The organism is Rubrobacter sp. M3-4 (assembly GCF_059772285.1).
On sequence record NZ_JCBAJP010000003.1, the window covers coordinates 1 to 52,500 of the forward strand.

Here is a 52,500-nt window from a genome sequence, read left to right on the forward strand (position 1 = left end):
TCTACCCCTCTATATTGCTCATGACGTGCTTTATGCGGGTGTAATCCTCGAGCCCGTACATCGAGAGGTCCTTGCCGTAGCCGGAGTGCTTGAAGCCGCCGTGAGGCATCTCGGCCACGAGCGGGATGTGGGTGTTGATCCAGACGCACCCGAAGTCCAGGGCCCGGCTGACCCGCATCGCCCGCCCGTGGTCGCGGGTCCACACCGAGGAGGCGAGCCCGTACTTCACCCCGTTGGCCCATCTTATGGCCTCCTCTTCGTCGGTGAAGCGCTGGACGGTTATGACGGGGCCGAAGATCTCGTTCTGGACCGCCTCGTCCCCCTGCTCGAGCCCGCAGACGACCGTAGGGGCGTAGAAGTAACCCCGCTCCCCCACGCGCTCCCCTCCGGTCAGGACCTCGGCCCTCTCGGGCAACCTCTCGACGAACCCGCTGACCCGTTCGAGCTGGTTGGGGTTGTTGAGAGGACCGTAGAGGACCTCCTCGTCCTCCGGGGAGCCGGTCTTCGTGTTCCTGGCCTGCTCGGTGAGGGCGGAGACGAGGTCGTCGTGGATGCGCGGAGAGGCGAGCACGCGGGTCGCCGCGGTGCAGTCCTGCCCGGCGTTGAAGTACCCCGCCCCGGCGATCTCCTCCGCCGCCTGCTCCACATCGGCGTCGTCGAAGACGATCACGGGGGCCTTGCCCCCGAGTTCGAGGTGCACCCGCTTGAGGTCGTCGGCGGCGCTTTTCGCCACCTCCATCCCGGCGCGCACCGAGCCGGTTATCGCTACCATCTGCGGGACCGGGTGGGCGACGAGCTTCCTCCCCGTGTCCCTGTCCCCGCAGACGACGTTGAAGACCCCCTCGGGGAGGAACTCTGAAGCTATCTCCGCGAGCATCAGGGTGGTCACGGGGGTGGTGTCGGAGGGCTTTATCACGACGGTGTTGCCGGCCGCGATCGCCGGGGCGAACTTCCAGACGGCCATCATCATCGGGTAGTTCCAGGGGGTCACCTGGGCGCACACCCCGACCGGCTCGCGCCGGATGTAGGAGGTCATCCCGGACATGTACTCCCCGGCGGACTTGCCCTCGAGACAGCGCGCCGCTCCGGCGAAGAACCGGATCTGATCGACCATCGGAGGGATCTCCTCTTCGAGGGTCAACCGGATCGGCTTGCCGGTGTTCTCCGACTCGGCCCTGACCAGCTCCTCCGCCCGCTCCTCTATCCTGTCGGCGATCCTGAGGAGCGCGAGCTGCCTCTCGGAGGGCGTCGAGTAGCGCCAGCCCTCGAAAGCCTTCTGCGCAGCTGCAAAAGCCCGGTCGACATCCTCCCTGCCGGAGAGTGGAGCCTCCGCGAAGGGCTCACCGGTCGCAGGGTTCGTAAGCTCGTAGTAGCGTCCTGCGGCGCCCTCCACATAATCCCCGCCGATGAAGTTCTCGAGCCTTCTCTTCTCAGGCATGCTCTGCTCCTTTGCTCCCTCTTCTCCTGTTCAGCGCGATTCCGCCCAGTATCTCCCGCACCACGCGCTCGGCGGCCAGCGCCGTCACGTCGGCCGATCCGACGCTGGTCGGGATCACCTCGACGACGTCCGCCCCTACTACCTCAACCACTTCCGCGACCTCGCGTACGGCCCACAGAAGCTCTGCGGTTGTCATGCCGCCGGGTTCTGGCGTGCCGGTACCAGGCGCGAACGCGGGGTCGAGAACGTCTATATCCACCGTCAGGAAGGCCGGGCCCGATCCCACAACCTCGAGCGCCTCCCGGACGACCTCCTTTATCCCCCTGTCTCTCACCTGGTGCATGAAGAAGCTCGTTATGCCACACTTTCTCTGCCAGGCGAAAACCTCCTCGCCCGGCCAGTATCCTCTGAGCCCGATCTGGGTGTAGCGGTGTGGGTCCACCAGCCCCTCCTCGACGAGGCGGCGCATGACCGTCCCATGCGAAAACTCAACGCCGAAGACAGTGCACCCGGTGTCGGCGTGGGTGTCGAAATGGATGAGCCCGAGCGGGCCACGAGCCCCGGCGCAGGCTTGTACGCCGGGCCCGGTCACCGAGTGGTCTCTCCCGAGCACGACGGCAACCGCCCCGGCAGCAACCACCTCCTCGACAGTCCGCAGGATCCCGGCGTGCGAACGCGCCGGATCAGCCGGGACCACTGGTGCATCTCCGAAGTCGACCACCCGCAACTCGGCGAAGGCGTCCACACCGTGTTCCAGGTTCGGTCCCGGTGGACAGCTCGCGGTCCGGATAGCCCGTGGCGCAAAACGAGTACCAGGACGGTCAGAGACGAGGTCGTCGGTGGGGGCGCCGACGATCACCACGTCAGCCCCCGCCAGCCGATCCGGGTCCTGGGTGATGGGAACACCGCCGAAGGAGAGCGTCCCTGCGTAGTCGGGCTTCTCCCCGTATTCTCTCCAGCGAACGAGCGGGTCGATCATCGGTCCGATTGTCTATCATCCGGGTCAGCGACCTGCGGCCGGCGCTGGAAGAAGGCGGGCTTCGCGTACCAGGCCCACACCATCAGGGCGACACCGATCACGAACGATACTATCCCTATAAAAAGCGGCACCCCGATGCCGAATATGGCCCCCGAGTAAGCTTCCTTCGGGTTGGAAAGGTTTATGACCTCCTCGACGAACGCCCAGGTAAGCATCAGTCCGCCGAGCACGGGCACGATCCCCATGAGAAGCAGGTTCTTCACGCTCCGGAAAAGTCGCTTCCGGTAATAGATGGCGCAGGCGAACCCGGTCAGCCCGTAGTAGAAGGCGATCATGAGCCCCAGGGCAGAGATCGAGTCATAAAGGATGTTCTCGCTCACGATCGTCATCCCGACGTACCAAACGATCGAGAGCGCCCCCATCCAGAGGGTCGACACGTGGGGGGTGAGGTATCGGGAATGTACCCGTCCGAAGGCCTCGGGCATCGCCCGATGATGGGCCATCGAGAAGGTCGTCCGGGCGGTCGGCAGGATCGTGGTCTGGGTCGATGCCGCTGCGGAAGAGAGCACCGCCAGAATGAGGATCTTGTCGAGCGGCGAGCCGAAGACCTGCGTCCCGAGTGTGCTCAGGACGTCATCTTCGTGCCTTACCAGGTAGTCGACCCCGCCGTAGGACTGAGCCGCGATACCCACGATGACGTAGATGAGAAGCAGCACGATCGTGCTCACGATAGCAGCCACCCCCGGGGTATGGCTGCTGTTCTCGCTCTCCTCGTTCACTGTCACCGTTGAATCCCAGCCCCAGTAGATAAAGATGGCGAGGATGAGCCCGGCGTCGAGCGCGCTGAAGCTCTTGACCTCGAACGGATTGATCCAGGAGATCGACGGCGTGAGCGCCCCGGCGCCCGCCTCCCCGGTGAAGACCTTGAAGAGCGCCACGACGGCGAAGACCGTGAGGGTCACGAGCTCAGCCGCAAGCAAGAACACCTGCGTCCGGGCGGAGAGCTCTATCCCCCGGTAGCAGACGTAGGTCATGAGCGCGATCCAGACCACCCCGACCACAGTCACCGCGAGCGTGGAGTTGGCGAGCCCCTTTAGCCCGAACAGCAGAAAGGTATAGAGCCCGGCTATCTGGGCCAGGTTGGCCATCACGATCACGTCAGCCACGACTATGGCCCACCCTGTGATCCAACCCAGGTGCGGCCCCATCGCCCTGGTCACCCAGGTGAAGCTCGTCCCACAATCCGGGTCGGCCTTATTCATATAGTAGTAGGAGGCCGCGATGAACAACATCGGGATGAACGCGAGCCACAACACCGCCGGCGACTGCAGCCCCACCGCCGCCGCGACGAACCCGAGCGTGGCCGGCAGGCTGTAGCCCGGCGCGGTCGATGCCACCCCGATCACCACGTTGGAGACGAAGCCGAGAGCGCCACCCTTGAGCCCCTTGCTCCCTATCTCAGGGGTTCTCAACTCGGGTTGAGCCACCCTCTCTTCGCCCGTTCCTTCCACCACCTCTCTCCTCCTTTCCCGAAAAGTGTCCCCCTACCTACCCCCGGTAGCCGAGCTGGCGCTCGAGCTCGGTGAGCGCCGAGTCGGTTATCTCCGCGATCTTCGAGAGCACCTCCCGATCGGCGACGAGCGCCGGGGAGTACTGGATGACGGGCTCGTCCTTGTCGTCGAAGCGGCAGATGAGCCCACCCTCGAAGAGCTTCCTCGAGAGCACCCCCTTGAAATACTTCCTGTACTCGTCCCCTTCGAGCGGCGTCCCGTCAGCTTTCTCCGGCCTGACCTCCACGGCCCAGAAGAACCCCATCCCGCGTACGTCGGCAACGATGGGATGCCCCTCGGCCATCCGCGAGAGCTCCTCCCCGAAGTAGCCCTCCAGGTTGTGCACGTTCTCGAGCAACCCTTCACGCTCGATGATCGCCAGATTCTCGAGCGCCACCGCCGCAGAGGCCGGATGCCCTCCGAAGGTCGAGCCGTGGAAGAACATCGGCGCGTTCTGCTGCAGCGCCTTACGCACCCTCTCGCTGACCACCACCCCGCCCATCGGCAGATACCCGCTGGTTATGCCCTTGGCGAAGCTGATCATGTCCGGGACCACCCCGAAGCGCTCTATCCCGAACCACTCACCCAGACGCCCGAACGCGCAGATGACCGCGTCGGAGACGAGAAGTACGCCGTATTTGTCGCAGATCTCCCTCACCCTCTGCCAGTAGCCCTCCGGCGGGACCAGACACCCGCCGGCGTTCTGCACCGGCTCCAGGATCACCGCCGCCACACACTCCGGCGGACCGAACTCTATCGCCTCCTCTATCGCATCCGCCGCTCCCTCGGGGTCCTGCTGGGTGTTGGGGACGTGCACGAACCCGCCGGGCAAAGGCTCGAAGGGGGCCTTGAACGCCGGAAGCCCCGTCACCGAGAGCGCCCCCATCGTCGTCCCGTGGTAGGCAACCTTGCGCGAGATGAACTTGTACCGCCCAGGCTCCCCGTTCGCCCGGTGATACTGCCGCGCCAGCTTTATGACCGTCTCAACCGCCTCGGACCCGGAGTTCACGAAGAACGTCGTCGCGAGATCCCCCGGCGCAAGCCCCGCGAGCCGCGCCGCGAGCTCCAGGCTCCTCGGATGCTGAAAACTCCAGTTCGGAAAGAAGGAGAGCTCCCGCATCTGCCTCGCCGCAGCCTCCGCAAGCTCGCCCCTGCCGTGCCCAACCTGCGTCGTGAACAACCCCGCAAGCCCGTCTATGTAGCTCCGACCCCGGTCGTCCTTCACATAACACCCCTCGCCGGAGACGATGACCGGAAGCTTTCCCCAGTCGTCCTCGAACGGTGTGAAGTGCAACAGCAGGTTCTCCACCCCGGGAGCGATACCCCCGTTCCCCCGCTCGACTCCGGGCATCACGTCCATGATGTCTCCTTCCCGACTCTCGGTTTGCTGCATCATATACTGTATTCTGTCGACGAGCAACTGAAGACGTGAGTGATCTGGCATACTCTTTTCCGGTGGGCACGCGGCAGAGGAGGAGCAGGTGAGCGAAGAGAGAGGGAGCAGGTTTCGCAGGATCCGGGCGGGGTCACTCGCAGAGGAGGCGTACCGGGTGATAAGGGCTTCGATCATCGAGGGGACGCTCGCTCCGGGAGAAAGGCTGGTGGAGACGCGGCTGGCGGAGGAGCTTGGGGTGAGCCGGGCTCCGGTGAGGGAGGCGTTGAAGAAGCTCGCTGAGGAGCATCTGGTGGTGGAGAAACCGCGGCGGGGCACCTTCGTGCGGGAGTTCAGCGCGAAGGACTTCGTCGACATCTACAACCTGCTCGCGGCCATAGAGGTTCTCGCGGTGCGTCTCATACACCGCGACCGGGCACCGCTCGACTCGCTGGAGAAGATAGTCGGTGAGATGGAGGAGGCAGCGGAGGCCGGGGATTTCGGGAGGGTCGTCGAGAAGGAGCTGCACTTCCACGAGGAGCTGTGCGCGCTCGCGGGCAACCAGTTTCTGAGCTCGGCCTTCCGCTCGCTGAGCGGTGCGGTGGGCATGGCGCTCTCGCTGCACGACGCGACCTACGAGGACCTCACCGAGGTCGCCCGCGAGCACTACCCGCTGCTCAAGAGCATCCGCAGCGGCACCGAGCGGGAGGCGGTGTACGCGATCTCCTCGCACATACAGGCCACACCCGGTGGGGTGATGTCCCGCCTGGGCGGGAACCCCGCTGACATCCTCGAACCCCTCGTGAAGCCGGAGGAGGGAGAAGGTCAGTGACGGGAGAGCCGCTCGGCGAGGCTGCGCCCGGTCGGGGGACGGCCGGTGCGCCGTCCCCGTTCGTCCAGCCTCTCCAGCGCCCGCTGCACGTAGCGCGCCCCGAGCCAGCGCAGAGGCTCGGGCTCCCACTTTCTGACCCGCCGCCCGACGAGGGGCAGACGCACGAGAGAGGAATCCCTGCCCAGGATCAGGTCGGCGACGATCCTTCCCGCCAGGTTGCTCGCCGCCACCCTCTGTCCCACGTATCCGCAGGCGATCGCTACGCCCGAGGCCGGATCGAAGCTCACCGCTGGCATCCAGTCGCGCAGCATCCCGAGCGGCCCACCCCAGGCGTGGGTGAAGCGCACCCCCGCCAGCTGCGGGAACCAGTCGAGCAGGCTCTCGCGCAGCATCGCGTGCGTGGGCCCGTGCCGGTCGTATCCGTCGCGTATCCGGGATCCGAAGCGGTAGGGCGCCCCGCGCCCGCCGAAGAGGATGCGCCCGTCCGGGGTGCGTGAGAGGTAGTCCACGCTGAGCTTGAAAGAGGCCAGACACTCATGGTCCTCCCAGCCGATCTCGGCCCACGACTCCTCCGGGAGCGGTTCGGTGAGCACGATGAGCGAGTAGACCGGCAGGATCATCCGGTGCAGCCGCCTGATCCGGGAGAGGTAAGCCTCCCCGGCGAGCACCACAGCCCCTGCACGCACCTCCCCCTTCGCCGTCCTCAGCACGGGCCCCGGGCCATCCACGAAGTCGACGACGGGACTCCGCTCGAAGATCACGGCCCCCCTCCGCTCGACGGCCCGCGCGAGCCCCCGCACGAGCCTCCCCGGGTGCACCACGGCCCCCTGCGGGTCGAAGAAGGCTCCCTCAGCCCGCTCCACCCGCACCCTCCGGACGAGCTCCTCCACGCCGAGTACACGGCAGCCGTCCGCGAGCCCGAGCGCGGAGAGCGCCCCCCAGGCGGCCCGCACCGCCGGCAGTTCGTGCCGCCCGCGCGCGACGCGAACGACCCCTCCCTTGCGGAAGCGGGCATCTATTCCCTCCTCCTCGGCCACCCTCCCCACCTCGTCGACCGCGCCCCGCGCGGCAAGGAGCGTCTCCCGCGCCGCCCGCCGCCCGAACCTCCGCACGAGCTCCGCCGGCCCCACCGAGATGTTCGGAGAACACCAGCCACCGTTGCGCCCCGAGGCCCCGAACCCCGCGACCTCCGCTTCGAGGATCACCACCCGAAGCGAAGGGTCGGACCGTAACAGATAGTACGCGCTCCAGAGCCCCGTGTACCCGGCCCCAAGCACCGCCACATCCGCCTCCACCTCGCCCTCGAGAGACGGGCGCGGTACAAGAGGCTCCCCCGTATCCTCGAGCCAGAAGCTCACCCCGGCGTAATCACGCTCCCCGACCATATCTCACTCCTCGAACTCTCGATATCTATTTTGTATTCTGTCGACGGTATATCAAAAAGTCAAACGGTTCCGGGACGGTCGGGGACGGGGAGCGTTTAGAGCCTCTGCAGGCGGACTGATACCCGCGAGCACAAAGTCGGGGAGAGGCGGGCGTGTTACTTCACGAGGTTATAGATCTCGAACATCGGGAGGTACATGGCGATGATTATGCCGCCGACGATCCCACCGACGACGACGATCATGAGTGGTTCGATGATCGAGGTGAGGGCCTTGACCGCGGCCTCCACCTCGGACTCGTAGAACTCGGCGATCTTGACGAGCATCCCGTCGAGGTCCCCGGTCTCCTCGCCGACGGCGATCATACGGGTCACCATCGGGGGGAAGACGGGCTCGGCTTCGAGCGGTTTGTAGATCGGGATACCCTGCCGGATGGAGTCGCGGCTGGCGAGGAGCGCGCGCTCTATCACCCAGTTGCCGGAGGAGGTGGCGGTGATCTCGAGCGCCTGCAGGATAGGGACGCCGGCGGCGGAGAGGGCGCTCAGGTTGCGGGCGAATCGGGCGAGGGCCACCTTCTGGACGATGTCACCTATCCTGGCCGGGATCCTGAGGACGACCCTTCCCCAGACCCTGCGTCCCCGCTCGGTATCCTTCCAGCGCAGAAAGCCGTAGACGGCGGCGGCGAGCGCTACGTAGAGGAGGATCCCGAACGGGCTCGTCAGGATGTTCGAGAGGGCCATCGCGATACGGGTCGGAAGCGGCAGGGTACCGCCGAGGTCCTTGAACATCTTCGCGAAGATGGGGACGATGAAGATCAGCATGAAAGAGGCCGCCAGGACGGCGAGGACCAGCACCACGATCGGGTAGGTCATCGCGCTCTTCACCTTGCGCCTGAGCTCCTGATCCTTCTCGAGCTGAGCGGCCACGCGCAGCAGGATCTCGTCCAGGACGCCGCCGACCTCGCCGGCTTTCACCATCTCCACGTAGAGGCGGGAGAATATGTCCGGGTGCCTGGCGAGCGCCTCCGAGAGCGCGAGCCCGGCCTCGACGTCCCTGCGGACCCTGGAGATCGCCTCCTTGAGTTTTTTGTTGTCGGTCTGCTCCTCGGAGACGTAGAGGGCGCGCACCACCGGCATACCGGCTCCGATCATGGTCGCAAACTGCCGGGTGAAGACGACCACGTCGGCGAGTTTCACCCGCTTGAAGGGCGCCAGGATGTCCCTCTGGGCCATCCCCTGCTCTTTGATGTCTATGACGAAGAGACCCCGTTGCCGGAGCTCGGCGGCCACGGCGACCGTGCTCTCCCCCTCGATCTCGTCCTGCAGGATCTCACCCCGGCGGCTCCGGGCCTTGTACGTGTACGTGGCCATCGTCCCCTACATTCTCCTCGCGGCGGCGAAGCCGGCCGCGCCCGTGCAGAGGCGGCGGAACTCCTCGACGTTGCTGCAGCGCTTCTCGGCCTCCTCGCGCGAGATCACGCCGCGCCCGACCAACCCGGCCAGCGCGGCGTCCATAGTCTGCATCCCGAATTTTCCGCCGGTCTGCATCGCGGAGTAGACCTGGTGGGTCTTGCCCTCGCGGATGAGGTTCCTGACACCGGGGGTGGGGACGAGTATCTCGCAGGCGACCACACGCCCTCCGCCCCGTCTGGGGACCAGCGTCTGGGTCACGATACCCTGGATGGTGTTCGCGAGCTGGGTGCGGACCTGACCCTGCTGGTGCGAGGGGAAGACGTCTATGATGCGGTCTATCGTCTGGGGTGCATCCTGCGTGTGGAGCGTCGCCAGGACCAGGTGCCCGGTCTCGGCCGCGGTGAGAGCCATCGAGATCGTCTCCAGATCCCGCATCTCGCCGACGAGGATCACGTCCGGGTCCTGACGCAACACGTGCTTCAGGGCCTCGGCGAAGCTTTTCGTGTCCTGGTTCACCTCGCGCTGGTTGACGATGCACCTCTTGTGGGTGTGCAGGAACTCTATCGGATCCTCGACGCTCATTATGTGCCCGCATCGCGTCTCGTTGATCCGGTCCACCATCGCCGCCAGCGTGGTCGACTTCCCGCTGCCGGTCGGCCCCGTCACCAGGATCATGCCGCGCGGCCTCTCGGTCATCTCCTCGACCACCCGCGGCAGCCCGAGCTCGGCGAACCCCTTTATTTCATGCGGAATCGTCCTGAAAGCAGCCCCCATCGCCCCCCGCTGGCGGTAGACGTTCACCCGGAAGCGGGCCACCCGGGGAATCCCGTAGCTGAAGTCGAGTTCCCACTCGTTCTCGAAGCGCCGGCGCTGATCCTCGGTGAGGATGTCGTAGATGAGGTCTCGCGTGAGGTTCGGCGTGAGCGGCGGATACTCCAGCGGCCTGACGTCGCCGTCGACCCGGATCATCGGGGGCAGTCCGGACGTTATGTGAAGATCGCTCGCCCCCAGCCGCAGGGCGTCGAGGAGGTAGTCGGCCAGGCCGCTCTCGGTCATGCACCCTCTCCTTATCGCCGAAAACGATGCTGCTCTGGCCCTCTACTCGGCACGAAACGAAGAAAGCTTTAGCCCGGCAAGCTCAGACGACGGTCCTCAGGACCTCCTCGATGCTGGTGAGACCGCGGGCGGCCTTGAGGAGCCCGTCCTCGCGCAGCGTACCCATCCCCTCCGCCGCCGCGACGCGGGCTATCTCCGCGGTGGACGCCCGGTGCAGGATGAGATCCCTCAGAGCCTCGCTCAAAAGCATCATCTCGAAGATCCCGATCCTCCCCCGGTATCCCGTACCGCCGCAGCGCGGGCACCCCCGGGCCCGGAAGAAGGTGCGCTCCCCCTCCGCCCGGGCGAACGGGAACCCCAGCTCCTTCAAGACCCCGTCCTCCACCTCGACCGGCTCGCGACACCTCTCACAGAGCCTCCTGGCCAGCCGCTGGGCGATCACGCAGTCCACCGCCGAGGCGCTCAGGTACGGCTCGACCCCCATCTCGGTCAGGCGGCTCACCGCCCCCGGCGCGTCGTTCGTGTGGAGCGTCGCCAGGACCAGGTGCCCGGTGAGCGCCGCCTCCACGCTTATCTTGGCCGTCTCGTGGTCCCTTATCTCGCCGATCATGATCACGTCCGGGTCCCCGCGCAGGATGCTCCTCAGGCCGGAGGCGAAGGTGAGCCCGGCCTTCGGGTTGACCTGCACCTGGTTTATCCCCGGCATCCTGTACTCTATCGGGTCCTCGACGGTTATGATGTTGCGCTCGGGGGTGTTCAGCTCCCGGAGGGTGGCGTAGAGCGTGGTAGACTTCCCGCTCCCGGTCGGTCCGGTGACCAGGATCGTACCGTAGGGCCTCCTGTAGATCCCCTCGTAACGCTCGAGCATCTCCGACGTGAGCCCGAGCTTCCCGAGGTCCGTCTCCACGCTCGAGGTGTCGAGCAGCCTGAGAGCCACCTTTTCCCCGTAGGCCGTGGGCAGCGAGGCGACCCTCAGGTCCACCTTCTGTCCCCCTATGCTGGCCGAGAACCTCCCGTCCTGCGGCAACCTCCTCTCCGCTATGTCCAGCCGGGCGAGCACCTTGATCCTGGCTATCACCCCGCCCTGCAGACCAGCCGGGATGGACATCACTTCCCGCAAGACGCCGTCCACCCGGAAGCGGACCGCGACACGGTCCGGACGCGGCTCGACGTGCACGTCGGAGGCCCCCTCGCCCACGGCCCGCTGCAGGATGGAGTTGACCAGCCGTATGACCGGGGCATCCTCGGACCCCGCCCCGATCTCGAGCTCGTCCTCCGGCTCGGCGCCGCCTCCCACGGCGAGATCCTCCAGGATCTCGCTGACCCCCTCACCGAGGGAGAACACCTTGTTCTGCACCTGCCGGATCTGCGACTCCGCAGCCACGACGGGGACCACCTGGTAGCCGGAGATGAGCCTGAGGTCCTCTATGGCATGTAGGTTGGTCGGTTCGCTCATCGCCACCACCAGCCGCCCGTCTTCGATCCGCAGCGGCATCACCCCGTGCCTGCGCAACGTCTTCTGGTCGATGAGGCTGGCCACCCCGGCGTCCACCTCCCCCTCCGAGAGGTCCACGTAATCCAGCCCGAGCCTCTCGGCCTGAGCCTGCGCGAGGTCGGACTCGGTCACGAACCCCAGCGAGACGAGCACCTTCCCGAGCTCCTTGCGCTCGGTTCTCTGCACCTCCAGCGCCCTCTGCAGCTGCTCCTCGCTCACCTTGCCCCTCGCGGAGAGAACCTCCCAGACCCCCTTCCTACGACCGGGGCGCTTGCGGACGGCGCGTTCGGGACGCGCTCCCCCGTCGCTCCGTCCCTCGCTGTCCAGGTGCTCTCTGAGGGAAGCCGCGCGCTCGGCCTCAGCGAGCTTTTCTTCCAGCTGTCGCACGTCGAGGGGCTTGAGCAGGTACTCGTCCGCTCCGGCCTCCATCCCTTCCAAGAGGTGTTCCTTGCCTCCCAGAGAAGTCAGGAAGATGAAGAATACGTATCTTTCCCTCTCCGAGCCCCTTATCCTGCGACAAAGCTCCACCCCGTCCATCCGCGGCATCATCCGGTCGCTGATGACGACGCTCACCTCCGGGTGCTCCACGAACAGACGCCACGCCTCATCCCCGTCCCTGGCTTCGAGGCACTCGTGCCCGAGCCTCTCGACCGCCCGCCTCAGCAGATGCCGGGAAACCGCGTCGTCTTCGGCGATGAGGATCTTCACCCGCCCTCCTCCAGCACCGCCCTCATGGCCTCCACGTCGGGCTCGACGCCGGTCCAGAGCCTCTGGGCCTCAACCCCCTGGTAGAGGAGCATCGTTCGCCCGTCGACCACCGCGGCTCCCCGTTCTCGAGCCACCGAGAGAAGCGGCGTCTCGCCACCCCTCCTGTATACGATGTCGCAGACGACCCTGTCCTCGAGGACTTCCTCCGGCAAAGGCATCGGATCTCCCTGTCTCATCCCGAGGGGGGTGGTGTTGACCAACACCCTGGAACGCCGGCACGCATCGTAGAGGTCGTCTGCACCACAGGCGACGATTTTCGCCCCGGCGTGCCCCTTACGAAGCCTCCGGACGAGGATCTCCGCACGCTCGGGGGTGCGGTTCGCGATCACCACGGAGGACGCCCCGGCGGAGACCACGGCATCGGCTATCGCCGCCGCGGCCCCGCCGGCGCCGAGCACCAGGACGCTCTCCCCCGCGAGATCCACCCCGGCCTCCCTGCAGGACTCGACGAACCCGAAGCCGTCGGTGTTGTACCCCCGGGTTCTCCCACCCTCCACGACCACGGTGTTCACCGCCCCGGGACGCTCCGCCGATTCGTCCAGGTCGTCCAGGAAGCGCAGGATCTCCTCTTTGTGCGGGATCGTGACGTTGAACCCCGCGAACCCCAACACCGCGAGCCCGCGCACGGCCTCCCCGAGGTCCTCCGGAGCCACGTCCATAGCGACGTAGGCGAAATCCAGCCCCCTGGAGGCGAAAGAGGCATTGTGCATCTGCGGGCTCAGGCTGTGAGCGACCGGGTGTCCTATGACGCCGACGAGCGACGTCTTCGCTGTGATCTCTGGTTGGATCTCTCGACACCTCCCAGCACCTCGGGAAAATTCTCTTCCGGCAGGGTTGTCGGTGACGTCCCGGCCGAACTTTAGCAAGCTCCGCCGCCCATTCCTCCTAGCGGCCCGCAGCGGCCTTGGCGCGCAGGAACTTCTGGTAGCTGCTCGTGAAGTAGTGACGCTTGCCGTTCTTCTCCAGCACGTAGTAGAGGTAGTCCGTCTTCGCCGGGTGCGCCGCGGCCTTTATGGAGCTCAGGCTCGGGTTGTCTATCGGACCGGGTGGAAGCCCCTTGTGCAGGTAGGTGTTGTAGGGAGACTTCACCTTGAGATCCTGCAACGAGAGGTTGGCGTGCGGCCTGCCGAGCGCGTACTGTACGGTCGCGTCGATCTGCAGCGGCATCCCCTTGCGCAGCCGGTTGTAGATCACCGAGGCGATGAGCGGCCGCTCCTTCTGGTTCGCCGACTCTTTTTCTATCAGGGAGGCGACTATCACTATCTGATACTCGCTCAGCCCGAGCTTCTTCTCGGCGGCCTTCAGGTTCAGGTTCTGGGTCTCTATGGCATACTGCTCGAGCATCCTGTTGACGACCTGCCGGGCACCCGTCCCCTCCCTGAAATCGTAGGTCTTGGGGAAGAGGAACCCCTCGGTGCTCTTCACCCCGGGCTCGTGCAGGAAGGCGTACGGATAATCCGTGCTGCGCGCCGCACGCTCGAAAGCCGCCCTGGAGATGTGGCTCTGCGATGCGACCTCGCGGGCGGTCTGCCCGAGGGTCAGCCCCTCGGGAACGGTGATCTTGAAAGTCGGAGCCGGCCTGTTCGCTGTGAGCGCCTTCAGGATGCTCCCGGTGCTCTGTCCACGATGGAACCTGTAACGCCCGGGCTTTATGTCGGTGCCGTCGCCTTCGAGGCGGGCCTGCAGCTCGAAGAGGAAGGCGTTGTCTATGACGCCGGCCCGGTCGAGCCTGTTGGCGACGCTGGAGAGGGTGTCCCCCTTCCTGACCGTCAGGGTGACCGCCTCGCCCCTTCCCCGCGCGCCGGCACCCATGGCGCTGGCGTAGATCAGGTACACGACGGCGAGCACCGCCACCACGGCCACGAGCCCGAGGAAGGCGGCCAGCGTCCGGCGTCGTCTCCTGCGTCCCCCCCCGCGCCGATCGGAGCGCAGAGCCTCAAGCCTCTGATCGAGGTCGTCCTCCCGCCATCCTCCGGGGTGCTTTCCCGGGCTCAACTTCTCCTCGCCCACAGGTACTCCTGCAGCATGTGCGCGGCGGCGAGGTGATCCACCGGCCCTTTCTTCTTCCCGCCCCCGGCCAGGCGCGTGGTGAGGCGCTCGTCCCACTCGACGAACCTCACCGCCGGGAACCTCTCGCGCATCCGCCCGATCTTCTCGAGCACCTTCCGGGCCTGGGGCCCTTCCTCCCCCCGCATGGTCTTGGGGACGCCGACCACCACGACGGAGACACCCTCCCGATCGATCAGACCGCGCAACCTCTCTTCTATCTCCCCCTCCCCGACGACCTCCAGCGGCCGCGCGATGGTCGCCGTCTCGTCGGAGATCGCGATCCCACAGCGGACCTCACCGAGGTCCACGGCCGCCACCCTGCCCGCCGCAGGGACGCTCACCCCTCCGTCCGCGCCGCGAGCCGGCTGGAGAAGATCTGGCGGGCCTTCTCGAGGGCGGCCGGGATCGCCTCGAGATCTCCTCCACCCGCCTGCGCCATCGTCGGGCTGCCGCCCCCACCACCTCCGAGCACCCCGGCGATCTCCTTCACCAGCTCCCCGGCACCGATCCTCCTGGAGACCTCCGGATGCAAATTGGCCACGAGCACGGCCTTGCCGTCGAGCGCCGCGGCCAGCACGACCGCCACCGGCCCGCCGACCCTGTTCTTAACGTCGTCGGAGATGCGCCGCAGCCCGGCGACGTCGCTGGCATCGACCTGACCGGTGACGATCTTCGCCCCGTCCACCGTCTGAGCCCTCTCTATCAGCTCCCCGACCCGGCCGAGGCTGGCCTTGAGCTGCTGCTCGCGTAGTTCCTCCCTCGCCCGACGCAGCTCCCCGGAGAGCTCCTCCACCGCCTCCGGGAGCCGGCTCACTTCGGTCTTGAGCGCCGAGGCGGCGGCTTCGGCTTTCTCGGAGGCCTCGATCAGGTAGGAGAGCGCCTCCCGGCCGGTGATGACCTCTATCCTGTAGAGATCCGCTCCGTGCCTGCGGTTCGAGACCACCTTGAACGCCCCGATCTCGGCCGTAGAGCGCACGTGCGTCCCCCCGCACAGCTCGCGGGAGAAACCGTCTATCTCGACGACGCGCACCAGCTCGCCGTACTTCTCCCCAAAGAGCATCATCGCCCCGAGCTTCCTGGCCTCCTCGAGCGTCGTCGTGTAGTAACGCACGGGCTGGTTCTCGGTGATCTTGAGCAGAGCCAGCTCCTGTACACGCCGGACGTCCTCTTCTCCCACCTTCCTCTGGCACCGGTAGTCGAAGCGGAGCCTGTCCGGTCCCACGTAGCTCCCGGCCTGCACCACGTCCTTGCCGAGCACGGCGCGAAGGGCCCAGTGCAAAATGTGGGTGGCGGTGTGGTTCGCCTCTATCTGCTGCCGGCGAACCCGGTTTATCGAGGCGGTGACCTCGAGCCCTTCCTCGACCCTGAAACCCTCCCCGCCCTTCGCCCGCAGAACCTGGTAGTCCCCCGCCGGGATGGCATCGACGACCTCGAGCTGACCATCCGAACAGGAGATCCAACCGGTGTCCGCGACCTGCCCGCCCCCGGTGGCGTAGAAGGGGTTCTCCTCCAGCACCAGATACCACTCGTCCCGAGCACCGGGGACCGGCTCCGCGGCGACGATCCGCGTCTCGGTCTGCTCCCGTTCGTAGCCCACAAAGCGGCTCTTTATCTCCCGGTCGCGGAAGGCGGCCACGACCCGCTCGTGGGTTCCGAACGACTCCCTGGCCCTCCTGCGTTGCTCCTCCATGGCTCGCCGGAACCCGGCCTCATCGAGCGAGATGCCGCGCTCGGCCAGAACCTCCCGCGTGATCTCGACCGGGAAACCATAGGTGTCGTGCAGCGTGAAGGCGACCTCCCCAGGGAAGTTGCCGCCATCGAGCCGCGAGATCTCCTCCTCAAGCGTCCGCATCCCGGAGTCGTAGATCTCGACGAACCTCCGCGCCTCCACCTCGACGACCCGGAGGATGTCCTCCCGCGCCCGCTCGAGCTCCGAGTAGAACCCGCCCATGTACCCCACGACCTCACCGGCGAGGCTCGCGATCTGCTCCGGCCCCAGGCCGAGCCTGGCGTACCCCTCCCGCGTCGCCCGGCGTATTATGCGTCTGAGAACGTACTCCCGACGCTGGTTGCCGGGCCGGACGCCGTCCGCGACGAGGAAGGCCATGCTGCGGGCGTGGTCGGCGAGGATGCGCAGCGAACGGTCGGTCTCCTCGCCGTCCCCGAGGGAGACGCCGGTGTACTCGCGCACCTTCTCGAGCACGGGAGCGTAGAGGTCGGTCTCGTAGACCGAGCGCACGCCCTGGCAGACGGCGGTGATCCTCTCGAGGCCCATACCGGTGTCTATCCCCTTCTGGGAGAGCGGGACGAGAGAGCCGTCCTTGCGCTTCTCGTACTGGTTGAAGACGAGGTTCCAAACCTCGAGGAAGCGCGAATCTCCCTCCTCCCCGCCGGGGCCGTACCTGGCATCTTCGAGCGGATCGCCGCGCCCGTACTCCTCGCCGTAGTCGTAGTAGACCTCCGAGCACGGTCCGCAGGGGCCGGTCTCGCCCACGGGCCCCCACCAGTTCTCGCTCTTGGGAAGCCCGAAGATCTTCTCCTCCGGCACCCCGACAGACATCCAGTGCTCCCTGGCTTCGAGATCCTCGGGAGCGTCCTCGTCCCCCTCGAAGATCGTCACCCAGAGCCTCTCCGGAGGAAGCCCCAGCTCCTGCGTGAGGAACTCCCACGCGAAGCGTATGGCCTCCTCCTTGAAGTAGTCGCCGAAGGAGAAGTTGCCGAGCATCTCGAAGAACGTCAGGTGCGAGGCGTCGCCCACGTCCTCGAGATCCTGCGTGCGGAAACACTTCTGCACGCTCACGGCCCGGGGTGTGGGGGGTTTTTCCTGGCCGAGGAAGTAGGGGATGAACTGCTGTACCCCGGCGGTCGTCAGGAGCACGGTCGGATCGTTCTGCGGGATGAGGGGCCAGCTCGGGTAGACCTTGTGCCCCTTGCCGGCGAAGTAGTCCAGGAACCTTCGTCTTATCTCTCTGCTCTGCATCCTGCGGGTATTGTACCGGCCTAGCTCTGCTTTTCTAGCGACTCGAGCTCACGCCTGAGGTCGTCTATCGCCCGCCGGAGGAGCCGCGAGACGTGCATCTGGCTCACCCCGATGTCCCTCGCGATCTCGGTCTGCGTCTTGCCCTCGTTGAAACGGAGCCTGAGTATCCTCTGCTGCTGCTCGTCCAGACCCTCCATGGCGGACTCCAGCAGGATCCTGTCCTCCACCCCCTCGATCGGCGAGCTCTCCTCGGACTGCAGGTCGAGCAGCGTATCCCCCTCCGACTCCTCCTGGTTCACCGGCGCGTCCAGGCTCGTCGTGTTGTACGCCCGGCCCAGCGTGAGCGCCTCGGCGACGCTCTCGACGTCGGCATCGAGCCTCTCGGCGAGCTCCTGCATCGTCGGCGAGCGCCCGGTCTTGACGGTCTCCTCCCGGATCATCTCTTTGGCCGACTGCCGCAGCTCCTGCAACCCGCGCGGCACCCGCATCGCCCAGCCTTTGTCCCGGAAATAGCGCTTTATCTCACCGAGGATGTTCGGGGTGGCGTAGGTCGAGAACTCGATGTTGCGGTCCACGTCGAAGCGGTCCACGGCCTTCACCAGCCCGACCGACCCGACCTGCACCAGGTCGTCTATCGGCTCCCCCCTCCCGGCGAAGCGGCGGGCGAGGAACTCGACCAGCGGCAGCTGCTCCTCTATCACCTGCTCGCGGGCCCGTCGGTCACCCTCCTTGTGGTAGCGGACGAGCAGCCTGCGGGTGCGCGCTTTGTCCGGCCTGCGATGCTTCCGCTCGCTCACGACACCAGCTCTACCACCGGGCGCCAGCTCCCGGGGTGCGAGGAATCCTCGACCTCCGCGACCACCCGATCCTCGTCAAGAAAGAACCTGAAGCGGGTCGGGCCACTCTCGGAGTGGAACCCTTCGAGAAGATCGATCGCCTCGTCGAGGTTGCCGACCCCTATCCGGGCCCTCGCCGCCATGCCGGCGAGCACCAGCCCGACGCAGGATCTCAGCTCCCTCTCCGGCGGTAGCTTGAGGTACGTGTACTCATGCGCTTTTCTCTCGATCACACCATCCCCTCCTCTTCGGGAGGTCGATCTTTCGCTTCGCCACGATCCCCCTCCGGCATACGAGAGTCCTCGGCTCCGGTGAAACCGGTGGAGTATCGGCCATCGGGTCGGCGCTGGAACCTACACCCCCTTCTCGAAAACGCCTCCAGGAAGAACGCGGATCCCGCCCAGGATTATAAACGCACCTCAACCCGGCGCCCACCGCTCCTAGCCGCGCCGGAGGACCACACCTCCCCCGACCACCCGCTCTCCGGCATAGAAAACGGCGGACTGTCCGGGGGCGACCGCCGCCGCCGGCTCCTCGAGTCGCACGAGCCAGCGCTCTCCATCCCGGTCGACCCGACACGGCAGCTGCGATCCGTTGTAGCGGACCTGCACGGAGTCCGCCTCCGACGGGTCCATGAACCAGTTCGTCTCCCCGACCAGGATCTCCCGCACCAGCAGGTCCCTCTTGCGTCCCACGACGACCTGCCTGCGCTCCGGACGCACCTCGGTCACGTAGAGCGGCGTGGACGTGGAGACGCCGAGCCCCCGGCGCTGTCCCACCGTGAAGTTCTCGATCCCCCCGTGACGCCCCAGCACCCGACCGCTGCGGTCCACGACCTCCCCTGGTCCGCTCGTCACCCGCTCGCGCACGAAGCGGCGGTAATCGCCGTCGGGTATGAAACAGATGTCCTGGCTCTCGGGCGTGTGGGCGACGGCGAGCTCCCGGTCCGCCGCGATAGCCCTCACCTCACTCTTCTCGTAGTCTCCGAGCGGGAAGACCGTTCGCCGAAGCAGCTTTTCGGGCACCGGCCAGAGGACGTAGGTCTGGTCCTTTCTCTCATCCTTCGGACGTGCCAGCGCGGGACCGTACGGGGTCTCGGCCACGCGGGCGTAGTGTCCGGTGGCGATGTGCCTGAACCCCAGCATGTCCGCGAGGAAGGCCGCAGCGTGGAACTTGACGTGGGCGTTGCAGGCGACGCAGGGGTTCGGAGTACGTCCGGCGGCGTAGGAACCCACGAAGTCGCTGAGCACCCGGCGCTCGAAGAGGCGCTTGAGGTTGAGCGTGAAGTGGGGCAGCCCCATGCGGTGCGCCGTCTCCCGCGCGAAGAGCACGGTATCGGGGGAGCAGCACGAGCGGCTGCCCGGCTCCCCGTCGTGCAGCCGGAAGGTCACGGTGGCGACCCGGTAGCCGGCCTCCTTCAGAAGCAGCGCGGTGACCGCGGAGTCCACCCCCCCGCTCATCGCCGCGACGACGGTTCCCTCCTCACCGGCGGAGCCGTCGGTGTATCCTCCGCCGAGCAGGACGTCCGCCCGGTGGTCGAGATAATCTTCGAATGCCCTGTGCAGGGCGTCGATGACGAGCGTTAGCGCGTGCTCCTTGCCATCCGGGAGCGGTCCGCCGAGAACCTCCTCGACGTCCGCCCTCGAGACGCGCGCCGCTTCGAGCAGGTGCCGCCCGCGCACGAGGCCGACGAGCGCGGACCCGGCGGCGACGCACGCCGCGCAGCCGTAGACCTTGTAACACACTTCGGAGAGGCGGCTGTCCTCGACCCGCAGCGTGAAGCGGGCCACGTCGCCACAGGCGGCGTCGCCCGCTTCCCCGCACCCGTCCGGCTGATTAACCTCACCGACCCCCTGCGGGTGCACGAGATGCTCTATGACCTCTGGCCTGTAGCGCTCGGGCATATACTCCTCTCTACCTCACACGGACCGGCGAGAGCTCCCTGAGCCGTTCGACCGCCTCGCGGAAGGCTCCGACGAAGCCGCTCACGTCCTCGCGGGAGGTATCCTTGCCCACCGTTACCCGCACCGCCGAAAACGCCTCCTCTTCCGTTATCCCCATCGCGAGCAGGACCGGGGATGCCTTGTGCCCGCTCGAGGCGCAGGCCGACCCGCGCCCGATGGCGTAACCGAGGGCGTCGAGCATCAAAACCAGGCTCTCCGACTCGACCCCCTCGACGGTCAGGTGGACGTTGTTCGGGAGCCTCTCCTCGGGGTGTCCACGGAGATGGACACCGGGGATCTCGCTCACCCCGGCGATCAGCAGGTCCCGCAGCTCCCTCTCGTGTCGCACACGCTGCTCCCTCTCGAGCCCGGCGAGCCGGGCGGCCTCGCCGAAGCCGACTATCCCGGCGACGTTCTCCGTGCCGCTCCTCAGGCCCCGCTCCTGTCCCCCGCCGTGGACCACCGGCTCCAGGCGCACCCCTTCACGAACGTACAGGGCCCCGACGCCCTGCGGGCCGTAGAGCTTGTGCGAGGAGAGCGCGAGCGTCGAGAGCGGCACCCGCCCCGTGTCCATCGGGAGCCGGCCCGCGGCCTGCACCGCGTCCACGTGCAGCGGCACACCACGCTCCGCGCACACCCGCGCTATCTCCTCCACGGGTTCCACGGTCCCGACCTCGTTGTTCGCCCACATCACCGCGACGAGCGCGGTGTCGGGGCGCAGCGCGCGCTCGACGTCCCCGGGGTCGACCCTGCCGTGGCCGTCCACCGCCAGGCGGCTTATCTCATATCCCTCATGTTCCAGGCTCGCGACGCACTCGCGCACCGCCGCGTGCTCGACGGGCGAGACGACGACGTGGCGCTTTCCGGGATCGGATCGGGCCAGCCCCAGGACGCCCAAATTGTCCGACTCGGTGCCGCCGGAGGTGAAGATCACTTCTTCGGGGGACGCGCCGATCATCGCCGCGACTTTCCCCCTCGCCTCCTCGATCGCCTCCGAGGCGCTCGCACCGAAGGAGTGCAGGGAGGAGGGGTTGCCGGCGGGCTCCCTCAGATAGGGAAGCATGGCCTGCAGAACCCGTTCGTCGAGCGGGGAGGTCGCCGCGTAGTCGAGGTAGACGCCGTTGCCCTGCATCACGGCTAGTTTAACGCAGGAAGCCGGTTTTGCAGTCACTTCCTCAGGCTCCGCGAGAAGCGGAGAGATCGTAGAGAGCCTGCGCGAGCAGAGTCCGTGGCACGTACCCGGTGTAGACGCCGCGTATCACGTAGTGCCCGCCGCTCGGAGCGAGCAAGGTCACGGACGGGGTGTATCCGATGCCGAGCTGGGCGGCGAGCGAGCCGTAGCCCTGCGGGTCGTTTATGTCGTAGGCGAAGTAACCGATCCCCCGATAGCGGCCCTCCAGGCTCTCCAGGTACGATCTCACCGCCGAGTCCACCGCAAGCCCCTGCGGGTAGAACGGGTTCTGACCCTTCTCGTAGAAGAGCACCACGATGGGCTCCTTGCGCCCGTAGGCGAGCTTGAAACTCTTGGGTACCGGCTGGCTCTCGTTGAGCACGAACGCGGTACCGGTTCGCGGGGCTCCGGAGGAGTGGATCGACGACGAAGAAGGAGCGCTCGCCCGGGAAGAGGAACCAGAGACCGGGGACGAAGCCCCCTTCGAATTCCCCCCGCAACCCGCGAGGAGCAGCGGGAACACGAGCGAGGCCAACACAAGGCTGAACAACCGGCTTCTCAGCTCTCCTCTCCCCCACGAGACACCCGATCACGCATACGAGCCTGATTTTAACCCAGGGTGAAGCGAGATCACCCGCGAAGACGCCGGGACGGAAGCGCCGGAGATGCGTTACGATCTGTTATTTGACCACCGAAGGAAGTAGAAAACCGAGAGGAGAGACGTTGCGGAGCGAAGACCACGCCATCGGGAGCGCGAACCCCTACAGGACGCACACGGCCGGCGAGCTGCGGGCCGACGACGCGGGAAGGCAGGTGCGACTCGCCGGCTGGGTGAACCGCAGGCGGGACCACGGCGGGCTCATCTTCATAGACCTGCGCGATCGCTGGGGGATAACGCAGGTAGTCTTCGACCCCGAACACGGCGAGGCCTTCGAGGCCGCCGAGCGCCTGAGACCGGAGTGGTCGATCTCGGTGTCGGGGACCGTGAGGAGGCGACCGGAGGGCAACGAGAACCCCGAACTCCCGACCGGGGAGATCGAAGTAGAAGCCACCTCGCTGGAGATCCTGAACACCTCCGAGACCCCCCCATTCGAGATCGACCGCGAGCGTCCGGTAGACGAGCTGCTCCGGTTGCGCTACCGCTACCTGGATCTGCGCCACGAGCGGATGAAGGAGAACATCATCTTCCGACACCGGGTCGTCAAGTACATCCGGGACTACCTCTCCGAGAGGGACTTCGTCGAGATAGAGACGCCGCTTCTGACCGCCTCCACCCCGGAAGGGGCCCGCGACTACCTCGTCCCCTCCCGCCTGTACCCCGGGGAGTTCTACGCCCTGCCCCAATCCCCGCAGCAGTTCAAGCAGCTTCTGATGGTCGCCGGCTTCGAGCGCTACTTCCAGATCGCCCGCGCCCTGCGCGACGAGGACCAGCGCGGCGACCGTCAGCCGGAGCATACCCAGCTCGATCTGGAGATGAGCTACACCACCCAGGACGAGGTGCTGGAGCTCATCGAGGAGCTCTACACCGGGATAGTCGAGGAGCTGACCGACAAGCGCCTCGCCAGCAAGCCCTTCCCCCGCCTCACCTACGCCGAGGCGATGCGTCGCTTCGGGACCGACAAGCCGGACGTACGCTTCGGGCTCGAGCTCGCCGACGTCTCCGAGGTGGCTCGAACGAGCGAGTTCAAAGTCTTCCGGGGGGCGGTGGAATCCGGCGGGTCGGTGCGCGGCATCTCGGTCCCCGGACTCGGCGACCTCACCCGACGCGAGATGGACGAGCTCACCGCCGTCGCCTCCGAGGGCGGGGCGCGCGGGCTCGCCCACTTCAGGGTCACCCGCGATGGACTCTCGGGCCCGATCGCCAAGTTCTTCTCCGGGGAAGAGCAGCGCATCCTGCGCGAGAAGCTCGGCGCCGGGGAAGGAGACTGGCTGTTCTTCGTCGCCGATCGGGACCCGGTCGTTTTCGAGAGCCTCAGCCGCCTCAGGCTCCACCTGCGCGACCGGCTCGGTCTGGTAGACAAAGACGAGCTCGCGTTCTGCTGGATTACGGACTTCCCCCTCTTCGAGTACAACGAGGAAGAGAAACGCATCGAGCCGATGCACCACATGTTCACCATGCCGCGCGAGGAGGACATCCCTCTGCTCGAGAGCGACCCCCTGAAGGTCACCGGGCAGCTCTACGACCTGGTCGCCAACGGGGTCGAACTCGCCTCCGGGAGCATCAGGATCCACCGCCCGGACCTGCAGCAGAAGGTCTTCGACGTGATCGGGATACACAGAGAAGAGGCCGAGCGCCGCTTCGGGGCCATCCTGAGGGCCTTCCGTTACGGGGCACCGCCGCACGGCGGGATAGCACCGGGGATAGACCGGCTCGTCATGGTGCTGCGCGACGAGCCGAACATACGCGAGGTGATGGCCTTCCCAAAGACCCAGGCTGCCCGCGACGAGATGATGGATGCCCCCTCCCCGGTCACCGAGGAGCAGCTCAGGGAGCTGCACATAGCGATTCGGCGCAAGAAATGATCTCGTCTCCCGAAGCCAACCCGGCGGCACGAACGGATGAGTTTAAGCCAGCTTAATCTCCTCTTTATCCCGGCTTAACCGAGCTTCATCCCGGTTTTATCCAGACCGGGAAGGATATCCGTAAGAAGCGGCAACGGACGAAAGGAGAGAACACACATGCACCGGGAGGAACGGTCGTCCCGGCCGCCTATGCGTCCCAGCGACGAGGCGACCGAGGAGCAGTTGGACCTGGCACGGGAGCAGGGGAAGGCCCTGCAGAAGGCGCTGGAGCACATGACACGAGAGGTGGCCGATGATGGAGGGGAGAAGCGGGCCGGTGATTACCTGGTCGGCTACGCCGTCGAGCGGGCCGAGGGAATGTACCACATGCGAGACGGGCGCCTGGAGTGGCAGAACCCATCCGAGGAAGAAAACGTCCACGTAGAAGTCTCGGTACGGGATGGATCGGACGGTCGCTTCATCCCCGGACTGGAGGTGCACGCCACCCTCGTGGACGCCGCGGGCGAAGAGGTCGGCACCCATCTTCAACCCTTCTTGTGGCACCCCTGGCTCTACCACTACGGCAGGAACTGGCACGTCCCTGGAGACGGAGAGTACACCCTGAGGGTCAGGATAGAACCCCCGGAGTTTCACCGCCACGACAAGGAGAACGGAATGCGGTTCACCGAAACCGTAGAGGTCGATTTCGAGGGGGTGAAGATAAAGACCGGCCGGGAGGTGGAGTAGCCAGACGGTCACCGTGAGCCCTGCCGGCTCGCACGGGATCGGGAGAACCGCATGAGCGACGCCTCGCAGTCGAAGGCAATAGAGAGCGACCGTCTTCACGCATGGACCTTCCGCCGTGGAGCCGCTGGCACCGGATGGTGCGTGCTCGGCGGAGCGCCGGTCGCTGTAGAACATCGCGACTGGCGCTCTCAGCGGTCGAGGCCGGACGTAACAGCTGGTCGTACAGAGAACAAAGACGCGTGAAGCCAGCGAACACGCTCCGGGATTCGCGCTATCCGACCATCTCCCCAGCCTCGGGCATACGCCAGGCCGCGGCGGCCCCCAGCAACCCGAGCACCAGCAAGACCGCCAGCGTCGCACCCACCCCCGCAGCCTGAGCGAAGAACCCGAGCGTGATGAACATGAAGGTGAGCACACCGGAGGCGGTGTTCGCCGTCGCCGTGTACAGAGGCCGCTCGTCAGGCGGGGAAGCATCCACCACGTAGCTCTTCCTCCCTACCCGTACCCCATCCCGGGCGAAACCCACCACCAGGAAGATCAGGGCGTAGAGATAAGGGCTCGACCGACCGGAGGAGAAGATCCCGAACGAGAGCGCCCCCGCCGCAGCGAGGGCCCCCACCAGCCCGGCCGCTACCAGCACCAGACGGCTCGAGACGAGGTCGGAGATGCGCCCCCAGACGGGTCCCCCTATCAAGGCGGCCACCCCCAGCGCCACGACGAAGAGACCGAACCCCCTGCCCGCACCCGTGATCTGACGAGCGCGCAGGGTGTAGAAGGGTATGGAGAGCTCCGCGGAGAGCAGCAACCCTCGACTGAGTATGAACCATCTGAACCCGCGAACGCCGGTGAGCAGCCTCCACCCGTGGCGCAGCTCGCTGAGGGCATTCCGTCCCCCTCCCGTAGCGCCGGGTTGCTCCTCGATCCGCGCGAACAACCCGGCGGCGAGGGCCCACAGTACCGCGGCGAAGCCCAGGAGGGCAACGAACGGCGCCACCCCGTTCGCCCCGGCCACCACGCCGTAGAGGACCAACCCGGCGGCTATGGTGAGGGCGCCCCCGATCGAGGACCGAAGTCCCAAGAGCTGGCCTCGCTTACCCTTCGGTATGGTCTTGCCCATCACGTCCTTGAAGGCCACGGAGCCGACGCCGCTCGCCACGCTGAAGACCAGCAGCGCGGCGACGATCACCACACCCGCGACCCCGCCGCTCAACACCAGTCCGGCGACGAGCATGACCACGAGCGTGACGGCCTGTAACACGCCCGCCCCGACCCAGAACCACTTACGTCTCCCATACGCCCGCATACGCCCCGACACCGCCAGCTGCGGGAACATCGCCGCTCCCCGACGCACGGGCTCCAGCATCCCGGAGAAGAAAACCGGAGCACCCAGCACGCTCAAGAACCACACCAGGACCAGGTCGGGGCTGGCGAGTTGCTCAGCGAGCTTCGTCGCCGCGCCATTGGCGAGGTTGAGCAGAAAGCTCCGCGGAGCCTCCCTGCAGGCCTCCTCCGGTATGCCCTCGCAGGCGCTGCCTTCGGCATCTTCGTCCGTCACCCACTCGTAGACACGCTCGGCGATGTCTCGCTCCACCAAACGAGTTCCTCCACGTGATCGTCGATACCCAATTCGAGTGTACCCTCCATCTCCGACCGAAGATGCTCCTTTCCCTTCGGGAAGAGGCATCTACCTCGCGGACCACCCCGTACGGGATGAAGGGAATCTACGTCGAGAACCCTGGAAGCGCCCGGCGGACATCCCTCGCTCCGCCCTCACCTCCTCGACGGACCAGGCCGGGGCGTGTGACACGCCCGCAGGCCAGAGGATGAGGTCGCCAGCCCATTCCCGTTGCCCCGGGACCGTGGGCCGATCCCAAGACGGATCACCGTCGAAGAGTATCAGCCGCTCTCGGTACGGAATCCCGCAACGGAAGCTCGGCCCGTACCCTGAACCCGCCGGGCGGGAGGTTGCTCGCCAGCAGGGTCCCTCCCCGCGCACGCAGGCGCTCGGAGAGCCCGACCAACCCGCTCCCGGCCGCAAAACCCTCCACCACACCCCGTCCGTCGTCACGAACCTCGACGAAGCAGACCTCACCCTCGCACCCCACCGAGATCCGGCACCTGCGAGCCCCGCTGTGGCGGATGACGTTCGTCACCGCCTCCCGTATCACCCAGCAGAAGGTCTCCCGGACAGCTTCGGGGAGATCCCCTTCCGGAAGGTCTACGCTGCAGGAGATCCCCGAGGCCTCGAGCATCTGGGCGGCGCCCGCGATCTCGGCCTCGAGAGCGGGCCTGCGATATCCGGAGACCGCCTCCCTGACCTCTCCGAGGGCCCGACGCGCGATCTCTTCTACCTCACGCATCTCTGCGGTGGCACGCCTGGGATCTCTGTCGGCGACCTTTCGCGCCACCTCGCTCTTGACCGTGATGAGCGAGAGGCTGTGACCGAGCAGATCGTGCAGATCACGCGCGAAGCGCAACCTTTCCTCCGCCACCGCGAGCCGGGCTATCTCCTCGCGGGCCGCCTCCAGCTCCCTGACGGTCGAGAACAGACGAGACCAGAGCACCTGCCCGAAACCTATCCCCCCGACGAGCAGCACGAACTGCCCGACACCGGTCCAGGACATGCCGGAGGCCAGGCAGCAGACAGCCACCGCCACGGTGAGCATCGCGATGACAGGACGCGCCTCCCGCGACGGGAGAGATATACCGGCGGCGACGCTCGCGTAGACGAACAGCCCGGCCCAGACGCCCCCGTAAAGCAAACTCAACGAGAGAGCGACCGCAGACAGGGTGCCAACGGCAACCCTGTGGTTGATCACCCGACGGGGGTCCGTTCCTCTCCAGTAGGGTCGCTCGAAAAGCACGACCCAGAGGTAGACCGCGACGAAGAGGGCGGCTCCGGAGAGCTGCACCACCACGGAGACCCCCTCGCCGCCGGAGAAGACCCTGGATAGAGGGTAGGCGAGGTAGACCAGCCAGACCAGCACGAAAAGACGCGCCGCCCAGCGGGAGCTCACACCTCCACGCCCCCCGCCCGGATCCCAGCCCTTTACCCGCCCGGTATTCGTTACAGAAGACATTATCCGCCCGGTCCGGGTGGGGCTCAATAATCACCCTGCGCACGGAGGCGTTTCACTAATTCGGGGAGCACCACCGATGCGCTCTCCCTGAACGAGAAATCCGCCCGTCGGGTGAGCGGGGTCTCCTCCGGGTTGATCTCGACCAGGATCGCCCCGGAGGCCCTGGCCTCCTCCGGAAGAGCCGCGGCCGGGTAGACCAGAGAGGAGGTGCCGACCGAGAAGAAGACCCCGCACGAGCTGGACGCCTCGAACGCTGCCCGCACCGGCCCCTCCGGCAACATCTCCCCGAACCACACCACGTCGGGCCTGAGCAGGGCCCCGCACCGCCGGCAGCGGGGCGGCACCTCCTGCCGCCGCGGCTCCGAGATCTCTCCCTCGGCCGTGCACCTCGAGCGCAGGATATTCCCGTGCAGCTCCAGGACGTTGCGGCTCCCCGCCCGCTCGTGCAGCCCGTCGACGTTCTGGGTGATGAGCGTGAAGGAAGAGAAGAATCCCTCCATCTCCGCGAGAGCGAGATGCGCGGGGTTGGGCTCGGCTCCGACCACCAGCGACCGGCGCCAGAGGTACCACTCCCACACGAGGCGAGGGTCGCGCGAGAACGCCTCCGGGGTGGCGAGCTCCCGGGGGTCATAACGCTTCCAGAGGGAATCCCCGCCTCCCCGGAAGGTGGGTATGCCGCTCTCCGCGGAGACGCCCGATCCGGTGAGTACGGCAACCGCGGAGGTTTGCCGCAACGCCCGGACGAGCTCTGCGGGTACCGTCGTCAGCCCCCGATCTCCTCCAGGAGCCGCCCCGGCCCCTCCGCGATTGGGATGCGCCGCTCCTCGCCGCTTCGCATGTCGCGCAGGGTCACCTCGCCGGAAGAAAGCTCGTCGTCACCGATCACGACCGTGAAGGAGGCCCCGAGCCGGTCGGCCTGCTTGAACTGCCCCTTCGCGCTCCTCCCGGCGTAGTCCAGCTCGCAGCGCACCCCCCTCCCGCGCAGCTGGCTCGCGAGCTCGAGCGCCGGGATGCGGGCTGCGGGGGTGAGCGTGGCGAAGAAGACGTCGACGCCGGGCGCCTCCGGCTCCCCCTCCGCGGCGGCGGCGAGCAGGATGCGCTCCACCCCGGTGCCGAAGCCTATCCCCGGCGTCTCCGGGCCGCCGAGGTCAGAGATCAGGTTGTTGTAGCGCCCCCCTCCTCCGACCGTGTCCTGGGCCCCCAAAGAGGTACTCTTCGCCTCGAAGACCGTTAAAGTGTAGTAGTCGAGCCCGCGGACCAGCCTCTCGTCCACCTCGTAGGGCACGCCGAGCGCCTCCAGTGCCTCCCTGACCGCCGTGAAATGCTCGTCGGCCTCCGGGCTGAGGAAGTCCCGGATCGAGGGGGCTTCGGCCAGCACCTCTCGGGTGTTCGGGTCCTTCGAGTCGAGCGTGCGCAGGGGGTTCACGTCGATGCGCTCGCGCGAGTCGGGGTCGAGCTCGGAGATGTGCTTCTTCAGGAAAGCCCGGAGCTCCGGCGCGTAGTTCCGGCGAGTCTCGAAGTCCCCGAGGTTGTTCAGGTAGACGACCTCATCGCGCACCCCCACGGCCTGATGCAGCCGGTAGAGGAGCGCTATCACCTCGGCGTCGACCAGCGGGTCGGCGGATCCCAGGACCTCGGCGTCGATCTGGACGTGCTGGCGGTAGCGGCCCTTCTGCTGGCGCTCGTGGCGGAAGATCGGGCCCATGTACCACATCTTGACCGGCTGGGCGAGCTTGTAGAGCCCGTGCTCGATGTAGGCGCGCGCGATCCCGGGGGTCGCCTCGGGCCTCAGAGCCATGAGCCTGCCGCCCTTGTCCTCGAAGGTGAACATCTCCTTGCGCACGATGTCCGAGGCCTCTCCGGCGCTGCGTGCGTAGATCTCGGCATCCTCGAAGATCGGCATGCGAACCTCGGTGTATCCGTGCGTGCGGAAGAGCTCCCGCGCCACCTCGTAGACGCGGCTCCAGAGCTCGGGCCGCTCGTGCGGCTCGCGCCCGCCGGGATATACGTCGTAGGTTCCTCTCGGCCTGCGGAAGCTCACCGTCCCACCACCGGTGGCAGGTAGGGGTTCCTCCGCAGCTCCTCCTGCGCTTCCAGGATGGGTCCGTGACCAGGATAGAGCCGGGTCTCTTCGCTCCAGAGCGCCATCACCTTGCGCACCGAGACCTCGATCTCCTCCCAGGAAGCCCCCGGCAGGTCGGTCCTGCCGACGCTCCCGGGGAGGATCAGGTCCCCCACGATCTGGTCATCCCCGACGACGAACGTCACCGCGCCCGGTGAGTGTCCCGGGGTGTGCAACACCCGGATCACCTCTCCACCGAGATGGAGCTCCTGTTCGTCCTGCAGCGGCTCGTAGTCCTCGATGCCGGCGGGTTCGGCGTCGAGCGGGTGCATGTAGAGCGGCACCCCGCTCGCCTCACGCACCTCCTCGAGAGCTCCGATGTGATCCGTGTGACCGTGGGTGATGAGGACCGCTGCCACGGCACCGCGCACAGCGCCGAGGATCTTCTGCGGCTCGGCCCCGGCGTCGACGATGATGGACCCCTCCGGGGCGTGCACCACGTAGGAGTTCACGTCCATGCCGCCGAAAGACACGGTGATCTGCTCGATCTCGCTCACGCGCCTCCTCTTCTCTAGTGCTCTATCGGGGTGCCGTCACGCGAGACCCGGCAGACGTCGTAGACGTCGGGGATGGCCCGGATCTTGCGTATGACGTCCTTCACGTGCTGCGTGCTCGAAGCCCTGAAGGCGAAGCGGGAGAGCGCCGTCCGCTCCTCTATCGTGTCCACCCGCGCAGAGATGATGCTCAGCCCCGCATCGGAGATCGTCCGGGTGATGTCGCTCAGAAGATGCGTCCGGTCGAGCGCCTCGACGAGGATCTCTACCGTGAAGAGCTTGTCCGGCCCCGCCGCCCACTCCACCTCGACGAAGCGCTCGGGGCTGCGCGCCCTGAGCGATCGGGCGTTCGGACACCCGGACGCGTGCACCACCACCCCCCGCCCGAGCGAGACGTAACCCACGATCTCGTCCCCGGGAAGCGGCGTGCAGCACCGGGCGAGCCGGGTGAGGACCCCGCTCGAACCGACGACCCGCACGCCGGTCTCCTCTCCGTCGGAGGGCAGCGGCAGCGGCGCGAGTGCAGGGCTCGTGCGCTCCTCCTTTTCGCCGGCCTCCTCTTCCTCCTGAGTCGCCAGCACCCGCTCGGCGATCCTGTTCGCCACGTTCTCTGCCGAGAGCGAACCAGCCCCCACGGCGGTGAGCATCTCCTCCGGAGAGGGGTGGTTGACCTTCTCGGCGACCTCCTCCCAGACTTCCTGCGGCACCCGCTCCACGTGCCGTTTCTTCAGGAGCTCCTGGACCTTCTCCCGGCCCGAGGTCAGGTTCTCCTCCCGGTCGGCCTTGTTGAAGTACTGCCTTATCTTGTTGCGCGCCCGTCCGCTGTGCACCACCGAGAGCCAGTCCCGGCTCGGGCTCGCACTCTTGCCGGTGAGGATCTCCACCCTGTCGCCCGAGACCAGCTCCGAGTCGAGCGGCACTATCCTGCCGTTGACCTTCGCCCCGACGCAGCGGTGGCCGACCTCGGTGTGGACGTGGTAGGCGAAGTCTATCGGGGTGGCGCCGGCCGGCAGGCTTATCACGTCCCCCTTGGGCGTGAACACGAAGACCTCATCGGCGACCAGCTCGTCCTTTAGGAAGTTCATGAACTCCGTCGAGTCGGTCGTCTCCTTCTGCCACTCGATCATGTTCTTCAGCCAGTTGAGCCGGTCCGCCCGGCTGCCGCCGTCGCGCTCCTTGTACATCCAGTGCGCCGCGATCCCGTACTCGGCGGTGACGTCCATGTCGTGGGTGCGGATCTGGATCTCGAGCAGCTTGCCCTCGTTGGACATCACCGTCGTGTGCAACGACTGGTACATGTTGAACTTGGGCATCGCGATGTAGTCCTTGAAGCGCCCCGGGATCGGCTTCCACACCGAGTGGACGACCCCGAGCGCCGCGTAGCAGTCGCGCACCGAGTCCACCACGACCCGCAGGCCGGCAAGGTCGTAGATCTCGTTGAACTCCTTGTTGCGCCGGACCATCTTGTCGTAGATCGAGTAGAAGTGCTTGACCCTCCCGCGCACCTCGGCCTCGATCCCGGCCTCGCCAAGGTGTCCTTTGAGCTCCTCGGCCACCCGGGCGATGAACGCCTCCCGATCGGCCCGCCGGGCGGCCACCAGCCGCTTTATCTCCTCGTAGCGCCGCGGGTGCAGCGTGGCGAACGAGAGATCCTCCAGCTCCCACTTGATAGAGTGGATCCCGAGCCGGTGGGCGAGCGGTGCGTAGATCTCGAGCGTCTCCGTGGCCTTCTTTATCTGGGTGTCGCGGTGGAGGTACTCCAGCGTGCGCATGTTGTGCAGCCGGTCGGCGAGCTTGATGATGATCACGCGCACGTCCCGACTCATCGCGACGACCATCTTGCGCAGCGACTCGGCCTGCGCCTCCTCCAGGTTTCCGGACGGGAGCCGCTTGAGCTTCGTGACCCCGTCGACGATCTCGGCGACCTCGCTCCCGAAAAGCTCACCGAGCTCTTCTTTGGTCACGTCCGTATCTTCTATGACGTCGTGCAGGAGCCCCCCGATGATCGTCGTCGTGTCCATCCGCAGATCAGCGAGGATGTCCGCCACGGCGAGCGGGTGCTCGACGAAGGGCTCCCCGCTCTTGCGCGTCTGCCCCCGGTGGGCGGCGTGCGCCAGACGGTAGGCCTCGGCTATCTCCTCCTCCCGTCCCTCCGGGCTGTAGGAGGAGACTTTCTCTATGAGGGAGGAGATGGTGAGACCCTCTCCCTGGTTGCGTCCTGGCTGTTCGGTCGTCCTGGCGAGCTCCATGGCAGCAAGATTCTAACATCACCCCCTCCCGGGGATGTTGCACCCCGCCCGCAAAAGCGTTACCCTTCCTTTCGTAAGGAGGAAACGGGGAGCTCCCGGCCAAGGGGGCTGAGAGGGCGCTTCGATGCCGCGCCGACCCGCAGAACCTGATCCGGGTAATGCCGGCGGAGGGAGATTGGTCACAACAACCAGGCAACGCGTGGGTACCGGTGGAATCTGCCGGTGCCTTTTTCGTGCCTCCGCCACCTCCCGGGTCCCGAAGGGAAGGAGGCGAGAGCACATTGAGCACTCGAGAGACGGACGGCTGCGCAACCCAGCTGCACCAGGCCCGCCGCGGCGTGATCACCGAGCAGATGCGTCATGTCGCCCGCAGGGAGAACACGTCCCCGCAGACCATCCGCGAGGAAGTCGCCAGCGGACGCATGATCATCCCGGCCAACGTCAACCACGCCTCGCTGGAGCCGATGTGCATCGGCAAGGCCGCCCGCGTCAAGATAAACGCCAACATCGGCAACTCCCAGACCACCTCGGACATAGAAGGTGAGCTGGACAAGCTCCATACGGCCCTCGAGTACGGTGCGGACACGGTCATGGATCTCTCCTCCGGAGGTGACATACCACGCATCCGACAGGCCATAATCGAGGCGAGTCCCGTACCGGTAGGCACCGTTCCGATCTATGAGGCTGCCAGCCGGGTAAAGCAGCCCGAGGACCTGAGCGGGGAGCTGCTGCTGGAGGTAATAGAAGAACAGGCGGAGCAGGGAGTGGACTACATGACGATCCACGCCGGCATCCTGCTGCAACATCTGCATCTGGTTCAGAGACGCATAACCGGCATAGTCTCCCGCGGTGGCGGGTTGCTGGCACGCTGGATGGTACACCACATGCGTCAGAACCCTCTCTACGAACGCTTCGACGACATCCTCGAGATCTGCCGCCGCCACGACGTCTCGATCTCGCTGGGCGACGGGCTCCGTCCGGGGTGTATCGCCGACGCCTCGGATGCGGCCCAGTTCGCCGAGCTACGCACGCTGGGTGAACTCACCGAGCGCGCCTGGGAGAAGGACGTGCAGGTCATGATCGAAGGGCCGGGGCACGTACCGCTCGACCAGCTCGAGGAGAACGTGCGGATACAACAGGAGGTCTGCCACGAGGCCCCTTTCTACACCCTCGGTCCGCTCGTCACCGACATCGCCCCCGGCTACGATCACATAACGAGCGCCATAGGCGCGGCCGTGATGGGCTGGCACGGCACCTCGCTGCTCTGCTACGTCACACCCAAAGAACACCTCGGACTCCCAGGCAAAGAAGACGTCAGGCAGGGTCTCATCGCCTACCGTATCGCAGCACACGCCGCGGACGTGGCACGCGGCCGCCCCGGCGCCAGGGATTGGGACGATGCGCTCTCCCGGGCACGGTACGCCTTCGACTGGAACCGCCAGTTCGAGCTCTCGCTCGACCCCGCGACCGCCCGCGCCATGCACGACGAGAGCCTGCCGGACGACTACTTCAAGAGCGCACAGTTCTGCTCCATGTGCGGACCCAAGTTCTGCCCGATGCACAACTTCCGCGATGTGGACTGGGCGGCGCTGCGCAGCGCCGCCACGAAAAGCTCACAGTCTGCCTGAGCGGATGATCACGGTGAGCTCCAGGACGGCGAGCAACACCGCGAGGACGAAACAGAAGAAGGCCAGCACCGGCACGTCCAGGTAGGGAACCCGCGGTCCACCCCGCACGAACCCCCCGATGAGGGCAGAGCCGATGAGCAGGGCGCCGGTCACGAGCGCGAAGACGAGCCGGTTGGCGAGCACGTCGATCTGAGAGCCCAGCCGGTCGAGCCCCCGGTGGTTGAGCCTGACCTCCAGCTCTCCGTCCTCGAGTTCGGAGAGCAGCTGATGCACCTGCTCCGGATAGTCCGCCGCGTAGCGGGCATACTCCACGGCCCTCCTGCGAACGGTCCGCGAAAGGGCGCCGGGGCTGGTGCGCTCGGCGAGCAGCCGGCGGGCATAGGGACGAGCCACCTCGTAGACGTTGAGCGTGGGGTCTATGGAGCGGGAGATCCCTTCGGCGGTCACGAGGGCCTTCACCAGGAGCGGGAAGACCGGCGGGACCCGGAGCCTGTAGCGCCTGACGAGCGCGATCAGCTCGGAGAGGGCCTGCCCGAGCGTGACCTCTCCGACCGAGAGACCGGAGTACTTGAACAGAAACTCCCTGAGCTCCTGCACCAGGTCGTCGCGCACCTCGGCCTCGTAGCGCACCCCGAGATCCTCCAGCCCCCGCAGGACCGCGGCGGCATCCTGCCGGATGACGGCGATGAAGAGCCTCGAGAGGGCGTCGATGTCGCTGCGGCTCATGTAGCCGACCATCCCGAAATCGAGCAGGGCGAGCTCCCCCTCGGGGGTGAGAAAGAGGTTGCCGGGGTGCGGATCACCGTGGAAGAAACCGTCCTCGAAGGCCATCTTGAAGATCGCATCCGCCCCCATCGAGGCCACCCGCCTCCTCTCGGCGGGGGCGAGCGAGAGCGGCCTGAGCTCGTTGAAACGCCTCCCCCGGATGAACTCCATGGTTATGAGGCGCGGCGTGGAGAACTCCGCATGGATGGCCGGGATCTTCACCGGGGTGCCGGCGAAGTTGTGCGCGAAACGCCGCGCGTTCTCGGCCTCCACAGAGTAGTCGAGCTCCCGCCGGATGACCCCTTCGAACTCGGCGACGAGGGGACGCACGCTCACGAAGAGGCGCTCCCCGAGCCTGGTGTCGACGAAACCGGCGAGTTCGCGCATCAGCACGAGGTCGCCCTCGACCCGCCTCCGGGCGCCCGGACGCTGCACCTTGACCGCCACCTCCTCCCCGCCGCGTAGCGTGGCGCGGTGCACCTGCCCTATGCTCGCCGACCCGAGCGGAACGGGGTCGAAGTCCGAGAAAACCTCACCCACCCCCGCGCCGAGTTCCTCCTCGATCACCCGCTGCACCGCTTCCAGCGGCACCGGGGAGGCTGCATCCTGCAGCTTCTGCAGCTCGGAGAGGACGCTCTCCGGAAAGATGTCCGAGCGGGTCGAGAGGAGTTGTCCGAACTTGACGAACGTCGGGCCGAGCTCCTCGAGCGCCCGACGCAACCTGACGCCGAAGTTCGGGGCGAGCAGCTCCTGCACCCCCCTGCTCTCGCGCCGCTCGCGCCGGACATCGAAGAGGAACCCGAACCCGTGCCGGACGAGTATCCGTCCGATCTGCGAGAAGCGGGTGAGCTGTCCGGTCCCGCCCGGTGAGGGGACGGGAGAATCCGTCATGGACAGACGCCACCCCTCCTCACGTCCTCTCTCCTATGCGCCGGGCGGGGTCTCGGGCTCAGGCGGTGTCTCACCACCGCCGGAAGTGGTCCCCCGATCCTCCAGCACGCGGACGCGGTGCTCGAGCTGCTCCACCCTGAAGAGCAGATCCTCGTAGTCCTCCCGCGTGGGCAGACCTGCCTCGCGAAGAACCTGCTGTAGCGAAGACTCGACCAGAGACCGCGCGCCGCCGGAGCGCTGCCTGGCACGCTCCATGACCTCCTCGACGACCCTGCGTCCCTCCTCCCGCTGGAGCCTTCCCTGCTCGATCAGCTCGTTCACCGCACGCTCGACCCGCTCCCGGGTTACGGCCGCAGCGCCTATCTGCAAGAGTACCAGGCGCTCGAGGGTGTCCAACATCCTTGCACCTCCCGCTCTCTCTTCGGCCTCCTCAACGTCACATGATAACCGACGAAGTGCGATCAGGAGGAAGAAGCAGCCTGCCGCAGCTTCCCACCCCGCCAGGCCTTGTACAGAGAGAGTGTCGGTGAGGCGATGAAGATCGAGCTGTAGGTACCGGAGATGATCCCGACCAGGAGCGCGAACGCGAAGTCGCTCAGCGTCGACTCACCGAAGATCAAGAGCGCCGCCACCGGGATCACCGTCGAGAGGGAAGTGTATATCGAACGCCTTATGACCTGCCTTATGGAGGTGTTTATCGTCTGGTCGAAACGGCGACGATTGTAGCCCACCGTGGGCGCGTTCTCCCGGATGCGGTCGAAGATGATGATCGTGTCATACAGCGAGTACCCGAGGATCGTCAGGACCGCCACCACCGTGATCAGGCTCACCTCCCGCCCCACTATCGCGTAGAAACCAACCGTCATCAGCAGATCGTGGAAGAGAGCCAAAATCGCCGCCAGCGCGAAGGCGAACTCGAAACGGAAGCTTATGAAGAGGATGATGATCAGGAACGCCGCCCCCATCGCCTGCAGGGCCTGGGTCTGCACCTGCCCGCCGAAGGTCGGGCTGACGCTGGTGACGCTCACCTCCCCACCCAGCTTCTGCTTGATGTCGTTCTTCACCTGCTGTATCTGCTTCTGGCTCAAGACCGGGGTCTGTATCTGGTAGCCGTTCTTGCCCGCAGGCTGGATCACGGCGCCCCGCGCGGCGTAGTTCGGGAGCACCTGGTTCCGGATCTCTCCGGTGCTCAGGCGGTGGGTGGCGCCGGAGACGGTGAACTTGGCCCCGCCCTCGAAGTCTATGCCCAGGTTGAGCCTGCCGAGCCCTATGGAAACTACCCCGGCGAGCAAAAGTATTCCGGAGATCGCGAACCAGACCTTCCACCGGCCCACGAAGTCTATGCGCTGCACCGTCCGCTCGAACACGGCTTACTTCGCCCCCACCGCGGAACCCCTCTCCTGCACGTTCTTCCTGGAAACCCCCATCATCGGCGGGGTCAGCCGCACCCGGCGGCCGGCCAAAAGGCCGAGCAGGGCCCGTGTCACGACGACCGCGGTGAACATGGAGAGCACCACGCCCACGGCGAGCATGAAGGCGAAGCCTTTCACCTGCGCCGTCGAGAGAGCGAACAGGATGAACGCCGTGATGAGCGTGGTGACGTTCCCGTCGAGGATCGCCCTGAAACCTTTCTCGTAGCCGAGCTGTATCGCGGTGCGCGAGGACTTTCCGCGCCGCACCTCTTCTTTTATCCGCTCGAAGATCACGATGTTCGCGTCCGCCGCCACCCCGATCGAGAGCACGATGCCGGCTATACCGGGGAGCGTCATGGTGATCGGGACCGCGACGACTATACCCCACAACAAGAAAGCGTAGATGAGGAGCGCCAGATCGGCGATGAGCCCGAGCACCCGGTAGATGACGACCAGGAAGACGAGCACCAGCGCGAACCCGGCGAGCGCCGCGGTGAGCCCGCTCCTCAGGGAGTCGGCCCCGAGCGTCGGCCCGACCTGCTCCACGGAGAGCACCTTCATGTTCACCGGCAGAGCACCGGCGTTGAGCACCACCTGAAGCTGCTTGGCCTCGTTCTCCGGCAGCCCCTGCGGCAGGCTGTCGTTGGAGATCTGTATGTTCTGTGCCAGGACGGACTGCACCTGAGGAGCGCTGATCACGTCGTTGTCGAGCACGATGGCGAGCAGCGGAGGCTTCCCGCTCATCTGGGACTGGGTGAGCATCTTCTGGGTGAGCTGGCTCATCTTCTTGCCGCCCTCGGAGGTGAGCTGCAGCGTGACCACACGCTTGTTGGCCTGGTCGAAGTCCACCTTCGCACCGTTGGGCTTGAGGGCCTTTCCGGTTATCGACGGCTGATCCGGGACTACATAACCCGTCACGTCTACCCCGCTGCCGGAGAGCGAAGGGTCTTCCTCGAAGAGGATCTTGGTCTTGCCCTTCTTATAGGCGCTGGAGCCTTTGAGCTTCTTCTGCAGCGTGCTCTCGACCTTCTTGACCTGGTCCTTGGGCACGGATTGCTGCGCGGCGAAGTCCTTGACCGGATAGAAACCGAGCTGGGCGGTCTTCCCGATCACCTTCACCGCCTGACGCTCGTTGGTGAGCCCGGGGATCTGCACCGAGACCTGGTTCTGGCCCTGGATCTGGACCTCTGGCTCGGTGACCCCGAGGCTGTTTATCCTGCGCTGGATGACCTGGACGGCCTGCTGCATCTCGTCGCGGGTCACGGGCTGTCCGTTGGTGTGGTAGCCCTTGAGCTGTACGGCTACACCTCCCTTGAGATCGAGCCCGAGCCTGGTCGCCTGCTGCACCGGCTGCCGGATGAATATGACATAGACGGTCGCGGCGAGCATCAGGGCGACGAGGCCCAGGATCAGGAGGTTGTTTCTGCGGCTGCCCATGAAGATCGGGGAGTTATTCTAGCACCCCTCGCGCCTCCCCGGACGCGTACAGCTCGATCCGGTGGCTCATCCAGCTCTCGTAGTCGCCGCAGACTATGTGCTGCCGGGCCTCGCTGCACAACCTGCCGAGAAACGTCACGTTGTGCAGCGAGAGGAGCCGCGCCCCCAGAAGCTCCCCCTCCCGCACCAGGTGCGCTAGGTACGCCCGGCTGTAACCAGAACAGGCCTCGCAGGGACATCCCTCTTCCAGGGGCTCGAAGTCCGTCCGGTAGCGGGCGTTCTTCAGGTTGATCTTCCCACGGGAGGTGAGCGCGGCCCCGTGCCGGGCGAGCCGGGTCGGGAGCACGCAGTCGAACATGTCCACCCCGAGCGCGATGACCTGCAGCACCCCGATCGGATCCCCGATGCCCATGAAGTAGCGGGGCTTATCCGCCGGAAGCTCCGGCGCAACCCCGCCGAGCACCTCCAGCATCTCCTCCCGGCTCTCACCGACCGAGAGACCGCCTATCGCGTAGCCGTCGAAGCCCGTCTCGACCGTGCGCCGCAGGCTCTCGGCCCTCAAATCCGCGAACAGCCCGCCCTGCACGATCCCGAAGAGTGCCTGATCCCGTCGGTCGTGCACGGCCTTGCACCGTGCCGCCCAGCGTGCCGTACGGCGCATGGAGTCGGCGTGGTAGTCGTACGGCGCGTCGGCCGGCGGGCACTCGTCGAGGACCATGGCTATGTCCGCCCCGATCTCCTCCTGTGCTTTCGTGACCAGCTCGGGGGTGAAGGAGTGCACGGAGCCGTCGTAGACCGAGGTGAACTCCACCCCCTCCTCGGAGAGCCTCCTTATCCTGGAGAGCGAGAAGACCTGATACCCGCCGGAGTCGGTGAGCATCGGTCCGTCCCAGCCGGTGAAGGCGTGCAGCCCCCCCGCCTCCCGTATCACGCCCGTCCCGGGCCGCAGGTAGAGGTGGTATGTGTTGCCGAGCACGACCCCCGCCCCGGCCGCCCTCAATTCCGCCGGCGAGAGACCCCGCACGCTCCCGCGGGTCCCGACCGGCATGAAGGTCGGCGTCTCGACCTCGCCGTGCGGCGTCTTCAGCACCCCGGCCCGTGCTTCGCCGCTGACGGCGGCGATCTCTATAGAGACCGGGGCTCCTACCGGTTCCTCCCGCCGTTGAGGATGAGCATCGCGTCCCCAAAGGAATAGAAGCGGTAGCGCTCCTTGACCGCCAGAGTGTAGGCTTCCCGGATGAGCTCCTTGCTCCCGGCGAAGCTCATGATCATCGCGAGCAGCGTCGAGCGCGGCAGGTGGAAGTTGGTCACGAGCGCGTCGAGCGCCTGCCAGCGATAGCCGGGATAGATGTAGAGATCGGACTCACCGGATCTCCTCCCCGTCTGCGCCCAGCTCTCCAGCGTCCGCGCCACGGTCGTCCCGACGCCGACCACCCGTCGCGCCCGCTCTATGGTGCGGGCCGCCGCCTCCGGCACGTGGTACTCCTCGGAGTGCATCCGGTGCTCCTCTACGCGCTCGGTCCTGACCGGGGTGAAGGTCCCCACCCCCACGTGCAGCGTGATGCGCGCGATCTCGACCCCCCTGCGCTCGACGTCGTCCAGCACCCTCTCGGTGAAGTGGAAACCGGCCGTCGGCGCGGCGGCGGAGCCGGGGTTTCTGGCGTAGACGGTCTGGTAGGATCGCTCGGCCTCCGGCGTGGACTCGATGTACGGCGGGAGCGGCATGTGTCCCTCCCGCTCCAGCAGAGCGGACACGTCGTCGCCCCGCAATATCCACCGTCCCTCGCCCCGGCTTTCGACCACCTCGAGCTTCTCGCCGCCGGCCTCGAGCACGAGCCCGATCCTCAGACGCTTGCTCGGCCGCGCGAGCACCTCCCAACCTTCTCCTTCTTCGCGCAGGAAGAGCAACTCCACCCTGCCACCCCCCGGCCTTCTGGCGTAGAGCCGCGCCGGGATGACCTTCGTCTCGTTCAGGACGAGCGCATCCCCCTCCCCGAGGAATTCCGGCAGCTCCCGGAAGACGTGGTGCGAGATCTCCCCGCTTTCGGCGTCCACGACCATCAGACGCGAAGAATCGCGCGGCTCGGCGGGCCGTTGAGCGATCAGCTCCTGCGGGAGCTCGTAATCCAGCTCGGAGATGCGCACTACCGGCGGAAGATCAGGTTCAACAGGATCGTACCGACGAGGGAGACGAGGATCATGAGCCCTATCGGGAAGTAGACCGTCAGGTTGCCGCGCCGGAAGACGAGATCTCCGGGCAGCCGGTCCATCCCGAACCTGCCGAGCAGCAAAAACAGGCCGCCTATTATCAGAAGCAGCACCGCGGCCCCGATGAGCAGCTTGCCTATTACCTCAAGTCCCACGCAAATATTTTACGATGCCCGCCGCGGGCCTCCAACCCGCCGAACGCTTCAGCCGGACTCTCGCGAGAGCTGCCGCAGGATCTTCCGCGACTCCAAGAGCTGCCGCTGGACGCCCGGCAGGTTCTTGCCCACGCTCGTCGTTATCTTACGCAGGTTCCCGCTCTGCAACGCCTGACCCAGGTTTTTGTATGCGGGCAGCGCCTGGTCGTACGCCTGCACGAGCTTCTCGTGGATCGGCCGGAGGTCTTTCGGGGGCTGGACACTCTTCAGCTTCTCGAATCCCCGCCGGGTGGCCTGCTCGGCGTTCTGCACCGACTTCAGGTTGGCGCTGGCGGAGAAGTTGCCGTTCTTGATCTTCGCGTTGAGGTTGGCGACCTGTGCGACCTGCTGCTCCGTGTTCCGGATGATGGGACGGACCTGGTTCAGGTACGTCTTGATCTCGTCGCGGGTGGCGGTGACCTTCGGGACCTTGACCTCCCCCTTGCCAGGGAGCCGCACGGTAAACCCTCCCACTGTCACCTTGCCTCCGGTAGAGGCCGCGCCGCTGGATGGGGAGCTTGCGGGCCCGCTCGTGGAGCCTGCGCTGGCAGAGGCCGCGGCGCTACTCGATGCACTGCTGCTTCCCTGGATTCCCCCGCCGGCGCCGCAGCCGCCGAGTATCAGGAGGCCGATCATCAGCACGGCCAGTCTGCGCATAGATGCTCCTTACCTCCGCCTGCATCCGTCTCCTTATAAATGCAGGTTACACGTCTCGAGAAGGCTCGGAGCTCGTTTTTCGCGGCGGCGCGTCCGCCGTCCGTCCCCGCATGCCGACGATAACCACGCCGCAGAGCGTCACCACCCCTCCCGCCACCGAGAGCAGCGTGGGTACCTCGCCGAGCCAGAGCCAGGCGATCAGGAACGCGAGCGCCGGGATCAGGTACAGGAAGCTGGCCGAGACCGCGGCACCCGCGCGGGTGGAGACGTAGGCGTAGGTGACGTAGGCCACCGCCGTGGGGAACAGGCCCAGGAAAACGACCGATGCCGTAGCCTGCACGGAAGCCGAGGGCACCTCGGAGATCATGCCGGGCAGAAAGAACAGAGCAAAGAGTGTCCCGGCCCAGATCGAGTAGGTCGTAAAGGCGAGAGACCCATACTTGCGGAGGTAACGCTGCTGGATCACGAAGTAACAGCTCTCCCCGAAAGCAGCGAGCAGGATCGACAGGGCGTTGGAGTCGAACCCGTGCCCTCCGCCCTCCCCGAAAGAGATCACGGCCGCCCCCAACAGGCTCACCAGCATGCCTATCCATCCGGCTGCCCTCAGGCGCTCTCCCAGGAACACCCGGGCCAGCAACGCCACGAAAACGGGCGCCGTGGCGATGAGCAGGCTCGCCGTCCCGGCCTCCACGCTCCTCTCACCAAAGTTGAGCCCCGCATGGTAGACCGTAAAACCGAACAGCCCGCACGCCAGTATGGCCGGTACGTCCCGGAGATCGGGCAGGGACATCCTCCGCACCGCGGCGAAGGCCGCGAGCCCCGCCGAGGCCACGAGCAACCTGAAGAGGGCCACCTCCCCCGGTCCGTAAGAAATCATGGCTGCCCGGATTCCGGCGAACGCAGAGGCCCAGAGAACCAGCGTGACCGAAAGCGCGGCCAGGACGCGGCCACCATCTCCCGTTCTCTTCATCCCCGGGATTCTAAACCACTCCCTTCGCACAGACGCCCCCCTTCTGGCGCCGGCCCCCCGGCATTATCTATACTCCGCTTCACAAGGAGACAGAAGGCGAGCGAGACTGGAGCACGGACAGGACATGCAGACGAACATCCGCCGCAGAAGCAGCGTCCTCCTCGACGGCCCCGAGCGGGCGGCCGCCCGCTCTTACTTCAGGGCGATAGGCTACACCGACGAGGACCTCCGCAAACCCATCGTCGGGATCGCCAACACCTGGATCGAGACGATGCCCTGCAACTTCCATCTCCGCCGGCTCTCCGAAAAGCTGAAGGAAGGGCTGCGCGAGGCCGGCGCCACCCCCATGGAGTTCAACACCATCGCCATCTCCGACGGAGAGACGATGGGCACCGAAGGCATGAAGACCTCGCTCATCTCCCGCGAGGTCATAGCCGACTCCATCGAGCTGGTAGCCCGGGGACAGATGTTCGACGCCGTCGTGGCCCTCGTCGGCTGCGACAAGACCATCCCGGCCGCCGCGATGGCGATCACGCGCCTCGACATCCCCTCCTTCGTCATCTACGGCGGCTCGATAGCCCCGGGCCGCTTCCGGGGCCGTGACGTAACGATCCAGGACGTCTTCGAGGCCATAGGCGCGCACGCCGCCGGCAAATTCTCGGACGAAGATCTGCGCGAGCTCGAGGGCGTGGCGTGCCCGGGTGCGGGCGCCTGCGGCGGCCAGTACACCGCGAACACGATGGCCCTGGCCCTCGAGGTGCTCGGCCTCTCCCCGATCGGATCGGCTGGTCCCCCCGCCCTCGACGCCCGCAAAGACCAGATCTGCCGCGAAGCAGGCCGTCTCGTCATGCAGCTCCTGGAAAGAAACCTCACCCCCCGGGACATCCTGACCCGCGCCTCGTTCGAGAACGCGATCGCCACGGTCGCCGCCACCGGCGGCTCGACCAACGCCGTTTTGCACCTGCTCGCCATAGCCCGCGAGGCGGAGATCCCGCTCGACATAGACGACTTCGACCGGGTGAGCGAACGAACCCCCATCATCGCAGACCTCAAGCCCGGTGGGCGCTACACCGCGGTCGACATGGACCGGGCCGGCGGGAGCCGCCTGCTCGGCAAACGCCTCCTCGACGCCGGACTCATAGACGGCTCATGCCTCAACGTCACCGGCCGCACCCTGGCCGAGGAGGTGGGAGAGGCCCGGGAGACGGAGGGGCAGGATGTGATCGTGCCCGTCGAGAAACCGCTGAAGAAGACCGGCGGCTTCGTCATCCTGCACGGCAACCTCGCCCCGGAAGGCTGCGTCCTGAAGGTCGCCGGTCACGAGCGGATGCTCCACACCGGCCCGGCGCGCGTCTTCGACTCCGAGGAGGACGCGATGCGCGCGGTGACGGCCGGGGAGATACGCGAGAACGACGTGGTCGTAATCCGCTACGAGGGCCCGAAGGGCGGTCCCGGGATGCGCGAGATGCTCGGCGTCACGGCGGCCCTCGTCGGCGAGGGCCTCGGTGACTCGGTTGCCCTGCTCACCGACGGCCGCTTCTCCGGCGCGACCCACGGCCTCATGGCCGCCCACATAGCCCCCGAGGCGGCCCAGGGCGGCCCCATCGCCGCCCTGAGAGAGGGGGACACCATCACGATAGACGTGGCGAACCGCACCCTCAACATGGACGTCTCCGAGGAGGAGATAAGGTCCCGGATGGCGCGGTGGCGCGAGCCCGAACCTCGCTACAAGACCGGCGTGATGGCCAAGTACGCCGCGCTCGTCGCATCCGCCTCGGAGGGGGCGATCACCCGTCCCCGCTGATGTGGTGAGGTCCTGGGACGGACGGCTCGCGAGCCGTCCGTCCTAGCTCCGATGCGGCAGCGGGATCCCCAGGTGCTCGTAGGCCCGGCGGGTGGCGATGCGTCCGCGGCTGGTACGCTGGATGAGCCCACTCTGCAGCAGGTACGGCTCGTAGACGTCCTCTACCGTGTCCCGCGCTTCTCCCAGAGCCACCGCGAGCGTCCCGAGCCCGACCGGCCCGCCGTCGAACTTCTCGATGATGAGCCTGAGGTACTCGCGGTCGATGCGGTCGAGCCCGAGGTCGTCCACCCCCTGCATCGCCAGCGCGTCACGGGCGGTCTTCTCGTCGATCCTGCCGTCGCCGACGACCTCGGCGTAGTCGCGCACCCGCTTGAGCAGCCGGTTAGCCACCCGCGGGGTCCCGCGGCTGCGCCGGGCGAGCTGGCGCGCCCCCTCCCCGGTGATCGGGACGCCGAGTATCCTGGCGTTGCGCAGCACGATCTTCTCCAGATCCTCCGGCGAGTAGTAGTCGAGCCGGCTGGAGAAGCCGAAACGATCGCGCAGGGGCGAGGTGATGAGCCCCGTCCTCGTCGTCGCCCCGACGAGCGTGAAGCGCGGCACGTCCATCCTTATCGTGCGCGCCGAGGGTCCCTGCCCGAGCACGATGTCCACCGCGAACTCCTCCATCGCCGGGTAGAGCACCTCCTCCACCGCCCGGTTGAGACGGTGGATCTCGTCGATGAACAGGAAGTCGCCCTCCTCCAGGTTGGTGATGATCGCCGCGATGTCGCCGGCCCGCTCGAGCGTCGGACCGCTGGTTATCCGGATGCCGACCCCCATCTCGCGCGCCAGGATGTAGCACAGCGAGGTCTTGCCGAGCCCCGGAGGTCCTGCCAGGAGCACGTGGTCGAGCGGCTCGTTCCGCCGCCTGGCGGCCTCGACGAAGATCCTCAGGTTCTCCTTGAGTTCGTCCTGCCCGATGAACTCGTCCAGGGTGCGCGGCCTCAGGGTCGGCTCGTCGTCCTCCGGAAATTCCCCGGGGTCGAGCGGCCGCTCTCTACCTTCCCCGCGCACCGTGAAGTCGTCGAACTCTTCCACCCTAGCGCCTGCTCCCTATCCGCCTGAGCGCCTCTCTCACGTAACCTTCGACCGTATCCTGCTGCGGCACCCCTGAGAGCGCCTCCTCGGCCTCCTCCAGCGTGTACCCGAGCCCGACGAGCGCCTCCCTCGCCTCCATGAACGGCCCCCTGTGCCTCCCGGAACTCGCACCACCATCCACGGTAGCACCACACGCTGCAAACTCTCTGCCGCGCAGCTCCAGGACCAGCCGCTCGGCGGTCTTCTTCCCGAGACCCGGCACGCTGGACAGCCGGATCACGTCCCCCCTCGCAACGGCCTCCGCCAGTTCTTCCGGAGAGAGCGCCGAAAGCACCGCGAGCGCGAGCTTCGGGCCCACCTTGCTCACCGAGGTGAGCGCATCGAAGGCCCCTCTCTCGTCCGATCCCGCGAACCCGAACAGCGTGATCGCATCCTCCCTCACCACCATCCGGGTGTGCAGCACACACTCTTCCCCGAGCTCCGGAAGCTCCCGCAGCGACGAACGCGAGACGAGCACCCGGTAGCCGACACCGCCAACCTCGACCACGACACCCGAGTCGTCCCGCTCGATGAGCCTGCCCCTCAACCTTTCGATCATACGTCGATTATCCTACAACACCACCGGGTTCCCCACGCCGATCTGGCCTTACCCATACCCCGTCCAAGGGACAGGCCGACTCCGACACACTTCATGACGATGCGTGGTTACGACCGCGGCGGCCCCGAGCCGCCCAGCTAGCGGGCGGCCTCGATCCTTCCGGACATCCTCGAGGTGAACGCGTGGCAGAGGGCTATGGCGAGCCCGTCCGCCGCGTCGTCCGGGCGCGGGATCTCGCGCAGGTTCAGCAGGGTTCTGACCATCTCCTGCACCTGCCGCTTGTCCGCCCGGCCGTAGGAGGTGATCGTTTGCTTGACCTGCAGCGGGGTGTATTCGTAGATCCCTACCCCGGCACGGTGGCACGCAAGCAATACCACGCCTCGCGCCTGACCAACGGTGATGGCGGTCGTCACGTTGGTGTTGAAGAAGAGCTCCTCCACCGCCACCGCATCGGGGCGGTAGCCCTTTACGAGTTCAGATACCCCTTCGAAGAGCCGGTTCAGGCGCCGGGGCATCTCCCATTCGGATGGGGTGGTGATCGCCCCGTGCTGCACGTAGCGGACGCGGTTGCCGTTCTGGCGTATCACCCCCCAGCCCGTCGTCGCGGTGCCGGGGTCCACGCCGAGTATGACCCGCCCCCTTTGGGTGTCGTGGCCCAACGGGTGGTCGGGTCTCAGCCCGCCACCTCGGCCATCACCTCGTCGGAGATGTCGAAGTTGGCATGAACCTCCTGCACGTCGTCGTTCTCCTCGAGCGCGTCGATCAGGCGCAGGGTCTGGCGGGCGGTCGAGGGATCGAGCGGCACCGTGTTCTGCGGCTCCATCGTGAGCTGGGCGTCGTCTATCTCTATCCCGGCCTCGCGCAGACCGTCACGCACCCGGGCGAAATCTTCCGGGGTGGTGAGTATCCTGTAGTCGCTCTCCTGCACCTCGACGTCCTCGGCCCCGACTTCGAGCGCCGCCTCCATCAGCCGGTCCTCGTCCACAGATTCTCTGGGGACCAGGATCACGCCCTTGCGCTCGAACAGGTACGACACCGACCCGGTGGTCCCGAGCTTCCCGCCGTGCTTGGAGAAGATGTATCGTACGTCCGAGGCGGCCCGGTTGCGGTTGTCGGTGAGCACCTCGACCAGCACCGCCACACCGCCCGGCGCGTAGCCTTCGTAGGTGATCCGCTCGTAGGCTTCCGCCTCGGAGCCGGCGCCCGTCCCCTTGTCTATGGCCCGTTGGATGTTGTCGTTGGGCATGTTGGCGTCCTTCGCCTTCTGCACCGCCAGGGCGAGCGCCGGGTTCGCACCCGGATCTCCTCCCCCCTCCCGGGCCGCCACGGTTATGGCTCGCGAGAGCTTCCCGAAGAGCGCCCCGCGCTTGGCATCCTGGGCACCCTTCTTGCGCTTTATCGTAGACCACTTGGAATGACCGCTCATCTCTTGCAGACCTCCTTCACGAAGTACTCGTGGAAGCGGGTGTCGTCGGTGAGCTCCGGGTGGAACGCGGTCACCAGCACGTTCTCTGCGCGGGCGGCGACCACCTTGCCATCCACCTCGGAGAGCACCTCCACCCCGGGGCCCACGTCTTCGAAGAACGGGGCCCGGATGAAGACCCCCCTGAACGGACGATCGAACCCCTTCACCTCGAGATCCCGCTCGAAAGACCTGACCTGCCGCCCGAAGCCGTTGCGCTCGACCAGCGCGTTCATCAACCCGAGCAGCGGCTGCGAAGGACCGGTGGTGGCCGAAGCCGCGAGGACCATCCCCGCGCAGGTTCCCCAGACGCCGCCACCGCCGTAGAAGAAGCTCCTTATGGCGTCGAGGAGCCCGCCCTCGGCCATCATCTTGCCGATGGTCGTGGACTCCCCACCCGGCAAGATCACGCCCGCGAGCCCCCGGAGGTCTTCCGGCTTTCTGACCTCCACGGCCTCGACGCCTATCTCGCGCAGCATCTGGAGGTGCTCACGTACATCCCCCTGCAGCGCGAGCACCCCTATCCGCCTGCCGTCTCTCTCCGCTTCCTTACCAGCCACGCGTCGCCAGACGCTCCCCTTCGAGAAGCTCGCTCATCTCCCTGCCGACCATCGCCTCGCCGAGCCCCCGGCTCACCTCCGCGATGGCCTTCGGATCGTCGTAGTTGGTCGTCGCCTTCACGATCGCCGCCGCCCGTTTCGCGGGGTCGGAGCTCTTGAAGATTCCGCTCCCCACGAAGACGCCATCCGCCCCGAGCTGCATCATCAAGGCGGCATCCGCCGGCGTGGCGATCCCGCCGGCGGTGAAGAGCACCACCGGGAGCTTCCCGTTCTGTGCCACCCACTTGACCAGCTCGTACGGCGCCCCGAGAGACTTCGCCTCGGCCATCAGCTCCTCAGGACCGAGCGTGGTGAGCTTCCTTATCCCGCCCACGATCGCCCGCATGTGCCTGACGGCCTCCACGACGTTCCCGGTTCCGGCCTCGCCCTTGGAGCGGATCATCGCCGCCCCCTCCCCGATGCGCCGGAGAGCCTCCCCGAGGTTCGTCGCCCCACACACGAAGGGAACCGTGAAGTCCCACTTGTTTATGTGGTTGGTCTCGTCCGCCGGGGTCAAGACCTCCGACTCGTCGATGTAGTCCACCTCGAGCGCCTCGAGAACCTGCGCCTCGACGAAGTGTCCGATGCGCACCTTCGCCATCACCGGGATGGTGACGGCTTCCTGGATCTCGATTATCTTCTCCGGGTCGCTCATCCTGGCGACCCCGCCCTGCGCCCGGATGTCCGCCGGGACCCTCTCCAGCGCCATGACCGCCACGGCCCCGGCCTCCTCGGCGATCTTGGCCTGCTCGGCGTTCACTACGTCCATGATGACCCCGCCCTTGAGCATCTGGGCCATCCCGCTCTTCACCCTGAAGGTGCCGGTGATAGGTTCGTTCTCCGCCATGCTTTCTCCCGTGTATCTGATGAGGTTCGGTGAGTTTAATCTTACTACCGGGGCTACATTAAGCCAACGGACCCACCCTCTACTCCACGTCTATCCGCTCTCGCACAATTTTTCCACCCCCGGACGCGCGCTCACCGGAGCGCACCAGCGCCCTGACCCCCAGAGCGGCCTCGAGCGCGGCTCTCCGGAAGTGCCCGGCGGCCCGGGTCCGGCGCTCTCCGGGCACGAGGGCGTAGGCGATCAACCCGAGCAGAGGGTATCCTCTCCGCTTCCCTTCTTCAGGATGCATCCTTCAACCTCACGCATAGCTTGCCGTCCTCGAAACTGGCGCCGGCCGCAGCGAGCCTCGCCATCGAGTCCGGCAGCAGTATGTTCCTCCTGTAACTCCCGACGCTAACGAGTAGCTCGGCACCGCGCTTGGAGAGCTCGAGGCTCTCCTTCTCCACGAACGGCAGGCTCAGCACGACCTCGTAACCGCCGTCACGCTTGACGATGCTGTGCGTCTCCCCGCGGAACATCACCTCCAGCGGGTCCGCTCCGTCGAAGATCTCTCCGGCAAGCTCCGAGAGCGCTTCGAGGCCGTACATCTCACGCTCGAAGAGGCGCGCGGTGAGGATGGGGATCGGCTCGAAGGAGTCCCGGATGGTGCGCATGTGGTGCTCCTGCGCCCGACGCCACTCCTCGAAGTACGGGTCCCTGACGGTCTCGGGCAGCAGCCGGTTGACCACGACCGCATCCACACCGTAATCGTAGAGGTTGAGGTAGGTGTAGGCCCGCCTGGCCTCGGCGACGACCATCTTCTCGGCGTTCACCACCAGCCGCACCGAGGCGTTCTCCCTGTCGGTGAGCACCTCCTCCGCCTCCGCGAGCGCGTCGTAGAAGCGCTGCCCGGCGGCGAACACGCTGTCCTCGGGCAGCGGCGGAAGGGCCTTCGTCCGGCGGGCGAGCGGCCGGGCGATGCTCGCGACCCGCCGCTGGACGGGCAGGATCTTCTCCACATACCAGCTCATCTGATCCGGCAAACTCAACAACTTCAGGGTCTCTCCCGTGGGCGCAGCGTCCAGGATCAGGGCGTCGTAGCCCCCCTCGCGATGGTGCCGACGCACCGCGAGCAACCCGAAGAGCTCGTCCATCCCAGGCAGCCTCGCCAGCTCGTCGGCGGCCACGTCGGTCGTACCCTGCCACTCGAAGACGGCGGTGAGATAGTTCTGGATCTCGGCCCAGTACTCCTCGATCATCGACGACTGGTCCATCTCCTGCGCCCAGAGCCCCTGCGCCATCTGCCTGGGCTCCGGCCCGACTTCCTCGTCGAACGCATCCGAGAGCGAGTGCGCGGGGTCGGTGCTCATGACGAGCACCTTCTTCCCCTCCGAGGCCGCCTTCAACGCGGTCGCGGCCGCCACGCTCGTCTTCCCGACGCCTCCCTTACCCGTGTACAGTATGATCCGCAAATCCGCCACCGACCTTCTCTCGGTGCTCTGCCGCTGCTCCTCCCCCTAACGTCCGGGGCGCCGCTCGCGCTCGAACCTCTCCTGCGCCTCGACCGTCCGTATGGCCTCCGGCATCGCCTCCAGCCTCCCCCGCGGGATCGGCCGTCCGGTATCGTCGCAGATCCCGTAGGTCCCCTCCTCGATCTTCTCCAGCGCCCGTTCGACGTCCTCGAGGCGCCGGGCGGCCCGCCCCCCGATCGTGGCGTCCATCTCCCGATCGAACATGTACCGGCTCTGATCCCCGGAGTCCGGCTGGACATCCCGCTGCTCCTCGCTGCGCTCCCGCTCGTCCTCCTCCATGCCGCGCCGCCTCTGCACGAGCTCTTCCCGCAACCGCTCGAGCCTCTCTCGCTGACGCGTCACGAACCCCTCGTCGATCTCTTCGTTCTTCACACAACCCCCTGTCTCACCCGTATCACACCTTCCTTATACTACAAACCGCAGATCGTAGAGACAGGACCCGCCAGAGACCGGCGGGCTCGGAACCAGCGCCGAAAAAGCGCACAAAAAATGGGCGACGACCTACTCTCCCACGGGGTCCCCCCCGCAGTACCATCGGCGCTGGCGGGCTTAACTTCTCTGTTCGGAATGGGAAGAGGTGTATCCCCGCCGCTATCGTCACCCTTTCGAAAGCAGCTATTCTGTTTTAAACGCGCCCGCACGAGAAAACGGGCCCGGTCTCTGAAAACTGCATAGCGCCAAGCCGAAAACCATTAAGCCCTCGGCCTATTAGTACCACTCGGCTGAACGCCTCGCGGCGCTTACACCTGTGGCCTATCAACCTGGTAGTCTACCAGGAGCCTTACCCCCTCGAGGGGGTGGGAGGCCTCATCTTGGGGTGGGCTTCCCGCTTAGATGCCTTCAGCGGTTATCCCTTCCGCACATAGCTACCCGGCGATGCCCTTGGCAGGACAACCGGTACACCAGAGGTGCGTCCACTCCGGTCCTCTCGTACTGGGAGTCGCTCCCCTCAAGCCTCCAACGCCCGCGGAAGATAGGGACCGAACTGTCTCACGACGTTCTGAACCCAGCTCGCGTACCGCTTTAATGGGCGAACAGCCCAACCCTTGGGACCCGCTCCAGCCCCAGGATGCGACGAGCCGACATCGAGGTGCCAAACAGCTGCGTCGATGTGAACTCTTGGCAGCTATAAGCCTGTTATCCCCGGAGTACCTTTTATCCGTTGAGCGACGGCACTTCCACGCGTAACCGCCGGATCACTAAGCCCGACTTTCGTCCCTGCTCGACCTGTCGGTCTCACAGTCAAGCCCCCTTATGCCTTTGCACTCTGCGCACGATTTCCGACCGTGCTGAGGGGACCTTTGGGCGCCTCCGTTACCCTTTAGGAGGCGACCGCCCCAGTCAAACTGCCCGCCTGACACTGTTCCCGACCCGGATCACGGCGCCGGGTTAGAACACCAACACGCCCAGGGAGGTATCTCAAGGACGGCTCCACCGAGGCTGGCGCCCCGGCTTCTCAGCCTCCCTCCTATCCTGCACAAGGCGTGCCGATGTCCAATGCCAGGTTACAGTAAAGGTTCACGGGGTCTTTCCGTCTTTCCGCGGGTAATCGGCATCTTCACCGATACTACAATTTCACCGAGCCTCTGGTCGAGACAGCGCCCAGATCGTTACGCCTTTCGTGCAGGTCGGAACTTACCCGACAAGGAATTTCGCTACCTTAGGACGGTTATAGTTACCGCCGCCATTGACCAGCGCTTCGGTCGGGAGCTTCGCCCGAAGGCTAACCCCCTTCCTTAACGTTCTGGCATTGGGCAGGCGTCAGCCCCTATACATCGTCTTACGACTTAGCAGAGACCTGTGTTTTTGGTAAACAGTCGCCTGGGCCTATTCTCTGCGGCTCCGGACAGCTGTGGGCCGCGAGGACCCTCACCGTCCAGAGCTCCCCTTCTCCCGAAGTTACGGGGACAATTTGCCGAGTTCCTTGACCAGAGTTCGCTCGATCGCCTTAGTGTTCTCCACTCGCCCACCTGTGTCGGTTTG

General features: G+C 66.4%; 46 protein-coding genes, 2 rRNA genes and 1 riboswitch (1 of these 49 only partly in view). Of the genes, 5 read left to right on the forward strand and 43 right to left on the reverse strand.

Translation table 11 applies throughout. The annotated features are described in order from the left end of the window. Position 1: 1 nt before the first annotated feature. Genes AC6EKW_RS03860 through AC6EKW_RS03875 form a run of 4 tightly spaced genes read right to left on the reverse strand, consistent with a single transcriptional unit; the run spans position 2 to position 5,327 of the window. A complete protein-coding gene (locus AC6EKW_RS03860; protein WP_498513755.1) occupies positions 2–1,438 on the reverse strand; it encodes a gamma-aminobutyraldehyde dehydrogenase in 1,437 nt (478 codons plus the stop codon). Continuing rightward, positions 1,431–2,417 carry an agmatinase gene (gene speB, locus AC6EKW_RS03865; RefSeq protein ID WP_498513756.1) on the reverse strand — a complete coding sequence of 329 codons (987 nt, stop codon included), beginning with the start codon at positions 2,415–2,417 and terminating at the stop codon, positions 1,431–1,433. Before speB ends, AC6EKW_RS03860 begins: the two co-directional genes overlap by 8 nt. Continuing rightward, on the reverse strand, positions 2,414–3,931 hold the full coding sequence (locus AC6EKW_RS03870) for an APC family permease (RefSeq protein ID WP_498513757.1): 1,518 nt from the start codon (positions 3,929–3,931) through the stop codon (positions 2,414–2,416). Before AC6EKW_RS03870 ends, speB begins: the two co-directional genes overlap by 4 nt. A 34-nt stretch (positions 3,932–3,965) precedes the next feature. Next, positions 3,966–5,327 (reverse strand): aspartate aminotransferase family protein, encoded by a 1,362-nt coding sequence (locus AC6EKW_RS03875; protein WP_420542037.1) that lies wholly within the window; start codon positions 5,325–5,327, stop codon positions 3,966–3,968. Between the two features lie 121 nt (positions 5,328–5,448). Between AC6EKW_RS03875 and AC6EKW_RS03880 the strand changes: the two genes are divergently transcribed. Further along, entirely contained in the window at positions 5,449–6,171 is a 723-nt protein-coding gene (locus AC6EKW_RS03880) for a GntR family transcriptional regulator (protein WP_273887587.1), read from the forward strand. Here AC6EKW_RS03880 and AC6EKW_RS03885 read toward each other — a convergent pair. The 13 genes from AC6EKW_RS03885 to AC6EKW_RS03945 all read right to left on the reverse strand — a co-directional run bounded on the left by AC6EKW_RS03885 (position 6,165) and on the right by AC6EKW_RS03945 (position 21,813). Further along, entirely contained in the window at positions 6,165–7,556 is a 1,392-nt protein-coding gene (locus tag AC6EKW_RS03885) for an NAD(P)/FAD-dependent oxidoreductase (RefSeq protein ID WP_498513758.1), read from the reverse strand. The genes AC6EKW_RS03880 and AC6EKW_RS03885 overlap by 7 nt on opposite strands. A gap of 155 nt (positions 7,557–7,711) precedes the next feature. Then, positions 7,712–8,923, reverse strand: coding sequence for a type II secretion system F family protein (locus AC6EKW_RS03890; protein ID WP_273887585.1), 1,212 nt, complete (start codon positions 8,921–8,923; stop codon positions 7,712–7,714). A gap of 6 nt (positions 8,924–8,929) precedes the next feature. After that, positions 8,930–10,021, reverse strand: coding sequence for a type IV pilus twitching motility protein PilT (locus tag AC6EKW_RS03895; RefSeq protein WP_498513759.1), 1,092 nt, complete (start codon positions 10,019–10,021; stop codon positions 8,930–8,932). An 82-nt stretch (positions 10,022–10,103) separates the two neighbouring features. Continuing rightward, the gene (locus AC6EKW_RS03900) at positions 10,104–12,224 is read right to left on the reverse strand and encodes an ATPase, T2SS/T4P/T4SS family (RefSeq protein ID WP_273887582.1); all 2,121 of its coding nucleotides are present in this window, start codon (positions 12,222–12,224) and stop codon (positions 10,104–10,106) included. Continuing rightward, the gene (locus AC6EKW_RS03905) at positions 12,221–13,150 is read right to left on the reverse strand and encodes a shikimate dehydrogenase (RefSeq protein ID WP_273887581.1); all 930 of its coding nucleotides are present in this window, start codon (positions 13,148–13,150) and stop codon (positions 12,221–12,223) included. The genes AC6EKW_RS03900 and AC6EKW_RS03905 overlap by 4 nt, the downstream gene beginning before the upstream one ends. A gap of 19 nt (positions 13,151–13,169) precedes the next feature. Beyond that, the gene (gene mltG / locus AC6EKW_RS03910; RefSeq protein WP_498513760.1) at positions 13,170–14,279 is read right to left on the reverse strand and encodes an endolytic transglycosylase MltG; all 1,110 of its coding nucleotides are present in this window, start codon (positions 14,277–14,279) and stop codon (positions 13,170–13,172) included. Further along, positions 14,276–14,674, reverse strand: a complete 399-nt coding sequence (gene ruvX, locus AC6EKW_RS03915; RefSeq protein WP_498513761.1) for a Holliday junction resolvase RuvX — start codon at positions 14,672–14,674, stop codon at positions 14,276–14,278. The genes mltG and ruvX overlap by 4 nt, the downstream gene beginning before the upstream one ends. Then, positions 14,671–17,313, reverse strand: a complete 2,643-nt coding sequence (alaS, locus tag AC6EKW_RS03920) for an alanine--tRNA ligase (protein WP_498513762.1) — start codon at positions 17,311–17,313, stop codon at positions 14,671–14,673. The genes ruvX and alaS overlap by 4 nt, the downstream gene beginning before the upstream one ends. 20 nt (positions 17,314–17,333) lie before the next feature. Beyond that, positions 17,334–18,110 (reverse strand): SigB/SigF/SigG family RNA polymerase sigma factor, encoded by a 777-nt coding sequence (locus AC6EKW_RS03925; RefSeq protein WP_273887577.1) that lies wholly within the window; start codon positions 18,108–18,110, stop codon positions 17,334–17,336. Then, entirely contained in the window at positions 18,107–18,382 is a 276-nt protein-coding gene (locus tag AC6EKW_RS03930) for a hypothetical protein (RefSeq protein ID WP_273887576.1), read from the reverse strand. The genes AC6EKW_RS03925 and AC6EKW_RS03930 overlap by 4 nt, the downstream gene beginning before the upstream one ends. Before the next feature lie 207 nt (positions 18,383–18,589). Next, on the reverse strand, positions 18,590–20,053 hold the full coding sequence (gene mnmA / locus AC6EKW_RS03935; RefSeq protein ID WP_273887574.1) for a tRNA 2-thiouridine(34) synthase MnmA: 1,464 nt from the start codon (positions 20,051–20,053) through the stop codon (positions 18,590–18,592). Between the two features lie 10 nt (positions 20,054–20,063). Next, positions 20,064–21,224, reverse strand: a complete 1,161-nt coding sequence (locus AC6EKW_RS03940; RefSeq protein ID WP_273887573.1) for a cysteine desulfurase family protein — start codon at positions 21,222–21,224, stop codon at positions 20,064–20,066. A 43-nt stretch (positions 21,225–21,267) separates the two neighbouring features. Further along, on the reverse strand, positions 21,268–21,813 hold the full coding sequence (locus tag AC6EKW_RS03945) for a hypothetical protein (protein ID WP_273887572.1): 546 nt from the start codon (positions 21,811–21,813) through the stop codon (positions 21,268–21,270). A gap of 194 nt (positions 21,814–22,007) precedes the next feature. Here AC6EKW_RS03945 and aspS point away from each other — a divergent pair, with 194 nt between their 5' ends. Further along, positions 22,008–23,786 (forward strand): aspartate--tRNA ligase, encoded by a 1,779-nt coding sequence (gene aspS / locus AC6EKW_RS03950; RefSeq protein ID WP_420542036.1) that lies wholly within the window; start codon positions 22,008–22,010, stop codon positions 23,784–23,786. Positions 23,787–24,008: 222 nt separating this feature from the next. Then, positions 24,009–24,512 (forward strand): iron transporter, encoded by a 504-nt coding sequence (locus AC6EKW_RS03955; RefSeq protein ID WP_498513763.1) that lies wholly within the window; start codon positions 24,009–24,011, stop codon positions 24,510–24,512. 271 nt (positions 24,513–24,783) lie between these two features. On the opposite strand, the gene AC6EKW_RS03960 is transcribed toward AC6EKW_RS03955, so the two are convergent. The 6 genes from AC6EKW_RS03960 to AC6EKW_RS03985 all read right to left on the reverse strand — a co-directional run bounded on the left by AC6EKW_RS03960 (position 24,784) and on the right by AC6EKW_RS03985 (position 32,457). After that, positions 24,784–26,103: an MFS transporter gene (locus AC6EKW_RS03960; RefSeq protein ID WP_498513870.1), complete on the reverse strand. Its 1,320-nt coding sequence runs from the start codon at positions 26,101–26,103 to the stop codon at positions 24,784–24,786. A gap of 289 nt (positions 26,104–26,392) precedes the next feature. Further along, positions 26,393–27,529: a sensor histidine kinase gene (locus AC6EKW_RS03965; protein ID WP_498513764.1), complete on the reverse strand. Its 1,137-nt coding sequence runs from the start codon at positions 27,527–27,529 to the stop codon at positions 26,393–26,395. An 86-nt stretch (positions 27,530–27,615) separates the two neighbouring features. Beyond that, positions 27,616–28,359, reverse strand: a complete 744-nt coding sequence (locus tag AC6EKW_RS03970; protein WP_498513871.1) for an SIR2 family NAD-dependent protein deacylase — start codon at positions 28,357–28,359, stop codon at positions 27,616–27,618. Next, positions 28,356–29,633, reverse strand: coding sequence for a histidine--tRNA ligase (gene hisS, locus AC6EKW_RS03975; RefSeq protein ID WP_273887566.1), 1,278 nt, complete (start codon positions 29,631–29,633; stop codon positions 28,356–28,358). Before hisS ends, AC6EKW_RS03970 begins: the two co-directional genes overlap by 4 nt. Further along, entirely contained in the window at positions 29,630–30,211 is a 582-nt protein-coding gene (locus AC6EKW_RS03980) for an MBL fold metallo-hydrolase (RefSeq protein WP_498513765.1), read from the reverse strand. The genes hisS and AC6EKW_RS03980 overlap by 4 nt, the downstream gene beginning before the upstream one ends. Before the next feature lie 14 nt (positions 30,212–30,225). Then, positions 30,226–32,457, reverse strand: coding sequence for a RelA/SpoT family protein (locus AC6EKW_RS03985; protein ID WP_273887564.1), 2,232 nt, complete (start codon positions 32,455–32,457; stop codon positions 30,226–30,228). Between the two features lie 75 nt (positions 32,458–32,532). Then, positions 32,533–32,648, forward strand: a riboswitch (TPP riboswitch). Positions 32,649–32,738: 90 nt separating this feature from the next. On the opposite strand from AC6EKW_RS03985, the gene thiC reads away from it, so the two are divergent. After that, complete coding sequence (gene thiC, locus AC6EKW_RS03990; RefSeq protein ID WP_273887563.1) at positions 32,739–34,085, forward strand: phosphomethylpyrimidine synthase ThiC; 1,347 nt, start codon at positions 32,739–32,741, stop codon at positions 34,083–34,085. Here the strand turns inward: thiC and AC6EKW_RS03995 are convergent. The 9 genes from AC6EKW_RS03995 to AC6EKW_RS04035 all read right to left on the reverse strand — a co-directional run bounded on the left by AC6EKW_RS03995 (position 34,071) and on the right by AC6EKW_RS04035 (position 42,619). Next, complete coding sequence (locus tag AC6EKW_RS03995) at positions 34,071–35,741, reverse strand: ABC1 kinase family protein (RefSeq protein ID WP_273887562.1); 1,671 nt, start codon at positions 35,739–35,741, stop codon at positions 34,071–34,073. The two genes, thiC and AC6EKW_RS03995, sit on opposite strands and share 15 nt — an antisense overlap. 33 nt (positions 35,742–35,774) lie before the next feature. Then, positions 35,775–36,140 (reverse strand): phasin family protein, encoded by a 366-nt coding sequence (locus tag AC6EKW_RS04000; RefSeq protein WP_273887560.1) that lies wholly within the window; start codon positions 36,138–36,140, stop codon positions 35,775–35,777. Between the two features lie 62 nt (positions 36,141–36,202). Further along, positions 36,203–37,108: a protein translocase subunit SecF gene (secF, locus tag AC6EKW_RS04005; protein ID WP_273887559.1), complete on the reverse strand. Its 906-nt coding sequence runs from the start codon at positions 37,106–37,108 to the stop codon at positions 36,203–36,205. Positions 37,109–37,111: 3 nt separating this feature from the next. Further along, a complete protein-coding gene (secD, locus tag AC6EKW_RS04010; protein WP_498513766.1) occupies positions 37,112–38,590 on the reverse strand; it encodes a protein translocase subunit SecD in 1,479 nt (492 codons plus the stop codon). Between the two features lie 13 nt (positions 38,591–38,603). Further along, positions 38,604–39,713 (reverse strand): tRNA guanosine(34) transglycosylase Tgt, encoded by a 1,110-nt coding sequence (gene tgt / locus AC6EKW_RS04015; protein WP_498513872.1) that lies wholly within the window; start codon positions 39,711–39,713, stop codon positions 38,604–38,606. A gap of 20 nt (positions 39,714–39,733) precedes the next feature. Continuing rightward, positions 39,734–40,735 (reverse strand): tRNA preQ1(34) S-adenosylmethionine ribosyltransferase-isomerase QueA, encoded by a 1,002-nt coding sequence (queA, locus tag AC6EKW_RS04020; RefSeq protein WP_498513767.1) that lies wholly within the window; start codon positions 40,733–40,735, stop codon positions 39,734–39,736. After that, on the reverse strand, positions 40,735–40,953 hold the full coding sequence (locus AC6EKW_RS04025; RefSeq protein ID WP_273887556.1) for a DUF2905 domain-containing protein: 219 nt from the start codon (positions 40,951–40,953) through the stop codon (positions 40,735–40,737). The genes queA and AC6EKW_RS04025 overlap by 1 nt, the downstream gene beginning before the upstream one ends. 48 nt (positions 40,954–41,001) lie before the next feature. Continuing rightward, positions 41,002–41,649 carry a hypothetical protein gene (locus tag AC6EKW_RS04030; protein WP_273887554.1) on the reverse strand — a complete coding sequence of 216 codons (648 nt, stop codon included), beginning with the start codon at positions 41,647–41,649 and terminating at the stop codon, positions 41,002–41,004. A gap of 46 nt (positions 41,650–41,695) precedes the next feature. After that, entirely contained in the window at positions 41,696–42,619 is a 924-nt protein-coding gene (locus tag AC6EKW_RS04035; RefSeq protein WP_273887553.1) for a DMT family transporter, read from the reverse strand. A gap of 124 nt (positions 42,620–42,743) precedes the next feature. Here AC6EKW_RS04035 and ilvD point away from each other — a divergent pair, with 124 nt between their 5' ends. Further along, positions 42,744–44,423 (forward strand): dihydroxy-acid dehydratase, encoded by a 1,680-nt coding sequence (ilvD, locus tag AC6EKW_RS04040; RefSeq protein ID WP_273887552.1) that lies wholly within the window; start codon positions 42,744–42,746, stop codon positions 44,421–44,423. 42 nt (positions 44,424–44,465) lie between these two features. On the opposite strand, the gene ruvB is transcribed toward ilvD, so the two are convergent. The 11 genes from ruvB to AC6EKW_RS04095 form a co-directional block, all read right to left on the reverse strand. Then, positions 44,466–45,476 carry a Holliday junction branch migration DNA helicase RuvB gene (gene ruvB / locus AC6EKW_RS04045; protein WP_420542035.1) on the reverse strand — a complete coding sequence of 337 codons (1,011 nt, stop codon included), beginning with the start codon at positions 45,474–45,476 and terminating at the stop codon, positions 44,466–44,468. Positions 45,477–45,501: 25 nt separating this feature from the next. Continuing rightward, positions 45,502–46,098 carry a Holliday junction branch migration protein RuvA gene (gene ruvA / locus AC6EKW_RS04050; protein ID WP_273887550.1) on the reverse strand — a complete coding sequence of 199 codons (597 nt, stop codon included), beginning with the start codon at positions 46,096–46,098 and terminating at the stop codon, positions 45,502–45,504. 137 nt (positions 46,099–46,235) lie between these two features. Then, a complete protein-coding gene (gene ruvC, locus AC6EKW_RS04055) occupies positions 46,236–46,757 on the reverse strand; it encodes a crossover junction endodeoxyribonuclease RuvC (RefSeq protein ID WP_273887549.1) in 522 nt (173 codons plus the stop codon). Between the two features lie 14 nt (positions 46,758–46,771). Then, positions 46,772–47,524 (reverse strand): YebC/PmpR family DNA-binding transcriptional regulator, encoded by a 753-nt coding sequence (locus AC6EKW_RS04060; RefSeq protein WP_273887548.1) that lies wholly within the window; start codon positions 47,522–47,524, stop codon positions 46,772–46,774. Next, positions 47,521–48,120: a pyridoxal 5'-phosphate synthase glutaminase subunit PdxT gene (pdxT, locus tag AC6EKW_RS04065; RefSeq protein WP_498513768.1), complete on the reverse strand. Its 600-nt coding sequence runs from the start codon at positions 48,118–48,120 to the stop codon at positions 47,521–47,523. The genes AC6EKW_RS04060 and pdxT overlap by 4 nt, the downstream gene beginning before the upstream one ends. After that, a complete protein-coding gene (gene pdxS / locus AC6EKW_RS04070; protein WP_498513769.1) occupies positions 48,110–49,006 on the reverse strand; it encodes a pyridoxal 5'-phosphate synthase lyase subunit PdxS in 897 nt (298 codons plus the stop codon). The genes pdxT and pdxS overlap by 11 nt, the downstream gene beginning before the upstream one ends. 79 nt (positions 49,007–49,085) lie before the next feature. After that, entirely contained in the window at positions 49,086–49,295 is a 210-nt protein-coding gene (locus AC6EKW_RS04075; protein WP_498513770.1) for a hypothetical protein, read from the reverse strand. Further along, positions 49,285–50,457, reverse strand: a complete 1,173-nt coding sequence (locus tag AC6EKW_RS04080) for an ArsA family ATPase (protein ID WP_498513771.1) — start codon at positions 50,455–50,457, stop codon at positions 49,285–49,287. The genes AC6EKW_RS04075 and AC6EKW_RS04080 overlap by 11 nt, the downstream gene beginning before the upstream one ends. Positions 50,458–50,502: 45 nt before the next feature. Then, positions 50,503–50,889, reverse strand: a complete 387-nt coding sequence (locus tag AC6EKW_RS04085; protein ID WP_273887543.1) for a TraR/DksA family transcriptional regulator — start codon at positions 50,887–50,889, stop codon at positions 50,503–50,505. 116 nt (positions 50,890–51,005) lie between these two features. Continuing rightward, a 5S ribosomal RNA gene (gene rrf / locus AC6EKW_RS04090) occupies positions 51,006–51,122 on the reverse strand. A gap of 83 nt (positions 51,123–51,205) precedes the next feature. Continuing rightward, a 23S ribosomal RNA gene (locus AC6EKW_RS04095) occupies positions 51,206–52,500 on the reverse strand (it continues 1,702 nt past the right edge of the window).

What these genes read in the sequence shown, in the direction of transcription:
- AC6EKW_RS03860 (WP_498513755.1), bottom strand. Translation starts at nt 1,438, where the DNA reads ATGCCTGAGAAGAGAAGGCTCGAGAACTTCATCGGCGGGGATTATGTG.
- speB (WP_498513756.1), bottom strand. Translation starts at nt 2,417, where the DNA reads ATGATCGACCCGCTCGTTCGCTGGAGAGAATACGGGGAGAAGCCCGAC.
- AC6EKW_RS03875 (WP_420542037.1), bottom strand. Translation starts at nt 5,327, where the DNA reads ATGGACGTGATGCCCGGAGTCGAGCGGGGGAACGGGGGTATCGCTCCC.
- AC6EKW_RS03885 (WP_498513758.1), bottom strand. Translation starts at nt 7,556, where the DNA reads ATGGTCGGGGAGCGTGATTACGCCGGGGTGAGCTTCTGGCTCGAGGAT.
- AC6EKW_RS03890 (WP_273887585.1), bottom strand. Translation starts at nt 8,923, where the DNA reads ATGGCCACGTACACGTACAAGGCCCGGAGCCGCCGGGGTGAGATCCTG.
- AC6EKW_RS03895 (WP_498513759.1), bottom strand. Translation starts at nt 10,021, where the DNA reads ATGACCGAGAGCGGCCTGGCCGACTACCTCCTCGACGCCCTGCGGCTG.
- alaS (WP_498513762.1), bottom strand. Translation starts at nt 17,313, where the DNA reads ATGCAGAGCAGAGAGATAAGACGAAGGTTCCTGGACTACTTCGCCGGC.
- mnmA (WP_273887574.1), bottom strand. Translation starts at nt 20,053, where the DNA reads ATGCCCGAGCGCTACAGGCCAGAGGTCATAGAGCATCTCGTGCACCCG.
- AC6EKW_RS03940 (WP_273887573.1), bottom strand. Translation starts at nt 21,224, where the DNA reads ATGCAGGGCAACGGCGTCTACCTCGACTACGCGGCGACCTCCCCGCTC.
- AC6EKW_RS03985 (WP_273887564.1), bottom strand. Translation starts at nt 32,457, where the DNA reads ATGGAGCTCGCCAGGACGACCGAACAGCCAGGACGCAACCAGGGAGAG.
- AC6EKW_RS03995 (WP_273887562.1), bottom strand. Translation starts at nt 35,741, where the DNA reads ATGACGGATTCTCCCGTCCCCTCACCGGGCGGGACCGGACAGCTCACC.
- AC6EKW_RS04000 (WP_273887560.1), bottom strand. Translation starts at nt 36,140, where the DNA reads ATGTTGGACACCCTCGAGCGCCTGGTACTCTTGCAGATAGGCGCTGCG.
- secD (WP_498513766.1), bottom strand. Translation starts at nt 38,590, where the DNA reads ATGGGCAGCCGCAGAAACAACCTCCTGATCCTGGGCCTCGTCGCCCTG.
- AC6EKW_RS04030 (WP_273887554.1), bottom strand. Translation starts at nt 41,649, where the DNA reads ATGCGCAGACTGGCCGTGCTGATGATCGGCCTCCTGATACTCGGCGGC.
- AC6EKW_RS04035 (WP_273887553.1), bottom strand. Translation starts at nt 42,619, where the DNA reads ATGAAGAGAACGGGAGATGGTGGCCGCGTCCTGGCCGCGCTTTCGGTC.
- ilvD (WP_273887552.1), top strand. Translation starts at nt 42,744, where the DNA reads ATGCAGACGAACATCCGCCGCAGAAGCAGCGTCCTCCTCGACGGCCCC.
- ruvA (WP_273887550.1), bottom strand. Translation starts at nt 46,098, where the DNA reads ATGATCGAAAGGTTGAGGGGCAGGCTCATCGAGCGGGACGACTCGGGT.
- AC6EKW_RS04060 (WP_273887548.1), bottom strand. Translation starts at nt 47,524, where the DNA reads ATGAGCGGTCATTCCAAGTGGTCTACGATAAAGCGCAAGAAGGGTGCC.
- pdxS (WP_498513769.1), bottom strand. Translation starts at nt 49,006, where the DNA reads ATGGCGGAGAACGAACCTATCACCGGCACCTTCAGGGTGAAGAGCGGG.
- AC6EKW_RS04075 (WP_498513770.1), bottom strand. Translation starts at nt 49,295, where the DNA reads ATGCATCCTGAAGAAGGGAAGCGGAGAGGATACCCTCTGCTCGGGTTG.